Source organism: Novosphingobium anseongense (genome assembly GCF_037482895.1).
Classification (GTDB): Bacteria; Pseudomonadota; Alphaproteobacteria; order Sphingomonadales; family Sphingomonadaceae; genus Novosphingobium; species Novosphingobium anseongense.
Genome location: NZ_JBBHJZ010000003.1, coordinates 1 through 56230, shown reverse-complemented (window position 1 = coordinate 56230; position 56230 = coordinate 1). Strand labels below are relative to the sequence as shown.

The window sequence follows — 56230 nt, the reverse complement described above, 5'->3', positions numbered from 1 at the left end:
GCGCTCAGCGCCGGCGACCCGGTGCGCAACTGGCTGCAATTCGTCGGCAGCGATGGGCTACGCGGCGGCGATGCGGCCGATGCGCTCGCAAGCTACTGGATCCTCAACTGGGTCATGGCCAACGATGCCGATAGCGACCGCAGCCAGGCGCTTGCCGTGCGCGCGCAGGTGCGCGGCGTGCTGCTCGCCAATCCCGGCTTCACCCGTCTGACCGAGGCCCAGCGCCAGGAAATGGCCGAGACGCTGATCCTCAACTTCCTGATGCAGCACGCCGCCTATGGCGAGGCGGTGCGCCGCGGCGACCGCGATCTCAAGGCGCGGCTCGGCGCGGCCGCCGTCGCCCGGTTCCGTAACGAGATGGGGCTCGACCTGCGCGGCCTGCGTCTGACCGCCGCCGGCTTCGCGCGCCGATGATCGCGCGGCTCAGTCGCCAGCGAAATTGAGCTCGAGCATGACGTTGTTGGGGTCGCGCACGAAGACCTGTCGCAGGTCGCCGTACTTGCGGTCGTTGACGCGATGCTCGACGCCGAGCGCCTCGCAGCGCGCCAAGGTGCCGGCGAAGTCCTCGCAAGCCAGTGCGACGTGGTCGATCGAGCCCGTGGCCGAACCGCGATCGAGATCGGCATGGCGATCGTCGTTCCAGGCCATCAGGTGAATGATCGGCGTGCCGCTCGCGTCGTGGAGCCAGGCGCCCTTGAACCCCATGGCCGTGCCCGGCGTCTCGCCGCGGCGCAGGCCCAGCAGGTCGCCATAGAAGCGCGCGGTCTCGTCGAGGTCGCCGGCGATGATATTGACGTGATCGAGGCCCTTGACCGTCATGTTGTCTCTCTCCCCGGCGGTTCCGTCTAGCTGCGGAACACCACCGTCTTGCTGCCGTTGAGCAGCACCCGGTCCTCCAGGTGCAGCCGCACGGCCTCGGCCAGCACCCGCCGCTCGATGTCGCGCCCCTTGCGGACCAGGTCCTCGGGGGAATCGGCGTGGGTGATCGCCTCGACATCCTGATGGATGATCGGGCCTTCGTCGAGATCGCCCGTGACGTAGTGCGCGGTCGCGCCGATCATCTTCACGCCGCGCGCATGGGCCTGGTGGTAGGGCTTGGCACCCTTGAAGCCGGGCAGGAACGAGTGGTGGATGTTGATGCAGCGGCCCGAGAGCCAGGCCGCCATCTCGTCCGAAAGGATCTGCATGTAGCGCGCGAGCACGATCAGTTCGGCCCCGGTATCCTTGACCAGGTCGCGGATCGCAGCTTCCTGCTCGGGCTTGGTATCCTTGGTGATCGGCAGATAGTGGAACGGGATGTCGCCGATCGTCGCGTGGTCGAGCACCTCGCGCGGATGGTTGCAGACGATGCCTACGACCTCCATCGGCATTTCACCGATGCGACGGCGATAGAGCAGGTCGGCCAGGCAGTGATCGAACTTGCTGACGAGCAGCAGCACCTTGCGCGGCTTTTCGCGGCTGCGCAGGTTCCAGCGCATGCCGTATTCGGCGGCGAGATCGGCGAAGCCGGCACGCAGCGCCTCGGGATCGGCCGGGCCGGGCTCAAAGGCCACGCGGAGGAAGAACTCGCCGCCCTCGGGATCGCCGAACTGCTGCGCCTCGACGACGTTGCCGCCCTTGTCGAACAGGTAGGAGGTCACCCGCGCGGTGATCCCCGGCTTGTCGCGGCACGAGAGCGTGAGGATCTGGAGCTCGCTCATCAGGCCGCCTTTCGCCGCGCCAGCGCCTGCTCGCACTCGGCAAGCAAGGTCGCGATGATGTCGACCACGGGCTCTTCCTTGGTGACCATGCCGACCGACTGGCCGGCCATGATCGAGCCGCGCTCGACGTCGCCGTCGATCACCGCGCGGCGCAGCGCGCCGGCCCAGAAGTGCTCGATCTCGAGCTGGGCCTGTCCCATGTCGACCGAGCCTTCGTCGAGCATCCGCGCGACCGCGATCTGCTTGGCGGTGAACTCCTCGCTGCCCTTGTTCTTGAGCGCGCGGACCGGGATCACCGGCAGGCGCGGATCGACCTGGACCGAGGCGACCGCATCGCGCGCCGAGGCGCGGAAGAAGGCCTTCTTGAACAGCGGATGCGCGATCGATTCCGTCGCGCAGGCGAAGCGTGTGCCGAGCTGCGCGCCACAGGCGCCCATCTCGAGATAGCCGGCCATGGCCTCGCCACGGGCAATGCCGCCGGCGACGAAGACGAGGTTGTCCTGCGCGAGCTCGGGCAGGATTTCCTGCGCGAGCACCGAGGTCGAGACCGGGCCGATGTGACCGCCGGCTTCGCTGCCCTCGATCACCAGCGCATCGGCGCCCGAGCGCAGCAGCTTCTTGCCCAGCGCCACGGTGGGCGCGAAGCAGATCACCTTGGCGCCCGACTCCTTGATCGCCTCGACCGAGCCCTTGGGCGGGATACCGCCGGCGAGCACGACGTGGCCGACCTGGTGCTTGGCGCAGACCGCGATCAGATCGAACAGCATCGGGTGCATCGTGATCAGGTTGACGCCGAAGGGCTTGGCCGTGAGCGTCTTGGTCGCGGCGATCTCGGTGTCGAGCAGCTCGGGGGTCATCGCGCCGCAGGCGATCACGCCAAAGCCGCCGGCATTGCTGATCGCCGCCACGAGGTTGCGCTCGGACACCCACGACATGGCGCCGCAGAGGATCGCATGGTCGCTGCCGAGGAACTCGGCGCCGCGCCGCATCAGCGCACTGGTCAAGGAATAAGTCGTCATCGGCCAGCCGCTTAAGCCCTGCAGACAGGCCCCGCAAGACCGAGCGCGCGTACCGGCTTGGGATATGATCGGCATTTCCACTGATAGTCATAGGGTTTGATCGTTTTTACAAATCAAACCTCGAGCCTAGTCCGGGGTTGTCGATTTCGCAGAACACCAGAGGAGAAGCCGATGTCCCAAGACCCGATCAATCGCGGCACCTGTCCCGTCACCCATCTGACCACCGCGTTCGGCGCACCCGTGGTCGACAACCAGAACTCGCTGACCGCCGGCCCGCGCGGACCGCTGCTGATGCAGGACGTCTGGCTGCTCGAGAAGCTGGCCAACCTCAACCGCGAAGTCATTCCCGAGCGGCGCATGCACGCCAAGGGATCGGGCGCCTTCGGCACTTTCACCGTGACCAACGACATCTCGCAGTACACGCGCGCAGACCTGTTCAGCGAAGTCGGCAAGCAGACCGAGATGTTCGCACGCTTCACCACGGTCGCCGGCGAACGCGGCGCGGCCGATGCCGAGCGCGACATTCGCGGCTTCGCGCTCAAGTTCTACACCCAGGAAGGCAACTGGGACATGGTCGGCAACAACACGCCGGTCTTCTTCCTGCGCGATCCACGCAAGTTCCCCGACCTCAACAAGGCCGTGAAACGCGATCCGCGCACCAACATGCGCAGCGCCACCAACAATTGGGACTTCTGGACCTTGCTGCCCGAAGCGCTGCACCAGGTGACGATCGTCATGTCCGATCGCGGCATTCCGAAAAGCTACCGCCACATGCACGGCTTCGGCAGCCACACCTATTCGTTCTACAACGCAGCCGGCGAACGCTTCTGGGTGAAGTTCCACTTCAAGACCCAGCAGGGCATCGAAAACCTGACCGACGACGAGGCCGCCAAGGTCGTCGCCGGCGACCGCGAGAGCAACCAGCGCGATCTCTACGAGGCGATCGAGCGCGGCGAGTTTCCGAAGTGGAAAATGTTCATCCAGGTCATGCCCGAGAAGGACGCCGAGACCTATCCGGTCCATCCGTTCGACCTGACCAAGGTCTGGTACAAGTCCGACTATCCGCTGATCGAGGTCGGCGAGTTCGAGCTGAACCGCAATTCGGAGAACTTCTTCCTCGACGTCGAGCAGAGCGCCTTCGCACCGTCGAACTTGGTGCCCGGCATCGGCGTATCGCCCGACAAGATGCTGCAGTCGCGGCTGTTCGCCTATTCGGACGCGCAGCGCTATCGCCTGGGGGTCAACCACCACCAGATCCCGGTCAACGCGCCGCGCTGCCCCGCCTTCAGCAACCACCGCGACGGCCAGGGCCGGGTCGACGCCAATTACGGCAGCCTGCCCCACTACCAGCCGAACAGCTTCGGCCAGTGGGTCGATCAGCCCGACTTCCGCGAGCCGCCCTTGCAGATCGACGGGAATGCCGACTTCTGGAACTTCCGCGAGGACGACGACGACTATTTCACCCAGCCGCGCAAGCTGTTCCAGTTGATGAGCCCGGCGCAGCAGCAGGCGCTGTTCGACAATACGGCCGGCGCGATGGGCGATGCGCCAGACTTCATCAAGCAGCGTCACATCGACAACTGCACGCGCTGCGACCCGGCCTATGGCGCGGGTGTCGCCAAGGCGCTGGGGATGACGGTCAAGTCGCCCGACCAGCTGCCGGCCCAGCCCGAACTGGCCGACTGACGGCTGCCACCCATTAAGCCTCGGCCGCTCGATCTCCGATTGGCCGAGGTCAGCCCCGTCTCCCGTACCCCCTACCGGAGGCGGGGCAATCTCAAGCCGCGACGGCCACCGGGCCGATCGTCCGCGGCACGCCGTCGAGTGCGAAGTAGCGCGCCGGGCGTTCGAGCCGCAGCCGCTGGCGCGCCGCATCGAGCGGTTCGCGCAGCAGCGCCTCGTAGTCCTCGCCGAGCAACCACCGGGCGCGCTTACCCAGGCGATAGCCTTCCCAGATCGCCGCCACGGCCGCGCGGCCCTGCGGATGGCGCAGGCTGGTCAGCGCCGAGCCCAGCCCGATCGCGGCCCAGCCGAGCCCCCGGGTCTGCGCATAGGAGAAGCCGACGAGGCAGGCCTCGCCCAGCGGATCGTCGGCGCGGTAGCCGGTCAGCACGTGCCAGATATCGTGGACGTCGCGCGTGCGCCGGCCGAACCAGTCGTAGGGATGGCGGTCCTCGAACGGCTCGTCGGTGCGGCTGACCGTGGCCAGGCCCTGCGCCGAATAGCCGGTGCGCTGGAGGAAAGCCGCATAGGCGGCACCGACCGAGCCCTCGGGAAAGCGCGCGACATAGGCGGGATCGGACAGGCGCTCGGCCAGTTCGATCCGGTCATAGGCCATACGCCCGCCCGCCGCGGTCTGCAGCAGCCGCTCGTAGCCCGCCTTGGCCGTGCCGACGTTGAGCGCGCGCATGATGCGGAAGACCTGCGCGGTGTCGTCGGGATCGGCCATCAGCGCCTTCACCGCGGTGAAGGCCGTCTTCCAATCGCGCTTGAATGAGAGCTGCGTCGTGTCGGTCATGGCCCGACTCCTATCTGATAATCTACATTATCAAATTGTCAGATGGAGTCGCCTGTGTCAAGAGACGGGTCATGGGGACCGCCAAGACCCGCCTCTACGGCGGCCAGAGCCAGGAAGCGCGCGTGGCCGAGCGGCGCGAGAAGCTGATGCAGGCGGCGGCCAAGCTCTATGGCCAGGCGGGGACGACCGGGGTCTCGGTCACCGCGATCTGTGCCGAGGCCGGGCTGACCCCGCGCTATTTCTACGAGAGCTTCGCGAGCCGCGAGGAACTGCTGCTCGCGGTCTTCGCCGAGGTCTGCGAGCATCTGGTGGCAGACGTTACCGCCGCGATCGACGCGCGCGCGCCGGCCGACAGCGCCCTGACCGCCTTCTTCGCGCTGCTCGCCGAGCACCCCGACCTCGCGCGCGTGTTCCTCGTCGAGACCGACCACCACGATCCCGCGATGCTCAAGGTCGGCCGGGGCATGCTCGCCCGCCTGGCCGCACTGATCGCGCCCGACGTCGAACTGCCGCTGGCGCGCGTGGGCGTCATGGGCGCGGTCCTGCGCATCGCCCGGTTCTGGATCGAGAGCGACTATGCCGAGCCGGTCGCTGAAGTCAGCGCCCTGGCGCGACGGTTCGTCGAGGCGGCACGGTAGTAAGAAGAATTACCTCACACAAAGGCACAAAGGCACAAAGTAGCAGCTCAGCCTCGCGGGGCGAAGTAGTCGTTGGCTATGCGCCGAACGCCATCTTTGAACAGCTCCTGACCGAAATTGATGAGCAGGCCGAGCGGCAAATCCATCAGGCGAAGATAGGTGAGGACCTGCTTGCCGTGCACGGCCGCAATCCGCTCGATCGATTTCAGTTCGATCAACAAGCGCCCTTCGACGAGCAGATCGACGCGGAAGGCGTTGTCGACGACAACGCCCTTGAAACTGATCGGAACCGGCACTTGCCGCTCAACGCGCAGACCTGCCTCACGCAGATACTCTGCAAGCAGGACTTCATAAACGGATTCGAGCAATCCCGGCCCGAGATCACGGTGCAGGCGGAAGCCACAATCGACCACGGTCCGAGCAATAGCTTCCAGACCGTCCGAGCGCTCCATCTTCGTGCCTTTGTGCCTTTGTGTGAGACGCCCTTCTTTTGAACTCTCCGGCACCAAGGCGAAAGCGGATTACTCGCCGTCGAGCCCGTAGGCGGTGTGCAGCACGCGCACGGCGAGTTCGGTCTCGTCCTCGTCGATCAGCACCGAGACCTTGATCTCGCTGGTCGAGATCGCCTGGATGTTGATGCCGCGGTCGGCCAGGGCGCTGAACATCGTCGCGGCGACACCGGCGTGGCTGCGCATGCCGACACCGACGACGCTGATCTTCGAGACCTTGCTGTCGGTGATCGTCGCGGTGTAGCCGATCTTGTCCTTCTGGCCCGCGATCAGCGCCTCGGCGCGCGGCAGGTCGGCCAGCGGCACCGTGAAGGTGACATCCGTTTCGCCCGTGTCATGAGCGATGTTCTGGATAATCATGTCGACGTTGATGTTGGCGGCGGCCAGCGGGCCGAAGATCGCTGCGACCGCGCCGGGCTTGTCGGCGATGCCGGTCAAGGTGACCTTGGCCTCGTTCTTGTCCGCGGCGATGCCGGTGATGAGCTGGCGTTCCATGTCAGATCCTTCCAATTCCTCGTCACCGACGATCATCGTGCCCGGCAGCGTATCGGCCGCCGGCGCATCCTCGTCGATGAAACTCGACAAAACCTGCACGCGCACGCCTTCCTTCATTGCGAGGCTGACCGAACGCGTCTGCAGAACCTTCGAGCCGACCGAGGCCAGCTCGAGCATCTCCTCGTAGGTGACGTTCTTGAGCTTGCGCGCCTTGGCGACGATGCGCGGGTCGGTGGTGTAGACCCCGTCGACGTCGGTGTAGATGTCGCAGCGATCGGCCTTGATCGCCGCCGCCACGGCCACGGCCGAAGTGTCCGAACCGCCGCGGCCGAGCGTGGTTACGCGGTTGCCGTCGGTGCGGCCTTGGAAACCCGGGATCACCGCGATCTCGCCCGCGGCCATCGAGGCCAGCATCTCGGGACAGTCGATCGTGCCGATGCGCGCCTTGGCATGGGCATCGTCGGTCTGGATCGGCAGCTGCCAGCCGAGCCACGAGCGCGCCTTGCAGCCCATCGCCTGCAGGGTCAGCGCCAGAAGGCCGGCCGTGACCTGCTCCCCCGATGCGACGACGACGTCGTATTCGGCGGGATCGTAGAGCGGGTTCGCCTCGCGGCAGAAGTTGACCAGGCGATCGGTCTCGCCGGCCATGGCCGAAACCACCACCGCCACCTCGTGCCCGGCCGCCTGCTGGCGGCGCACGATGCCGGCGACGCGGCGGATGCGCTCGGTCCCGGCCATCGAAGTGCCGCCGAATTTCATCACGATCCGAGCCACGGACTAAAGCTCCTGCAATTTCCCTAATGGGGCCCAGGCCAACGGCCCTATCCCCCAAGCGGGCGTCCTGTTAGGGGCGAGCCATGGCGAATGCAACCATAAGACCGGAAGAGGCCGAGCATTTCGGCAGGCTGGCCGCCGAGTGGTGGAATCCCAAGGGTTCCTCGGCGATGCTGCACAAGCTGAACCCGGTGCGCCTGGGCTTCGTGCGCGAAGCGATCGACACGCATTGGCACGGCGATTCGCGCGGCCTCAAGCCGCTCGCCGGCAAACGCGCGCTCGACGTCGGCTGCGGCGCCGGCCTGCTCTGCGAACCGCTCGCGCGGCTCGGCGGCGCGGTGACCGGAGTCGATGCCGCCGAGGAGAACGTGAACGCCGCGCGCGAGCACGCGCAAGGCTCGGGCCTCGCGATCGCATACCGCTGGGGCGACGTCGGCCAGCTCGGCCTCGCCGACTTCGATCTGGTCACCAGCATGGAAGTGATCGAGCATGTCGCCGACAAGCCGGGCTTCGTCGCGGCGCTGGCCGCGGCGCTGAAGCCCGCCAATGGGGATAGGGGCGGCCTGATGGTGCTCTCGACCCCCAACCGCACGCCGCAATCGCGGCTGCTGCTGGTCGAAGGCGCCGAGCGCCTCGGCGCAATCCCGCGCGGTACGCACCACTGGAACGATTTCGTCACGCCCGAGGAACTCGGCGAGCTGCTGGCCGATGCCGGCCTGGCCATGGGCGAGCCCAAGGGGATCGCCTGGTCGCCGACGAAAGGCCTCCACCTCTCGGACAACCTGGCGCTCAACTACATCGTGACGGCGGTGCGCCGCTAAAGATCACCCCACCTCGAGCAGTCGCTCGAAACTGCCCTCGGCCGCCACCTGCCCGGGCTTTTCGTGCCCCGCCAGGGTGGTGCGGTGCATGACCCGGCCGGTGTCGGTATAGGGCACGACGCGGTGCATCAGTCCCTGGTTGTTCCACAGCACCAGGTCGCCGACCTGCCAGTGATGGGTATAGACGAAGTCGGGCTGCGCCGCCCATTGCTGCAGCCGCCAGAGCAGCGCGCGGCCGTGCGGGTTGGGCATGCCGACGATCCCGTCGGCGTGACTGCCGAGCAGCAGCGACCTGCGACCGTCGGCATGGGTCCAGACCAGCGGATGCTCCATGGCATGGGCGATCGCACGCCAGCGATCGAGCCGTTCCTGGCTCGGCACGGCGAAGACCGGGCGGACGCTGGCCTCGACCGTGTGGATCACCTTCATGCCTTCGTAGAGCCGCTTGTCCTCGGTCGAGAGCCCGTCGTAGGCGGCGTAGAGATTGGCAAATTCGGTCGAGCCGCCCGCATCCGAAAGCGTGCGCGCCGACAGCAAGGTCGCCTTGGGCAGAGGCAGGTCCATCGTCGCGCCGTCGACGTGCCAGAAGAAGGTGCCGAGCACATAGTCAGGCTCGTTGTTGACCGAGCGGTCGAGCGTGATCTTGTAGACGTCCTTGGCCGAAACGTCCGAGCCGGGGACGCGCTGGTTGTAATTGCCGCGCCCGCCGAGCGCGTCGGTGAGGGCGAGTTGCTCGTCGTCGCTCAGGTCGATTTCGGGAAAGACGAGCACACCGCGCTCCTCGAGCGCGGCACGGATCGCCGCGATCACCTCGGGATCGGTCAGATGGGCCTTGTCGACGGTAACGCGGCCGCCGATCAGCGGCTTGATCGGCTCGATGACAATGGACATGACGCGGGCCCCTCCCAGGACATTGCAATGCTGAACGTTTGCTCAGCATTGCGCGGAAGCCGGAGCGAGTCCAGCCCGGACAGCCTCTATCCTTCGAGGAGATCGAGGTAGGCCACGACGTCGTTGTCAGTCGCGATGAACAGGCCTTCCTGCACCTCTTCGGGTTGCTCGGCGGCCAGGCGCATCGCTTCGGCGAGCGAGCCATAGAGCAACGTCTGCGCGCCATCTCCCTCGGGGCTCGAATCGAGATGATAGAGCCGGACCGTGGCCTGATCGAAGGTGGTGCGCATCAGTCGTCTTCCCGTTTCGCGCCATCGACGATACGGTTCAGGCGATCGGCATCCTGACGGCGGCGCAGCTTTTCGCCTTTGGTCTCGCCATGGAGGCTGCGGTTGGCGGAGGCCTGGCTTGCCGCCGCATCACGCTGCTTCGCCTTGCGTGCTGCACGCAGGTTGATGATCTCGGCCATGGCCCCTCCTCTGCACCCGATTCCGTCGCGGACGCAACACGCGCTTTGTGAGGGGTAAGATTTCGTCGCCAAGCCAAGGACTTGGCTTAATAAACACACTTGCGCCCACCGCACCTGCACGCAACAAGCGTAGGCTGCTGCGGAACCGAACGGTCGATGAACGGTTTTGCATCACGCGGGAATTCAACTGAGCAGCGGATATTTGATGACGGACGGCGATTTCCAGGTCGATCTGACGAATTGCGATCGTGAACCCATTCATTTGCTGGGGGCGATCCAACCCGTCGGATTTCTGCTGGCACTCAGTACCGACTGGCTCATCCAGCGGACGTCGGCGAACATCGCCGACTATCTCGACCATTCGCCCGAGACGCTGATCGGCAATCCGCTGTCGGACTTCGTCGATCCGCAACTGCTCCACGACCTGCGCAACCGCTGCGCCTATCTCGTCAGTTCGGACACGGTGGAACGGGTCTATGGCTGCCCGCTGCGCCCCGGCCATCCGCCGTTTGACGTCGCGATTCATTTCTCGGGCAAGCAGATCGTCGTGGAAGGCGAACTCGGCTCGAAGAATGCCGGAGACGCCACGGGCACCGTGCGCTGGATGATGGCGCGGCTCGACAACCAGCCCAATCTCGAAGGCTTTTACCGCGAGGGTGCGCGCCAGATCCGCGCGCTTCTCGGCTACGACCGCGTCATGGTCTACAAGTTCGCACCCGACGGGCACGGCGAGGTCGTGGCCGAAGCGGCGAAACCGGGCATCGGCAGCTTCAAGGGGCTGCACTATCCGGCCAGCGACATTCCGGTCCAGGCGCGCGCGCTCTATCTGCGCAACCTGATCCGCATCATCCACGACGTCGACGGCGTGACCGTGCCGATCGTGCCGGCGCTCAACGAGAACAAGCAGCCGCTCGACCTCTCGCTGTCGGTGCTGCGCTCGGTCTCGCCTATCCACCTCGAATACTTGCGCAACATGGGGGTTCGCGCCTCGTTGTCGATCTCGATCGTGGTCGACGACAAGCTATGGGGCCTGTTCGCCTGCCACCACTACGCGCCGCTATCGCCCAGCTTCGAGCGGCGCTCGCTGTCCGAGCTGTTCTCGCAGATGTTCTCGCTGCGGCTTGAGAGCCGCGAGCGGCGCGAGCTCGTCGAGTACGAGCGGCGTGCGCGCGACATCTCGGACCAGTTGCTGGGCGCGGTCGCCTCGGACGAGACCCTGCTCAACGATCCCGACTGGCTTGGCGACATCCTGACCAGCGCGATCCCCGCCGACGGCGTCGGGGTGTGGATCAACGGCGCCTACGCGTTTTCAGGCACGACCCCGCCAACCGACGACTTTCGCCGCATCATCCGCGCGCTCAACGGCACGGCCGCGGGCAAGGTCTATTCGACCGACCATATCGGCTCGCTGGTCGACGGGGCCGATGCCTTCGCCAAGGAGGCTTCGGGCTTGCTGGCGATCCCGATCTCGCGAAGCCCGCGCGACTATGTCGTGCTGTTCCGCTCCGAGATGAAGGAAAGCGTGCGCTGGGCCGGCGATCCGCACAAGCCGATCGAATATGGCCCCAACGGTCCGCGCCTGACCCCGCGCGAAAGCTTCGCCGAATGGCAGGAAGAGGTCTCGGGCCGCTCGGTCCAGTTCACCGCCTCGCAGCTGCGCGTCGCCGAGACCTTGCGCGCGACCCTGATCGAGGTGGTGCTGCGCCTGGCCGACGAGGCCGCGGCCGAGCGCCATCAGGCCAATGCCCGGCAGGAATTGCTGATCGCCGAACTCAACCACCGCGTGCGCAACATCCTGGGCGTGATCCGCGGGCTGATCCGCCAGTCGCAACCCGACGAGGACGCGGTGAAGGACTTCGTCAAGGTCGTCGACGGACGCATCCATGCGCTGGCGCGCGCGCACAACCAGATCACCGACGACCACTGGGGCCCCGCCCCGCTCGAGGCGCTGATCGAGGCCGAAGCCGCCGCTTTCGCCGCGCACAAGCAGAATTCGATCATCGCCCAGGGTCCGCCGGTCCTGCTCAATCCGCAGGCCTATTCGACGATGGCGCTCGTGATTCACGAGCTGGTCACCAATTCGACCAAGTACGGCAGCCTTTCGGGCGAGGGTGAGGTCCAGCTGACCTGGCATCGTAGCGACACGGGCGACCTCATCATCAACTGGTACGAGGTGAACGGGCCGGCCGTGAAGAAACCCACGCGCAAGGGCTTCGGCACGACGATCATCGATCGCTCGGTGCCTTACGACCTCGGCGGCGCAGCCAAGATCGACTACGATCCCGCCGGGGTGCGTGCGCAGTTCTGCATCCCCAAGCGCCACGTCTCGGAGCGGCCGGTCTCGACCAAGATTCGCATTCCGCATGCCGAGCGGATCAAGGACGTGCCGATCCAACCGCACCTGCTCGACGAGATCTCGGTGCTGCTGGTCGAGGACAGTCTGATCATTGCGCTCGATGCCGAGGACATCCTCCAGCGTTTCGGCGCACAGATCGTCACGGCTTCGACCGTCGATGCCGCGCACGATCGGCTCGACGAAATGCGGCCCGACATCGCCATTCTGGACATCAACCTGGGCGATCAGAACAGCTTCGGTATCGCCGATCGACTGCACGACATGGGCGTGCCGTTCTTCTTCGCCTCGGGCTATGGCGAGCAGGCCAACCTGCCGATGGAACACCGCGCGCGCACGGTCGTGCAGAAACCCTACACCACGGGCAACATCATGCGCAGCGTCGAGGATCTGCTGGGCATTCACCCGGGCGCGGACTAGGACGCGACCATGCAAGCAACCCAAGACAATTCGGCCATTGCCCACCTGCGCGCGGCAACGCGCAGCGACCACGAGCAGGTCGACGGCGCCTACGGCCACTTCGCGCTCGCCACGGCCGAAGGCTATCGCGATTTCCTGACCGCCCACGCGCGCATCCTGCCGCTGGCCGAGCGGCTGATCGATCCCGCCGCGCTCGTCGCAGGCTGGCAGGGCCGCACCGAAGCCCTGCGCGCGGACCTGGCGGCGATGGACGGCGAGACCCCGCCCGAGCTCGACTTTGCGCTGCCCCCGGGCGAGGCCGCACGCTGGGGCGCGCTTTACGTCATCGAGGGCTCGCGCCTCGGCGGCGCGGTGCTCGCGAAGCTGGTGCCCGAGGGCCTGCCCGCCGCCTATCTCGGCGCGCGCCACGGTCCGGGCGCCTGGCGCGATCTGCTCGCGCGACTCGACGCCGCCGTCGGCGATGACCTCGCCGCGGCCGAGCAGGGCGCCAAGGCGATGTTCGGCGCCTATCTGGAAGCCGCGCGGCGCTGAGCCACCTCTTGGAATCCTCGGTCAAGACGTCTAGTGCAGTGCAGCATATGACCGAGACTCTTGAGGCGCTTGCCAAGCCCCGTATCGACTGGACCCGTGACGAGATCGCGGCGCTGTTCGACCTGCCCTTCACAGAGCTCGTCTTCCGCGCCGCCGAGGTCCACCGCGCCAACCACGACGCGGGCGCCGTCCAGCTCTCGACCCTGCTGTCGGTGAAGACCGGCGGCTGCCCCGAGGACTGCGGCTACTGTTCGCAGTCGAGCTCGGCCGAGAGCGGGGTCAAGGCGACCAAGCTGATGGACGTGCGCCAGGTGCTGCAGTCGGCCGCGCGCGCCAAGGACGCGGGCTCGACACGGTTTTGCATGGGCGCGGCCTGGCGCAATCCCAAGGATCGCGACATGCCCGCGATCATCGAGATGGTCCACGGCGTGCGCGCGATGGGCATGGAAACCTGCATGACCCTGGGCATGCTGACGGGCAAGCAGGCCGAAATGCTCGCCGCCGCCGGCCTCGACTACTACAACCACAACCTCGACACCGCGCCCGAGAAGTACGCCGACGTCATCACCACGCGCACTTTCGAGGACCGGCTCGACACGCTCGACAACGTCCGCAAGGCCGGCATGAACGTCTGCTCGGGCGGCATCGTCGGCATGGGCGAGACGCGGCCCGACCGCGTCGGCTTCGTCCACGCGCTCGCCACCCTGCCCGAACATCCGCAGTCGGTGCCGGTCAACGCGCTGGTCCCGGTCAAGGGCACCGTGCTCGGCAACATGCTGGCCGACACGCCGCTCGCCAAGATCGACGAGATCGAATTCGTCCGCACCGTCGCGGTCGCGCGCATCACCATGCCGCTGTCGATGGTCCGCCTCTCGGCCGGCCGCGAATCGATGAGCGAATCGACCCAGGCGCTGTGCTTCCTGGCCGGCGCCAATTCGATCTTCACCGGCGATACCCTGCTGACCGCGCCCAATGCCGGCGACGATGCCGACGGCGCGATGTTCGCCAAGCTCGGCCTGCGCCCGATGCAGCTCGAGGACCTGCCCGGCTGCGCGGCGCGCGAAGCGGCGGAATGACCTTTTCGGCGCAGCGTAACGACCTCGCGCGACTGACCGCCGGCGCCCGCCGCCGCCGCCTGATCCCTGAGATCGGGGTCGACTTCGCCTCGAACGACTATCTCGGGCTCGGGCGTTCGGGGCTGCTTGCCGAAGCCGCCCGCGCGGCGCTCGATCGCGGCGTCTCGGTCGGCTCGGGCGGCTCGCGGCTGCTGCGCGGCAATTGCCCCGAGCACGAAGCGCTCGAAGCCGAGGCCGCAGCGTTCTTCGGCAGCGAGTCTGCGCTCTGGTTCGCCACCGGCTATGCCGCCAATTCGGCGCTGCTCGCCACCCTGCCCCAACGCGGCGACCTCGTGGTCCATGACGAGCTGGTCCACGCCTCGGCGCACGAGGGCATGAAGCTCGGCCGCGCCGAAACCGTCGCGGTCCGCCACAACCAGGCCGATGCCTTCGAGCACGCCATCCGCCGCTGGCGCGCCGAGGGTGGTGCCGGCACGCCCTGGCTCGCGGTCGAGAGCCTCTATTCAATGGACGGCGACCGCGCGCCACTGACGGCTTTGCTCGAGGTCGCCGACCGCCACGACGGCGTGCTGGTGATCGACGAGGCGCACGCCACCGGCGTGTTCGGCCAGGACGGCCGCGGGCTCGCCGATACGATCTCGGGCCGCGAGAACGTCATCACCTTGCGCACCTGCGGCAAGGCGCTCGGCGCCGAGGGCGCACTGGTCTGCGGTTCGGCCGTTGTCACCGACTTCCTCGTCAACCGCGGCCGCGGCTTCATCTTCTCAACCGCCCCCTCGCCGCTGATGGCCGCCGTGGTGCGCGCCTCGCTCGACCTCGTCCGCACCCGGCCCGACCTGCGCGAGGCGCTGTGGGCACGCGTCGCCCGGGCCGAAGCGCTGCTGGCGCCGCTGGGCGCGTCGGTCGCCGGCTCGCAGATCATGCCGCTGATCGTCGGCCCGGACGACCGCACGATGGACCTCGCCGGCGCGCTCCAGGCCGCCGGCTACGACGTCCGCGGCATCCGCCCACCGACCGTGCCGCAGGGCACCGCGCGGCTGCGCATCTCGATCACCAACAACGCCTCGCTCACGGACATCGAAGGCCTCGCCGCAGTGCTCGCGGAAGCCACCGTCAAGGCATGAGCCGTTACGTCGTCACCGGCACCGACACCGGCATCGGCAAGACGGTGTTTGCCGCAGCGCTCGCAGGCGCGCTCGGGGCGCACTACTGGAAGCCCGTCCAGGCAGGGGACGATGACGGCACGGACAGCGAATTGGTCGCACGACTGTCCGGTTTGCCCGCCTCGCATATTCTGCCCGAGGTCTATTGCCTGGCCACACCTTGCTCACCCCATCGTGCAGCCGAAATTGACGGCGTGACGATAGAGCCGGCCCGCCTGGCCTTGCCCGAGGTGGACGGTCCTCTGGTGGTTGAAGGGGCGGGCGGCGTGATGGTGCCTCTTACCCGCAACATACTCTACGCCGATGTCTTTAGAGCTTGGAACTGCCCGGTCGTGCTCGTCGCCCGAACCGCACTGGGGACCATCAACCACAGCCTGCTTTCTCTCGAGGCTCTTCACACAAGAGGAGTGCCCGTACTCGGGGTAGCCTTCGTCGGCGACAGCAATCCCGACAGCGAGGAGATCATCGTCGGGCTGGGCGGAATGCGCAGACTGGGCAGGCTGCCCGTGCTCGATCCACTGGACCACATGAGTCTCACGCAGGCATTTCGCGACAATTTCAATCTGGCTGACTTCACATGAGCCCGATCTGGCATCCGTTCACCCAGCACGGCCTGCAGGAGCCGATCCCGCTGGTCGCACGCGCCGAGGGCGCCGCGATCCATCTCGCCGACGGGCGCCGACTGATCGACGCGATCTCGTCGTGGTGGGTGACCACCCACGGCCACAGCCACCCGCGCATCGCCAAGGCCATCGCCGAGCAGGCGACCAAGCTCGACCAGGTGATCTTCGCCGGCTGGACGCACGAGCCCGCCGAGAACCTGGCGCGCGACCTGATCGCACTGATGCCCGAGCCCTTGGCGCATGTGTTCTTTTCGGACTCGGGCTCGACCGCGGTCGAGGTGGCGCTGAAGATGGCGCTGGGCTTCTGGCATAACCGCGGCGAGGCGCGGCATCGCATCCTAGTGATGGAGCATAGCTACCACGGCGACACGATCGGGACGATGTCGGTCGGCGCGCGCGGCGTGTTCAACCGCGCCTATGAAAAGCTGCTTTTCGACGTCGGCACCGTGCCCTTCCCCGCCGCCGGCACCGAACAGGCGACGCTTGATGCGCTCGACCAGGCCTGCCGCACGCAGGATATCGCCGCCTTCATCGTCGAGCCGCTAGTTCTGGGTGCGGGCGGCATGCTGATCTATCGGCCCGAAACCCTGCGCGCGATGCGCGATATCTGCGCGCACCACGGCGTGTTGTTCATTGCCGACGAGGTCATGACCGGTTGGGGCCGCACCGGCACCCTGCTCGCCTGCGAACAGGCCGGGGTGGTCCCCGACATCCTTTGCCTGGCCAAGGGCATCACCGGCGGCTCGCTGCCGCTGGCCGTGACCCTGGCGACTCCCGCGATCTTCGAGGCGCACTGGTCGACCGATCCGGCCAAGCAGTTCTTCCACTCGTCGAGCTATACCGCCAACCCGATCGCCTGCGCCGCCGCCAATGCCAACCTGGCGATCTGGCGCGACGAGCCTGTGCAGCAACGGATCGATACCCTTGCCGCGCGCCAGGCGGCCATGCTGGCCGAACTCGCAGCACTGCCCAACCTTGCCAATCCGCGCCAAGCGGGAACGATCATCGCGCTCGACGTGGTCGATCCGGCGGGCACGGGCTATCTCTCGACAATCGCGCCGCGGCTGCGCGAGAGCTTTCGCGGGGCGCCGGTGCTGCTCCGCCCGCTGGGCAACACGGTCTATGTCATGCCGCCCTATTGCATCGACACGGCCGATCTCGCGGTGCTGGGCCAGGCAATCGCCGACGCGGCCGAGAGCATAAGGGAAAACCCCTAGGCTCGTAGTTACCAGACATGATTAATCGTCGTTTACCACGTCTCTTAATTCTTCGGCCGCCCGGCCGTCGCGAAGGGACGAACGACCATCATGAGCAGCCTCGAAACCGCGATGATCAAGGCCCGCGGCGCGGAAAAGCGCGGCGATTTCGCTGAGGCCGAGCGCGTTTACGGCTCGATCCTGCAGAAGTTTCCAGGCAACACCCGCGCGCGCAAGGGCATGGACCAGATGTTCAAGACCCGCGCGATGGCGATGATGCGCGCCGATGCCCCCTCGCAGGCCGAGATCGATGCGCTTTCGGCCGCCTATGAACAGGGCCGTTTCGCACAGGTCGTGGCCTTGGCCGAGGGCCTGCTCGCGACCTATCCGCGTTCGACGATCGTCCACAACCTGCTCGGCGCCGCGCACCTGACTCTGGGCGCGTTCGATCGCGCCGAAACCGCATTGCGCGAGGCCCATTCCCGGGGCGTGCGCCATCCGGCGATCTGCAACAACCTGGGCATGGCTCTTGCCAACCTGGGCCGCCACGAAGAGGCGATCGCCTTCTACGAAGAGGCCGCAGCGCTCGATCCGTCCTATGCCATCGCCCGCAACAACCTGGGCAATGCGCTCAAGGAATGCGGCCGCGACGACGAGGCGCTCGCCGCCTATGGCCAGGCACTCGCGCTACGCCACGACTATGCCGACGCCAGCAACAACCTGGCCGTGCTGCTCGACAAGCTCGGCCGCATTGCCGAAGCCGAGACCGCCTATCGCCAGGTCCTCTCGCTCGAGCCGAACCACGCTGCCGCCTGCAACAACCTCGGCAACCTGCTCGCGAGCCGCGGCGATCACGCCGGCGCCCACAGCTTCTACCAGCGCGCGCTGACGATCCGGCCCGACTACGCCGAAGCCCTGCTCAACCTGGGCAACCTGCTCAAGCGTCAGGGTCGCACGCAGGAGGCCAGCGCCGCCTATCAGCGCGCCAAGGCCGCGCGCCCCAACTATGCCGAAGCCTCGGCCGAACAGGGCAAGGCCCAGGCGCTCGCAGGCCATCTCGATGCGGCGATCACGCTGTTCGACGAGGCTCTCGCCAGCGACCCGGGCCATACCGGCGCCGCCGCGCACCGGCTGTTCTACCAGTTGCACATGGGCGACTGGTCGGGCCTGGCCGACTGGCCGGCCTGGCGCGACCGCGCCGACACGGCGATCTCGCCATGGGCCGCGCTCGCGATCGAGGACGATCCGCAGGCGCAGCTGCGCCGCTCGCGCGCCTGGGCCAAGCACACCTTCGGCCAGTCGAACACCAGTTTCGGAAAGGCCGCCCGGCCCCAGCCGCAGCCCGCCGCCGACGGCCGCATCCGGATCGGCTACTTCTCCGCAGATTTCCATGCCCACGCCACGATGCACCTGATGGCCGGCCTGCTGCGCGAGCATGACCGCAGCCAGTTCGAGATCCACGCCTATTCCTACGGCACCGTCGTCGACGAAGCCGTGCGCGCGCAGATCGCCGCCTGCACCGACAGCTTCACCGACGTTCAGGACATGACGGATGCCGAAGTCGTCGCGCTCGCACGCGGGCATCAGCTCGACATCGCGGTCGATCTCAAGGGCTATACCCAGGGCGGCCGCATGCAGCTCTTCGCGGAGCGGCTCGCGCCGGTCCAGGTCGCCTTCCTCGGCTATCCGGGGACCAGCGGCGCCGACTTCATCGACTATGCCGTTGCCGACCGCGTGGTCGTTCCCGCCAGCGAGGCCGACAGCTTCAGCGAGGCGCTGATGCTGCTGCCCGGCTCCTACCAGTGCAACGACGACCAGCGCGTCATCGCCGACACCGCCGGCACCCGCGCCGATCACGGCCTGCCCGAACAGGGCTTCGTGTTCTGCTGCTTCAACCAGAGCTACAAGATCGGCCCGCGCGAATGGGCGATCTGGATGCGGTTGCTGGGCGAGGTCGAGGGCAGCGTGCTCTGGCTGTTCCAGTCGAACGCCTGGGCTGACCAGGCGCTGCGCGCCGAAGCGGCAAAGCACGGCATCGCCCCCGAGCGGCTGGTCTTCGCACCCAAGCTGGCTCAGGCCGATCACCTTGCACGCCACGCGCACGCCGACCTGTTCCTCGACACCTTCAACTACACCGCACACACCACCGCATCCGACGCGCTGTGGAGCGGCCTGCCCGTGGTCACCCTCGCCGGTCGCCAGTTCTCGGCGCGCGTCGGCGCCAGCCTGCTCAAGGCGATCGACCTGCCCGAGCTCGTGACCGAAACCGCCGAAGCCTACGAAGCGCTGATCCTGGCGCTGGCCAACGATCCCGCGCGACTCGCCGATCTGCGGCAACGCCTCGCCGGCCAGCGCACGACCACGCCGCTGTTCGACAGCGCCGGCTATGCCCGCAATCTCGAAGCGGCCTTTGCCGAAGCGCATCGTCGCCACAAGGCGGGCCAGCAACCCAGTGAAATTGCCTTGGGCAAGATCGTGATAGACTGATCCGATGACGATCGCCGCCACGCTCATCGCCCGCAACGAGGCGCGCTGCATCGCGCGTTGTCTCGACAGCGTGCGGCCTTTCGTCGACCGCCTGTTCGTGCTCGATACCGGTTCGACCGACGGCACGCCCGAACTCGCGCGCCAGGCCGGCGCCGAGGTCCAGCACTTTTCCTGGCCCGACGATTTCTCGGTGGCCCGCAACCGCGCGATCAAGCTCGCCGATGCCGACTGGCACCTGATCATCGACGCCGACGAGCATATCGAAAGCGGCGGCGAACTGCTGCGCCCCTGGTGCGCTACCGGGCCGCGGCTCGGCCGCGTCCTGATCAACCACGCGTTCGACGACAATGCGGCCGGAGCGGTTACGGTGTCGCGGTCCTGGTCGACGCGCGTGATCCCGCGCGGCGCCCGTTTCGAGGGCCGCGTCCACGAACAGGTTGCCTCGGCGCTACCGCGCGAACGGCTCGAGATCCATCTCGGCCACGACGGTTTCCGCGACGCCCAGCTCGCGACCAAGCAGGACCGCAACCGCACCCTGCTGCTGCGCGACATCGCCGAGCGGCCCGACGACGAATATGTCGCCTACCAGCTCGGTGTCGAAGCCGAGGGCCGCGACGAGTACGTCCAGGCCTGCGACTGGTACGAGAAGGCGCTGGCCGCGACACCGCCCAGCGCGACCTGGTTCCACGACCTGCTGATCCGCCTGCTCCACAGCCTCGGCCAGGCCGGGCGCGTCGACGATGGGCTGGCGCTCGCGCAGGGTCAGATGGAGGCGATGCACGAATCGCCCGATTTCTATTTCGTCGTCGGCAATCTCGCGCTCGACCGCGCGATGCTCGATCCCGCCGATGCGCTCGACCACTGGCTGCCACTCGCGGTGACCTGCTGGGAGCGCTGTCTGGAGATCGGCGAGAAGCCCCAACTCGAGGGCAGCGTCGCCGGACGCGGCAGCCATCTCGCGCAGCACAACATCGACACGGTCAGGGCTCAGCTGGCGCTGATGGGGCGCTGAAGCCGGCGCTCAGGCCTCGGCCGGCTTGATCGTGAAATCGACCATGATCTCGCCCGAAATCGCTTCGAGCGCGTCCTGCACAGCTTCGGGCGCGGTTCCGGCCGGCACGGTCAGCCGCGCGGTGGCGCGGAACAGACGCTCGGCCGACATCGAGCCGATCTCGGTGCGCGTGGTGAAATCCTCGATGTTGACGCCGAGACCGGCGAGCACCGCCGTCACCTCGTGAACGATACCCGGCCGGTCCTGACCGACGAGTTCGAACCACAGCGGCCGCCCTTCGACCACCACTTCGCCACCCGTCGGCACGATCGCGACGTGCAGTCCGCCGGCGTTGAGCCGCGCGACCGCCGCCTCGAGTTCGCCGGTCCGCGCGGCGTCGAGCTCGACGAGAATAGCGCCGACATATTTGCCGCCGAGATGGCTGAGCTGGCTTTCGAGCCAGTTGCCGCCGGCGCTGAGCACGGCTTCGGCGAGGCCCTGGGTCAGGCCGGGGCGATCGCCGCCGACCGCGGAAAGGATCACGCTCGTCTTCATGCCCAGCGACTTACGCCCTTCCGCCGGAGAGGGGAAGCGGCCCGGCCGAAACCGGGCCGCGAATCCCGATCAGGCGTCGGCCGGTTCGGCGTGACGCGTGAACATGGCCATGACGTCGCCCGAGGTCACCGGGCGAACCTCGCCAACCGTGACCGGACGCTCGCCGCTCTGCGACTTGATCGAGACATCGACGCCCTTGGCCGCAGCCTTGGCACGCAGCGCGCCGACGTTGAGCGTCTCGCGCGTGTTCTCCTTGAAAGGATTGAACCTGAACTCGCGCATGGCGTTGCGGTGGGTGATCAGGTCGATCGCCTCGTCGCTGAGGTGCTGGACCGACTTCCACAGCACTTCGGGAGCGTGGGGCCAGGGCGTGTCCGAGTGCGGGTAGTCGGTCTCGAACATCACGCGATCCTCGCCGATGAGGTCGAGATTGCGCAGGCCATAAGCGTCGTCGATGAAGCACGAGGTGAAGTTGCGACGGAACACCTCGCTGGGCTTCATGTCGCCGAAATAGGTGTTCGAATGGGTCCAGGCGCCGTGTTGTTCGTGGCTGTAGTCGGCGCGTTCAGTCAGATAGGGGATCCAGCCGATGCCGCTTTCGGACAGCGCCACCTTCATCGTCGGATAGCGGTGCAGCGCGGCCAGGTTCATCCAGTCGGCGGCACCGAAGGCCACGGCCATCGGCATCGTCGCGATATTGACCTCGATCGGCGATTCCATCGACGGATGCGGACTGACGTTGCCGCAGCCGATGTGCAGGCAGACCGTGGTGTCGTTGTCCACCAAGGCCTTCCAGAACGGCTCCCAATGGTCGCTATGGACGCTGGGCAGGCCGCGCTTGGTCGGGTTGTCGTTGAACACCACGGCGTGGCAGCCCTTGGCGGCCAGGCGCTTGACCTCGTCGGCCATCAGCTGCGGGTCCCACAGCGGCAGCAGGCCGAGCGGGATGAAGCGATCGGGATAGGCGCCGCACCACTCGTCGATGTGCCAGTCGTTGTAGGCGCGCAGGTGGGTCAGCGACTGCTTCTTGTCGGGCGCCTGCAGATAGACGCCGCCGTCCATCTGCGCGAGGCTCGAAAAGTTCATCGAGGCGGCGATGCCGCCGACGTCCATGTCGTCGATGCGCGCATGAACGTCGTAGCAGCCCTTGCGCAGCTGGTTGAGGTTGGTCGGCTCGAAGCCATATTCCTCGCGCGGACGGCCGACCACGGCATTGAGCGCAACCGAGCCCATCTGCATACCCTGGTATTCCCAGTAGTTCGAGCCGTTCTCACGCTCGCGCAGCTTGGGTGCCGTGGCATAGTCCTCGCCCGAGAGCTGGTTGTCGAAAACTTCTGCCGGTTCGGTGATGTGATCGTCGACGCTGATCAGCACCATGTCTTCCATTTTCATCGCAGGCACTCCCGGTCATCTCTTAATTGGATGACGCAGGTCTGCGCTAAGAGAACGGTCAGATCAACGGCAATCGAAGCGCGGTCGACGGCATCGCCCGGGCGGGATCACCGGCGCGCAGGCGATATCAGGCGCGTTCGGACAGTCGGCGCTCCCAGGCCAGGGCATGTTCGACGATCGTATCGAGATCCGCGTGCTGCGGCACCCAGGGCAGGGTCGCGCGAATCTGCGTGTTGTCGGCGATCAGGCTGTCGGGATCGCCGGCGCGGCGTGGGCCGATCTGGCGCTCGATGGTTTGTCCGGTGACGCGGTCGACCGCATCGAGCACTTCGAGCACCGAGAAGCCGCGGCCATAGCCGCAATTCATCGTCAGCGAGCGCGCAGGCTCTGCGATCAACGCGCCGAGCGCAAGGACGTGAGCGGCCGCGAGGTCCGAAACGTGGATGTAGTCGCGCACGCCGGTGCCGTCGGGCGTGGCATAGTCGCTGCCGAACACGCCGACGTGCGAGCGTTTGCCCAGCGCCGCCTCGACCGCGACCTTGATCAAGTGAGTCGCGCCCGCTGTCGATTGCCCACTGCGTGCCAGTGGATCGGCACCGGCGACGTTGAAATAGCGCAAGGCGCAGAAGTTGAGCGGATGCGCGGCGGCGGTATCGGCGAGCATCATCTCGGTCATCAGCTTCGACATGCCATAGGGATTGATCGGCAGCTTGGGCGACGCCTCGGTCACGGGGGAGACTTCTGGGATGCCATAGGTCGCCGCGGTCGAACTGAAGATGAAGTGCGGCACCCCCGCTGCCACCGCGGCGGCGAGCAGGCTGCGGCTCTTGGCGGTGTTGTTGTGATAATATTTGAGCGGGTTCTCGACAGATTCGGGCACGATGATCGAACCGGCGAAATGCATGATCGCGCGGGTGCCCTGCTCGGCGAAAATCCGCGCGAGCAGATCGGCGTCCTCGATGTCGCCTTCGTAGAAGGCCACGCCCTCGGGCACGGCCCACCGAAAACCGGTCGACAGGTTGTCGATCACGGCGACGGGCCAGCCGGCGTCGGTCAGCGCAAGGACGGCATGGCTGCCGATATAACCGGCGCCGCCGGTGACGAGTACGGGGATCTTTTCGCTCATGCCTGCGACTTAGCACAGCAGCACGACGCGAAAACAAGCCCCTCTCGCACCGCGACGCAACATCCGCCCGGCTCGACGAATTCGCCCAGCCTTGTCTGGTCGCAACCGTGGCGCCGCCTGCGACGAGGCGCCCCATCGCCGCGATAAGGCGATTTTAACCACAGACCTCCACCGAAGCGCGACGTTTGGCCGGTATCAGGCGGCGAGGTCATCGCATTGCCGAGGAACATCATGAGCGCCCAAGACAAGATTGCCGTAGCCATCGCGGAGGCCGGTCGTGCGCGGCGGGGAGCCATGGTCGCCACGGCTGGGCGTACGGTCGAGCTCCCGCTTAAGGAACAGCTTATCCAAGCCGTCTCTCGCGGCGCAGGCATCGTCGCGTTGCTCGGCACGGTCACTCTGCTGGGCTGGCTCGCGATCTAACCCCGCTTTGACGGCACCTGTGCCAAGCCGGGGCCGACGAACCGTGCATTTTCAATGGTCAGCTGTGCGCTTTTCGGCTATTTGCGGCTGATAGTCCCGATTGCGGGATTCGGGATGCATGGAAGGGTTGGGCATGGTGCAGCGTGATCTGCACGGCGGCGACGCATTGCCGTCCGACGATACGATGGCAGAAGGTTCGGCAAACCGCGACGTCCCGACCCCGGGCGTCTTTGCGAAGCCTTCCCGAACGCCGCCGCCCCCCGCCGAGAAGCCGCCGCTCGAACAGGCCGAAGCCGTCGTTCAATTCGTGTCGCGTGCCGCCGGGCCGCTGGCCATGATCGGCGTCCTCATCGGGCTCTATTTCCTGATATTCTGACCGGTCTCGCCGCTGCAGGCGTTTAACGAGTCGACCAGCTTCGTTCATCTGGGCGTCAGGAAGCCTGCGCTCACTTGTGCCCTTACTGCGGACAACCCGAGTGGTCGGGTCCTAGCATTCGCGTCCCGAGCGAGCTAATCTCGCTGCACTGCACAAATTGCAGTTTCTACGGGTCGAGACAATCGCGGAGCTACTGTGACGGTTCAGCATCACATTGAGATCGACGCAGACGCCTTGGCGGCGATCCCCAATCGCGCCGGAGGCCTGTCGAAGAAGACGTTGCGGCTAAAGCTCTACATAGAGTTATTTGCGCTCGACATGTTTCTTCTCATCGCCGCGCCCCTGGTTCCGAACATAATCGCATCGGCCGCAGGGTTTCCATCCAGCAATTTCTACAGCTCTACCGCGATCTTCTTGATCTATGCGATCCTGTCGATGCTCCGTGGCGGGTATTCGATCGAGACGCTCGGCAGCAGCCTGTGCGCGGTGCGGGACGGCCTTATCTCGCTTTCGATGTCGCTATTGATCATCCTGACGGTTGCCTTCTTCTTCAAGGACAGCAGCGAGATATCGCGGCTGAACTTCGGCATTGCCGCGGTGACGAGCACGGTGTTCCTGGTGATCGGGCGCGGCCTTTTCCCGATTTACGCCCGGCGAGCAGCGAACGGCACTCTCATCGACGAACTCATCATCGTCCATGGCAAGTCCCCGAGCATCGAGCGCAAGGGTGCGATCATCCTTGATGCCGACCGCGCCAATCTGATCCCCGATCTTCACGATCCCTATACGATGCACCTGTTCGGCACGGTCGTTTCCGCGTTCGATCGCGTGCTGATCGACAGCCAGCCCGAACATCACCGCGCCTGGTCGCTCATGCTCAAGGGCGCGAACATCAACGGCGAGATCTTCGTCGAGCAGGCGAACCACCTGGGCGCCATCGGCATGGGCAAGTTCCACGGCCAGGACACGCTCCAGGTCGCGCGCCAGCCGCTGAGCCTCGCGCACCGCATGCAGAAGCGCATGCTCGACATCGCCGTGACCGTACCGATGATCATCGCGCTGTTCGTGCCCATGGTTCTCGTGGCTATCGCCATCAAGATCGATTCCCCCGGCCCGATCTTCTTCCGCCAGCAGCGCGTCGGACGCAGCAACCGCCTGTTCGAAGTGCTCAAGTTCCGCAGCATGAAGGTCGAGAGCTGCGACGCCTCGGGCAATCGTTCGACTGCGCGCGACGACGATCGCATCACCCGGCTCGGCCGCTTCATCCGCGCCACCAGCATCGACGAATTGCCGCAGCTGCTCAACGTGCTGCTCGGCGACATGAGCCTCGTCGGCCCGAGGCCGCACGCGCTGGGCTCGCTCGCCGGCGAGAAGCTGTTCTGGCAGGTGGACGAGACCTATTGGCTGCGCCACCAGCTCAAGCCGGGGATCACCGGTCTGGCACAGGTCCGCGGCCTGCGCGGCAACACTGTCACCACGTCGGATCTCACCGACCGCCTCCATGCCGACATGGAATATATCCAGGGCTGGAACATCTGGCGCGACGTCGCGATCCTGGTCAACACGGCGCGGGTGGTCTGGCACCCGAACGCCTACTGAGCGGGCGCAGGGCCTCACGGCCCCGATCGATGGCGCAGGCCACAACCCTCTCCCGCCCCACGTTCGCGCCGCCCGCGGGAGACTCCGCCGGGAAACGACCCGGCTTCGCGGCCTCGTCGTCGTCCCGGCCGGTGTTGGACCGGCAATGGCGCAAAGGATCGCGTCGGGGACCATGGATCGTCCTGGCTCTCGTTCTGTCGGCACTCGTCGGCACCGCGCTGTATCTGACGATGCCCGACCGAACCGGGATCTCGGCACGAGGCGCTGGCCCAACGGCCACCGTTTCGACCAAGGCCCCGCCCCTGCTTCCTCCCGTCGAGACGCTCGAAATCCTGCCGATCGGCCCCGACGCGGCACGCGCGCAGAACGAGCGCCAGCCTTTTGCCACCGGCCCCATCGCCCTGGCGCGGCCTTTCGTGTTTCGCGGCGATGCCCAGGCGCGCTCGCGCGCGCGCGACTGCCTGGCGGCCGGAGCTTGGTACGAGGCCGGCAACGATGCGATCGGCCAGAGCAGCGTCGTCCAAGTCATCCTCAACCGCGCCCGGCATCCGGCCTTCCCTGCCGATATCTGCTCGACCGTCTTTCAGGGTTCGGAACGCAGGACGGGCTGCCAGTTCTCGTTCACCTGCGATGGCTCGATGGCGCGCCGGCGGCCTTCGCCCGCGCAATGGATCAAGGCCCAGGCACTTGCCGAAAACGCGCTGTCGGGCTTCGTCGACCCGCGCGTCGGCGTTGCCACGCACTATCACACCGACTGGGTCGTGGCGAAGTGGAGCCCGAAGATGGAAAAGCTGACCCAGGTCGGCACCCACCTCTTCTTCCGCTGGCCCGGCAGCTTCGGCCGGCCGCAGGCCTTCGCGCGCCACACTTTCGCGGTCGAGGCCTCCGAACCGCTGATGGCCGCACTCTCGCCGGCGCATGCCTCTGGTTCGGCTCCGCAGGTTGCAGGCCTCGCAGCGGTTCCGACACCCGCCAGCCGGGAAGCGACCGACTATGCGGCACAAGGGAAAAACTTCCCCAAGGACGTCGGCTCGGGCACGCGGGCCCTGGCGAGCCACAGCGTCGTTCGGCGTGACCCGGCCGGCGGAAAGTTCGTCATGCGGGTATCGGGCTCGGCCGGCGCGAGCAGCTATGCACTAAGCGCGCTGGCGCTCTGCCGCGGCCTCGCAACGTGCGAAGTCCTGGCCACGCGCGATGCCTCCGCCGGTACCGCCAGCACCGCGCTCGCATTCCGCTATCGCCGGATCGCCGGGGGTGATGAGACTGCGCAATGGGACTGCAAGGTATCGCCACGACCCAATACGAGTCAGTGCCTCTAGGGCCGCCCGGCGATCAGTAGCCGATCGTAGAGCCCGTCGATCTCGGCGACGAGGCGTTCGGCGGTGTAGTTCAACAGGAAGTGTTCGTAGGCGCGATCGCGATAGTCGGCGAGCTGCTCCTGCGTCACCTCGCCCAGGAAGCGCCGCAGTGCGAGGACGTTGTCCGAAGGGAACATGAAACCGTAGAGACCGCTTTCGAGAATCTCGTTCAATCCGCCTACCGCCGACCCGGCGACGGGAAGTTTGCAGCGCATGGCCTCCACCGCGACGAGGCCGAAACCTTCCCAGCGTGAGGGAATGACGAGCACGTCGGCGCTGAGCATCTGCGCCGTGACCTCCTCGCGGCTCATCCATCCCAGGAAGCTGGCGCCGGGCCTTTCAGCCACTGCCGGCGAGCGCGGATCGACGACATGATCGCCGACCGCGCGGATGCAGACGCGATCGACCAGCGGCTCGGCCGCCTCGAGCAGGACATCCAGCCCCTTCTGCCGATCGAAGCGCCCGACGAACAACAGCTTGAGCCGGTCGTCGTCCCAGTCGGCCGGCGCGACCGCGGGCGGCGTCTGCGTGATGCCGTTCAGGATCGTGCTGATCTTCTGCTGGTCGATCCCGATTTCCAGCCCGCGGTCATATTCGTACTGCGAGATTGCGATGATGTGATCGGCGCGGCGCGACAGCACCCGCTCGAGCATGGCGAACAGCTTGCGCATCGTCGGGCGCTTCGACATCTCGAAGGTCCAGCCATGCGCACAATAGACGAGGACACCCTTGCTGGGTCGGGGAAAGAGGCGCGTCACCAGGCCCGCGCCCGTCGAATGCGCGTGAACGACATCGGGACGATGCCGGTTCCAGACTTCCCGGTAGCGCAAAGAAAGGTTGGCGAGCCCGCGATAGCGCCCGGGACGCCTGAAGAATTCCAGCGTCACCGCCGAATTGCGCAGGTCGGGCTCGAGATAGTGCTCGTGATCCTGCGGGATGAACAGGATCACGTTGCCGGCGCCGTAGAGCTCGAGCTGGCGCGTGAGCAGTTCGGTCAGATATGTCCCCGTCCCACCCGCCACCGTGTCGCAGACATGAAGGACCTTCTTGCCCTTCACGCTGGCCGGCGGATCTCTCGTACCGTCCATGGCCTCTCTCATTTTATCGCAGCATGAAACACTTCCAGCGTTCGCGCAGAAACCTTGTCGGCAGTCAGGTTCTCCATGACGTGCACCTTGGCCCTCGCCGCCAGATCGGCGGCCAGCCTGGGATCATCGAGCATCGTCCGCAAACAGTGCGCAAATGAGGCAACGTCGCCCGGCTCCGCGAGCAGGGCGGTCACCCGATCGATCGACACGTCGGTGACGCCCGTCGGCAGGTTGGTCGCGACCACGGGCGCGCCGCAGATCATCGCTTCGACCTGCGAAAGCCCGAAGGCCTCGGTGATCTCGTTCGAGGGAAATGCGAAGACGTCTATCGCGGCGAGCAGGCGCAGCTTCTCGCGATGCGAGATCCGCCCGAGAAAGTGCACGCGGTCGGTGATGTTCAGTTCGCGCGCGATGCGCTGGATCTCGTCGAAGTATTCGCCGGTGCCGCCGATTACGGCATGAACGCCCGGCAGTGTGACCAAGGCGCGAAGCAGGACTCCCAGGCCCTTGTAGCGTGCGATCCGGCCGACGAAGCCGACCAGCGGCGCATCGCCCGACAGTTCGCGGCGCCAGGCCTTCGCCTCTCCGATCAGTTCGGCATCGAGCACGTATTCCTCCGGCTTGATGCCGAGCGGAACGACCTGGTAGTTCGCCTGTCGCGGCAGATCGCGCGACACGTCGAGGTTTTTCTTGGACGTCACGATGACGGTCTCGGCCCGGCGTATCAGATGCCGCACGAAGGGCAACGACAGCGCCCGCAGGAGCTTGCGACCGAAGATTTCCATGTGGTGTATCACCACCACCGGCGGAACCTTCTGGCCCAGCCCGCGCATCAGGAACAGCGCCGTGGTGAACGGGTTCGGGGAGTGGAAATTGATCAGGTCGTAGTCGGCGAAGCGGACCTCGCGGAACATACCGAACGAGATGGGCTGGCCTTTTAAAAAGAAGTTCTGGTTGCGCCGGATTACCGTAACGCCATTTAAAACCTCCTTCGACTCTCCCGCTTCATGGTTATTAACCAAAACCGTCACATCATGATATCGAGCAGAATATTCAGCAACTATCTGGGTAACTTCTTCAATTCCACCCCTGAACGGGCTATAGAACTTACCAACGATCAATATCTTCATAGAAGATTGCCCGATCTTCAATCAACAATGTTTATGCTGCATTGCACCATGGGGCGTTATACAATAGGAACGGCTCTCGCAAGCCGGCGTGCGGTACGTTGACGCAGGCTATCGGCGGATGCCCCGCCGAGGGGTTGAGAAGGAGCCACGCATGGCAGAGAAAGCCCCGGCATGATAACATCGCGCCTTCGCCGATTGGCCACAGGGGGAGGTCTCAACCTCGTCCTGCGTGCAGCCACCCTGGCATTCCGCTTCGGCCTTTCGTTCTACGTCGTAAGCTACCTTGGGCTGCAATCCGCGGGCATCTACGGCCTGCTGCTCGGCGCTGTGGGCGTCGCGCCGGCGCTGATCGGCTGGGGACTCAACTATTTCGTGGCGCGCGAGGTCGTCGGCCGCACGCCCGACGACGCCGCCCGCCTGGTCAAGACCCGGCTGACGGTAACCTTCGTTTCGCTGAGCCTGCTGACGATCCTGGCCGCGGTGGGCGCGGCCTCCATGGGAATCGAATGGCACCCGCTCTGGCTGCTGGTCCTGGCGCTGATCTGGCTCGAGACGCTCGCGCTCGATCTCTACCTGCCACTGATCGGGCTCGAGCTGGCGACCCAGGCCAATGTCGTGGTCTTCGTGCGCTCGGCGCTCTGGGTGCCGATCGCGGTGGCCGCAGGCATGGCCTGGCCCGCGTGGCGCTCGCTCGACGCGCTCTGCGCCTTCTGGATCGGCGGCCACCTGCTGAGCTTGGCACTGATGGCCCGCTTCCTGCGCGAATGGCCTGTCTGGGCGCGGCTCGCCGAGCCGATCGACCGCGGCTGGATCCGTGATCGCCTCGGCCGCTCTTGGTACATCTACCTCAGCGACCTGGGCATCGTCGGGCTGATCTATCTCGACCGCTACATGGTCTCGGGCCTGCTCGGCCTGACCGCGACGGGCATCTACACCTTCTATTGGTCGCTCGCGAACGCGCTGCAGACCCTGATGCAGGCCTCGGTGGTCCAACTGGCGCTGCCACGTCTGGTCAAGGCCTATGGTCAGCGCGACATGGGTCTTTGGGCCCGGCTGGTGAAGAGCGAGCTGCTCAAGGCGATCGTCGTCGCGTTCGGCTTGGCGGCGCTGATGTTCGTGGCGATGGAGCTGGTCTTCCTGTTCGACAAGAGCGGCCATTTCCCACGCGAGCGCGAACTGTTCGGCTGCCTGCTGCTGGCCTCGGTGCTGCGCGCGGGATCGGACCTGCTCAACGTGTGCATCACCAGCAGCGGGCGCGATCGCTACTACGCGGCGAGCAACGTCGCGGGCGTGTTTCTGTCGCTGGCCTGCGCCTTTGTCGGCATTTCGCTGTTCGGCCTGATCGGCAGCGGCCTGGGCGCGGCGGCGACCGCGGCGATCCTGATCGTGTCGCGGCTGATCCATCTGCGCGGCATCGTGCGGAGCGAAGCCGGCGCGGGCGAACCGCTGCCCATGCCGGCGCGGAGCGAGGCGTGATCTATATCAACGGGCGGTTCCTCACCCGCACCGTAACCGGCGTCGAGCGCTTCGCGATCGAGATCGTTCGGGCGCTCGACGCCACGCCCCGCGCCGAGACTTTCTGCCTGCTGGCACCGCGCGACGTCGCGCGCCCGGACTGGCTGCAGAACATGGGGTTCGCCACGGTCGGCCGATTGAACGGACATGCCTGGGAACAGATCGAATTGCTCGCGGCAGCACGCAGCGGCACGCTGCTCAACCTCTGCAATTCGGGGCCGGTGCTCCACCCTCGCTCGCTCGTGGTGCTCCACGACGGCTGGGTGTTCCGCCACCCCGACCACTTCTCGCGCGCCTATCGGCTGTTCCATCAGACGCTCGACCGCGTGCTGGCGAGGCGTGCACAGATCGCCTCGGTATCGCAATTTTCCCGGGGCGAACTCGCCGCGATCCTAGCGCTCGATCCAGCCCATGTCGCGGTGATCCCGAACGCCGCCAATCACCTCGATCGCATCGCCCCCGATCCTGCGATAGCCGCAAGACTGGACCTCGCCGGCGCGCGCTATCTGCTGATGGTCGGGTCTTTCGCGCCTAACAAGAACATCCCGATGGCGATCCGCGCCTTCCTCGACTGCGCGAAGCCCGACGAGCGGCTAGTCATCGTCGGCGCCAAGGTGGGGGTCTTCGCCAACGACACGCCGCACGATCTGCCAGGCAAGGTCGTCCTCGCCGGCCGCGTCACCGACAGCGAGCTGCTGACGCTCTACAAGGGGGCGCAGGCGCTCGTCTTCCCGAGCATCTACGAAGGTTTCGGCATCCCGCCGCTCGAGGCGATGCATCTGGGAATACCGGTGCTCGCGAGCCATATTCCCGTCGTTCGCGAAGTCTGCGGCGAGGCCGCGCTCTATTTCGATCCGCACGACCAGCGCGCGATCGCCGAGTCCATGCGTCGGGTGCTCGACGACGATAGCCTGCACGCCAGATTAACGGCCGCGGCCCGCCTTCGGGCTACCGGCTATTCATGGCAGGTCAGCGCAAATCGGCTGACGGAGCTCACCCGCGCCCTGTAGTGTGCAGTGCAGCATAAATCGTTTGCTGCGCACACTTGGAATCAGGGCGTTCATCTGGATGCATGTCGTTATCAACGGCCGATTTTTGACCCAACCGGTCACCGGTGTGCAGCGCTATGCCCACGAGGTGACTCGCGCGCTCGATGACCTGCTCGACGAGCGGAGCGACGTCAGCCTGGAGATTCTCTGTCCTGAACTGAACGGTCCAACACCGATCTATCGCAACATCGCCGTGCGCAGTGTCGGATCGGCTGCGGGCCATGCGTGGGAGCAGATGGTCCTGCCGCGCGCCTTCAAGGGCGATGCACTGTTCTGCCCGGGCAACACCGCGCCGATCGCGTCTCTGCTGGGCAAGCCGCGCGTCGTCGTCTGCGTGCACGACCTCTCCTATCTCTATTTTCCGACCGCCTACAGCCTGCCATTCCGCGCGGTCTACAACGTCCTGACGCCAACGATCTTCCGTCACGCGGACCACGTCATTACCGTCTCCAATTCGGAGCGAACCGCCATAACCGCGCGCTATCCGCACATTACGCCGCGGATCACGGCGGTCCAGAACGGCGGCCTTTCGGAAGCGGTCGACACCCATGCCGAAGGCGCCTCGCCCGATCATCCCGCACCCGGCTACGTCCTCTACGTCGGCAGCCTCAGCAAGCGGAAGAATTTCCCGCGAATGTTCGAGGTCGCCTGCGATCTGGCGCGCCGGCGCGGCCAGCGCACGGTCTTCGTCGGCGGCACGGCCGCCTCGCTCGAGCAGTCCGATCTGACGATCGATCCCGACATCGCGGACAAGATCATCTTCGCCGGCCAGATCAACGACACCGACCGCCTCGTGCAGTATTACAAAGGCGCGAGCGTGTTCATGTTTCCCTCGCTCTACGAGGCTTCGCCGCTGCCGCCGATCGAAGCCATGGCCTGCGGCGTGCCCGTGGTTTCCTCGACGATCCCGTCGCTGCTCGAGCGATGCGGCGATGCAGCAATATACTGCGATGCAGAGGACGTCGCCTCGATCGCGAGCCAGGTCGAAGCCCTGCTCGACGATGAAAATCTGGCAAAAAGCATAAGACTGAAGGGGCGAGAGCGAGCCAAGGCGTTCAACTGGCGCAACTGCGCCGAGCGAACCCTTGAATTGATCGTCGGATGATGCACGGCCGCCCCCCGACACCGCCGCGGCCGTCGTTCCGCGCCGCCGTGCGCAGCGACCTGGCGCGCTATGCCGCGGCCGAAGGTCGCAACGTGACCTGGAAGTTCGCGCTGCGCATGATCTTCCTGATGCCGGGCTTCCAGTTCGTGCTGGCGCGCCGCATCCAGGACCGGCTCTACCGCCTGCCGGTGGTCGGCCGCGCCATGGGCCGGGTCTGGTGGTGGTGGACCTGCCGCAGCTTCGGCGCCGAGATCGCCATCGCCGCCAGCGTGGGCCACGGCCTTTACGTGCCCCATCCCTACGGCATCGTCGTCGGCGAATGCGCGATGGGCGACGGCGTGACGATCCTCCAGAACGTCACCATCGGCAAGCGCTCGCGCGCCGCCGGCGGCATCCCGGTGATCGGCGATGGGGTCTACCTGGCCGCGGGTGCCGTGATCGTCGGCGACGTGACGATCGGCCCGAATGCCTCGATCGGTGCCAATGCGGTCGTGCTCAACGACATCCCCGCCGGCGCCACCGCCGTCGGCGCGCCGGCCAAGCCGATGGGCAAGACCGCCGCCAAACCGCTTTCCAACGCCGTCATCTGAAGGACCGACCGCACCCATGCGCATTCTGATGATCTCGTCGCTCTATCCACCCTTCGTCCGCGGGGGGGCCGAGATCTGCGCGCACAACCTGGCCACCTGGCTCGCGGGCGAGGGGCACGAGGTCTCGGTGCTGACCACGACGCCCGATCCCGCACAGGAAACCTGGGGCGCGATCGAAGACGGCTGCCGGATCTACCGCGTCTCGCCGCCGCGCGCCTATTCGCCGTTCGACGCGGGCGACGCGCCCGGCTGGAAGAAGCCGCTCTGGCATCTCCAGGACCTGTTCGACCCGCGCAACGTAGCGTTGATGGACCGCGTGCTCGACGACGTGCGCCCGGACTTCGTCAACATCCAGTACATCCAGGGCCTCGGCTACAACGCCATGACCGCGATCGGCCGACGCGGTATCCCGGCGGTGTTCACGCTTCACGACTTGGGGCTGACCTGTGTGCGCATGTCGATGTTCGTCGACGGCAAGGAGTGCAACGGCCTGTGCACGCCCTGCCGCGCCAGCGCCGGGGTGAAGATGCGCTATCTGCGCAGCATGGAGCACCTCGGCTTCATCTCGCCCTCCACCGCCAATCTCCAGAAGCTGCAGAGCTTCCAGCCGGTCGGCGAATATCCGTGCCACCGGGTGCTCAATCCCAACGAGTACCCCAGCCCCACGGTCGGACGCGAAGAGGCCGATACGGTGCGGCTGCTCTATGTCGGGCGGCTCCATTCGTCGAAGGGCGTCCAGGTCCTGCTCGAAGCGCTCGACGGGCTCGACCCCGCGCTCGACTTCACGCTCGACATTCTCGGCTCGGGCCCGGACGAGGCCGAGTGGCGCGCGCGCTATGGCGACAAGCCCTGGGCGCGCTTTGCCGGCCACGTCTCCTTGCAGGACGTCGCGGACCGCATGGAGAACAGCGACCTGCTGCTCGTGCCCTCGATCTGGAACGAGAATTCGCCGGGCGTGATCATCCAGGCGCTGATCCAGGGGCTGCCGGTCATGGGCAGCGACAAGGGCGGCATTCCCGAGCTGGTCCAGCATGGCGAGAACGGCCTGCTGGTCGAGGCCGGAAGCGTCTCCGCCTGGCGTACGGCGATTGCCGGACTGCTCGCCGATCCGGCGCAGCTCGCGCCCCTACGCGCCAATGCCCTCGCCGCCACCGGACGCTTCGCCAAGACCACTCTGAGCCACGAGGCGCTGTCGGTCTTCGAGAAGATTCTGGCAGGCGCGCCCGAAGCGATCCGGGCCCAGCCGCTCGCGGGAGTCCACGCATGAACAGCCAGACCCAGTTCGACAAAGCCTATCCGCTCGATCCGCGCAGCGGCCAGCCGGTGCTCAAGCGGATCACGCTCTACGATTCTTCCTATACGACCGACAATCTCGGCGATCAGATCATCATGAACGCGGTGCACGATCACCTGCGCGAGATCTTTCCGCACGGCTTCTTCACCGGCATCCCGTCGCACGACTATCCGGGCAAGCACGGCATCCAGAAGGCCGCCGAATGCGACCACGCCTTCGTCGGCGGCACCAACATCATCGCCAGTCACTGGCTGCGCTATCACCAGATCAAGCTGTCACTCAGCGACGTGCTGCGCGTGAAGCCGCTGATCCTGATGGGCGTGGGCTGGCACAAGTACCAGCGCGACCCCGACCCGGTAACCAACCGCATCCACCGCCGCCTGTTCGACGGCGAATACCTCCATTCGGTGCGCGACCGCTACACCGACGAGAAGCTCAAGCGTTCGGGCATCGGCAACGTCGTTTACACCGGCTGCCCGACAATGTGGCGGCTGACGCCCGAGCACATGACCACGGTTCCGACCACGCGCGCCGACGAAGTGCTGTTCGCGCTCACCGCCTATCTGCGTAACCCGGTGGCCGATCGGGCGATCCTCGACCTGCTCGTGCGCAGCTATAAGACCGTCCACTTCTGGCCGCAGATGTTCGACGACATGGAATATCTGATCGAGATCGGCAGCGACCACCTGCAGAGCGGCGCGGTCCGCATCGTCAAGCCGAGCCTCGCAGACGTCGCCGACCTGCTGCGCCGCGACAACCTCGACTATGTCGGCCTGCGGCTGCACTGCGGGGTTTTGGCCCTGCAGCACAAGACGCGCGCGCTGATCGTGACAGTCGACAATCGTGCCGTCGAAATCTCGCGCGACACCGGCCTGCCGACGGTCGAGCGCGAAGACCTTTCCAGCATCGAGAGCTGGATCAAGGGCTCCGAGCCGATCGCCCTGTCGCTGCCGTTCGAGGCCATCGCGGCCTGGAAAGGGCAGTTCGACCGATGATGCCCACCGCTCCCGCAAGCCCGTGTCGACGGTGCGAACGACACGTTTGATTGGTTTTATTTCAGAGGAAGACGTCAATATCATGCCGAACTTCCTGAGACGCTTTATCGGATGGCTGACCGGCGACACGGCCGACGCCGGCCCGAAGCTGCTGACCTGGATCGGCGACGAGCCGCTGCCGGAGAAGCCGGCGCCCGCCCCGGCCCCGGTATCCGCGCCGGTCATTCGCCATCCCGCGAGCAAGAGCCAGCGCGTCCGCATCGTTCGAGCGTTCGATAGCTCCATGCCGGTCGAGGACCGTTCTGGCCTGTCGGGCCGCGGCACCGAACTGTCGCGCCTGACGAACGCGGTGATCGAACAGGGCAAGCACGCACTGGTCTTTGGCGGCCGCGGCTCGGGCAAGACCTCGCTCTCGCGGGTCTTCGGCGAACTGGCCGACGAGGCGCGCTTCCTCGTCCTCTACCATTCTGTCAGCGGCGACCTCGACTTTCGCGAACTGATGGCGCCCTTCGTCCACGAATTGGTGGCGGTGGCCTCGCAGGGCCGTCGTTCGATCGTCGCGCCCGAAGGCGGCGCCAGTGCCCGGCTCCTCGCCGACTGGATGGCGCTCCATTTCGATCAGGACATCGTGCTGCTGCTCGACGAGTTCGACCGGATTCGCGATCCGCGGACCAAGGAAGAGCTGGCGAGCCTGATGAAGCTGCTGTCGGACATGCGCTTGCCGATCCGCCTGTTCATCATCGGCATCGCCGGCGACATCGAGGAACTCGTCGTGGGGCATCCTTCGCTGCGTCGTCACATGGAGGCGATCCAGCTCGGCACGATCTCGCGCGCCGATCTCGACCACCTGCTCGATCACTGCTGCGCCGTCGCCGGCATGACGATCGATCGCGACGCGCGTGAGGTGCTCGTGCGCGCGGCGATGGGCTCGGCCTATCACCTGCGGCTGTTCGGCATGCATGCCGCGCTGCGGGCCGAGGAACGTCAGAGCCTGCAGATCACCGAAGCCGAAGTCGGCACCGGGCTGACCAAGGCGCTGCTCGAATGGGCGATGATCAGCCGTGAAACGCACGACTGGTTCCGGCATCTGCTCAACGCGCCGGGCGCGATACCCGACCAACTCGGCGCGGTCGCCGTCCTGGCGAGCTATGCCGGACAATTCGACGGTGCGGCGGTGGCTGACGCACTGCGGTCGATCGGCGTGCCCGAGCATCAGATCACGGCACGCAGCGAAACGCTGATGCAACAGCTCGAGCGAGTCACCGATCCGGTCGGCAGCCGCGGAGCGCGCATGTTCCGCGACAATCTGTCGGCGCAGTTCCTGATGCTCATGGTCGCACGCCGGCAGCAGATTTTCGACGAGGAGGTGTCGCACCAGCGGCACGACATGAGCCTCGCGTTCCAAGAGGTTGGGGAGGCGTTCCGATGATACCGTTGGTCGATCTTGTGGAGGCCGTCCGGCAGCGTTGGCGCCTGGCCCTGTTCGGCGGGCTCGCCGTCTTCGCGCTGATCGTGATCATCGCGCTGGCCCAGCCGCGATACTACGCGGCGGTATCTTCGGTGGTGATCGACGTCAGCCAGTCCGACCCGACCGAAGAGGAGAAGTCGCTCAACCCACAGCAGGTCGAGGCGCTCGTCGGCACCCAGGCGGACGTCATCAAGAGCGAGGTCGTGCTGGTCGAGGTCGCGCGGAGAGCCGGTCTCCTGGCACGCCTGCCGGGGCTGGAGAACGACCGCCGTCAGCAGGCCGTCGCCATCATCCGCAGCAATCTGAAGGTCGTCACCGATCGCACCAGCAACGTGATCCGCATCAGCTACATGGACAAGAAGGCGGAGCAGTCGGCCAGGATCGTAAACCTCGTCGCCGACGTGTTCATGGAAAAGCAGGTCGAACTGCGCGCCGTGCCGGCGCGCCGGAACGCGCAATGGTTCAACGAACGCACCGTCGAAGTCCGCCAGCGTTACGAGAAGGCGCAGGAGCGGCTTTCCAACTTCCAGCGCCAGCACGGCATCGTCGGCATCGACCGCATGGATCTCGAGGGCGATCGCGTGAAGACGCTCACCGATCAGTTGGTGATCGCCCAGGCCGATGCGGCGAAGGCGCATTCGGTGGCCGGCCGCGGCACGGTCCCCGAAGTCGCCGGCTCCGACATCGTCCAGAACCTCGAGCGCGAGGTCGCGACCCAGGCGGCGAAGGCTCAGGATCTGAGCAAGACGCTCGGCGCCAATCACCCGCAGATGATCGCGGCGAAGGCCAATCTGCGCGAATTGCAGGCCTCGCTCGCCCAGGCGCGTTCGGGCCAGGAGGGCGCCCTGAGCGCCGCGAGCGGCGCCGCCAGCGCGCGTGAGCGGCAATTGCGCGCGCTGCTGGCGGACCAGCAATCGCGCATGATCGGGCTTTCGACCGTCCAGGACCAGCTGATGGTCCTGCAGCGCGACGTCGATGCCGCGCGCCAGACCTACGATTCGGTGCGCCAGCGCTTCAACGAAGCCTCGCTGCAGGGCGAGATCTCTCAGGCGAGTGCCACCCGGCTCGATCACGCCGCAGTGCCGGTCTTCCCGGCAAAGCCCAATCTCATGCTCTGGTTGGTCGCAGCGGTGGTTCTGGGGATAATGGCGGGCATCGTGCCGCTGCTGCTGCTCGAACTGGCCAAGCCGCGCATTCGCTCGGCACGCGGCGCCGCGCGCGCCACGGATGTCGAACATATCCTCGACTTCACGCGACCGATGGCCGTCGAGCCCGCGCGCCTTGGGGGAGTGGCAGCATGAGAATCCGGGCAAAGGTCGATCGGGCACCGGTCAACGGCGGCTTTCCTTTCGCGGCCGCATCCTTGGCTGCAGCCTCGGGGCTCGAACTCGACGATCCGGCGCCGCCGGGCGAATTGTCGAGCGAGCTTTTCGCCGCTTACGACATGGAGCACTCGGCCGTGCGCAAGATCCGAGCGCTGCGCGCGACGATCTTGCAGGCGGTCGACCAGAAACCGCGCGGCGAAGCGTTGACCTGCGCGCTCGTCGGCATGGATTGCGGCGACGAACTGCCCGGCATCGCCGGCAACCTGGCCATCGTCATGGCCCGGCTCGGCATGCGCACCTTGCTGCTCGAGGCCGACTTCCGCGCGCCGCGGCTGGCGCAGCTCTTCGGCGTTCCCGGCGATCATGGGTTGATCGGCTATCTCGACGACAGCGACGAGCAGCCGGCACCGCTGGCCACGGCCGTCGATGGCCTGCAACTGTTGCCCGCGGGCGCCGAGCAGGACCTGTCGACGCACCATCTCGAGCGCTACTCGATCCTCGAGGCGACACGCGGCTGGCCGGCGATGACCGAATGCGTGATCACCGGCCTACCGATCGGCCGCGACCAGGAAGCCGGATTCCTGGCCAACGTCTTCGCCGGTTTCGACACCGCCGTCCTGCTGACCAAGCAGCACCGCACGACATACGACCGCGTCCGCTCGGTGATCGACGTGCTCGACAGCGCGGCCATCCCGATCGCCGGCACGGTCCTGCTCTGAAAGGATCGGTCATGGCCAGCCAGACCTCGCAGCGATATCTCGCGGGCGATTACCTGTCCGAAAATCCCGATTGGCACGAGGATGACGCGCCGTGGAAGGCGGGGCTGATCAAGGGGCTTCTCGACCAGTCGGCCTTGCGCCCGCGCTCGATCTGCGAGGTCGGCTGCGGCAGCGGCCGTGTGCTCGAGCTGGTCCAGGAAGCCTACCCCGGATCGACGGGCGACGGTTTCGACATATCGCCGCAGGCCTACCAGATCAGCAACCGACGGGCGGGCTCGGGTCTTTCCTTTCATCATGGCTCGCCGTTCGGCCAGCCGCTGACCTTCGATCTGGCGATGGCAATCGATGTCATCGAACATGTCGAGGATCCTTTCGCCTTCGCACGCGCGCTGGCCGAGATCGGTGAATACCAGCTGTTCCACATACCGCTCGACATGAACGCGCTGGCCGTGGCGCGCGGCTGGCCGGTGATGAACGCACGCTCGCAGATCGGCCATCTCCACTATTTCAACCGCGACACCGCGATCGCCCTGCTGCGCGAATGCGAGCTCGAGATCGTCGCCGAGCGCTATACGCCCTGGGCGATCGACCAAAGCGACAAGACCTGGAAGAAGCGCCTCGCGGCCTGGCCGCGACGGATCGCCTTCCAGCTGAGCGCTCATGCCAGCGCGCGGCTGCTCGGCGGCTGGTCCCTCCTCGTGCTGACGCGCAAAGCTTCACCCTCCCGATCATGAAGGAGGGTCCGACCCGAAGCTGGCAAAGCCGCGGGCGCGCGTCGCGGATGGCCAAGCGATTTGCCGCACCGGCCGTGCTGGCCGTCCTGGCGGCCGTGGCGACGGTCGTATCGAGCGCGGCGCCGCCGGCCAAGGAACGCATAGTCGTGCCGAAGACGCTGTCGGCCGGTCGCGCCGCACCGCTTCTGATCGGCGTAGGCACCCATTTCGGCATCGGCGGCGAGTACAATTATCAGATCGGCGAAAGCGCGCGGCTGATCGACGAGCTGGGTTTCGATTCCTTCCGCGACGATCTCGACTGGCCGGCATTCCAGGATGCCAAGGGCGCCTTTCCCGGTCGGCTCGGTCAGTTCATGGCCGCGACGAAGGCACGCCCCCTGCTGATCCTGACCGCCGGCAACCGCCGCATCGAAGGCGCCAACCCGCCTGTCACGCCCGGCGGCCGCACCGCCTATGCGACCTTCGCGGCCCAGGTCGCCGCCACCCCGCAGGGCGATCGCGCGCTGCTGGAACTGGGCAACGAATGGAACCTGCGCGCCGTCATGGGCCGCGCCGCGCTCGCCGATGCGGGCCGCATCGAAGACCCGCGTGCCGCTGGCAACTATATCCCGCTGGCACGCGCGGCGATCGCCGCCGCCGGCGCGGCGAACCCGCGGGCCACGGTGCTCTACGGCGCCGCCGGGACCGACCCGCAATGGCTCTGGCTCGGCGCCGTTGCCGCCGGGCTCAAGCGCCAGCGTGCCGGACTTTCGGTCCACTACTACAACCATTGCAAGCCCGCCGCCGACCGCACCGCGAGCGAAGCCATCGGCGAAATGCAGCGGCTGCGCGAAACGCTGGGTCGCACGGCGGGTACCGCGCCCGACCTCTACATCACCGAAATCGGCTGGCCGACCGCGACGAGTTGCCGGATTTCCCGTGAGCAATCGGCCGACAATCTCGCCCAGTTTCTTCTCTGGTCGATGGCGACGCCCTGGGTGCGCGGGGTGTGGATCTACCAGCTCAAGGATCAGGGCCTGAATACCGACGACATCGAGGACAATTTCGGGCTCTACGATTACAACTACAAGCCGAAGCCGTCGGCCTGCCTCGTCAAGGAAAGCATCGGCCTGTCCCGCGCGATGCGCCGGAGCCGCGTCGCCTATCGATCTCCACGTATCACGGTCCTCGACTATGCCGGCGCCGACGGACGCAAGCTGATCGCCTGGACCAACGAACCCGCAGCGGTGGCCACGCTGCGACCGACGGGGCAGTCCGTCGAAAGCCGGCCACTCTGCGGCACGGGCGCCAAGGCCGCGACGGTCAGCATCACCAACACCCCCACGGTCATCGCCGTAGCCCAGCCGGCGGCGGACATGGCCTTCGAGGCCGAGTTTTGACGCGGGTCGTGGCGCCGCCGGGGGAACCCGCCAAGGCCGCAAGGCTCGAAGGCGTCCAGGCGCTGCGCTTCCTCGCCGCACTGCTCGTCGTGATCGGCCATTGTCAGCACGAGGCCGTCGAAGCCCTCGGCGCACAGGCCGGCGCGGCCCGGTTCATCGCCTTCGACTGGGGGATCGGCGTCGACATCTTCTTCGTCATCAGCGGCTTCATCATGTGGCATCTGATGCAGGACAGCTTCGGCAAGCCCGGCGAGGCGCAGCGTTTCCTGCGCCGCCGCGTCCTGCGCATCGTGCCGATCTACTGGTTGGGCACCACCGCGATCGCTCTGGTCACGCTGGCGGCCTTCTCGCCCGGCGAATCGATCCCTTTCGCGCTGGCCTCGTACCTCTTCATCCCCTGGCCCCACCCCGACGGCCGGGGCCTGTTTCCGGTGCTGACGCTCGGCTGGACGCTGAACTACGAGATGATGTTCTACTGCGTCTTCGCGCTGGCGCTGACCCTGCCCAGGCGCCTGGGCCTGACCTTGTTGCTGTCGGTCTTCGCGGCGCTCTTTGTTGCCGCGCGGCTGGCCCCGCCTCAGGCCTTCATGCTGAAATTCTGGGGCGATCCGATCATCTTCGAGTTCCTGTTCGGCATCGGCCTGGCGGCGCTACATCGCCATCGCGCGACGCTGCCTGGCTGGGTTGCCCTGATCGTCGCAGGTGCCGGCTTCCTGCTGGCGACATGGTCCTATCAGACCGGCGCCTACCACGAGCTCGCGCGCGCGATCACCGGCGGCATTCCCGCGCTGCTCATCGTCGGCGCGGTCGTCTGCGGACCGCGCCTGTCGGTCAGTTCCCGGCCGGCCCGGCTGGCCGTGCTGGGCGGCGACGCATCCTATGCGCTTTACCTTGCCCACCCTTTCGCGCTCAAGGCTGTGGCCGCGGCATCCGCGAAGCTCGGTCTATGGACGCTCGCCCCCGTCGCGCCGATCCTGGCCATGCTGGCGGCCGCCGTCATCGTATCCGTTCTGATCTACCGCTTTGTCGAGCGCCCGATCCTAAGCGCTCTCCAGCGGCATTTCGCCCGTCCCGCCGTGCGGCTGGGAAGCTGACATGGCCACGCTCGCACCCAGCCCCGCCGGCCGATCCTGGCAAAGCACTCCGGCCACTTCCGCGCCGAAGCAGGTGGACGGATTCTACACCCAGTGGATGGTGCGCCTGCTTTTCCTCGACGTGGCGCTCTATGCCATCCGCGACACACTGACCGGCTCGATCCGCTACTACATGGACATGTTCGGGCTATCGACCCTGTGGTTCGTGCCCGACGGCCTCGCCTTCGTCGTCTTCGCCTATTTCTGCTATGCGGCGATCTTCCAGAACCGTTCGATCCTGGCAGGCATGCTGGTCGTGAATTTCTTCGCGGCGGCCGTGATCGGCGCAATCTACATGAACCAGTCCAGCCTGGCCTTCGTGACCGGGATCAAGGCCGTCATACCGCTGTTCGTGGGCATGGCCTTCCTCGACCGGTCGATCACCGAGAAGCGCTATTGCCGGATCATCCTGTTCACGATGATGGCGATGTCTTCGATTGGCCTGATCCTCGCGCCCCATTCGAACTATCCCTGGGTGGGCGCCAACATCAGCAATTTCGGCTTCGAAAAGACCGTCGGCAAGCTGTGGTGGGCGGGCGGCGTCGTGCGGTACGGCGGCTTCGCCGGCGACAGCACGATGGCTGCCTTCATGGTCATCTTCCCCTATTTCCTGCTGTACAAGCACTTGCCGCGCTGGGCCAACGTGCTGCTCTGGCCGGTGCTGTTCTACGCGCTCGACATTTCGACCAGCAAGACGGCGAGCGGCGTGCTCGCGGCCTTCGTGGCCTATTACGTCGCGATCCACATCCTGGTGCCCGCGCGGCGCCAGTTGGGGCTGCAGCAGGGTGTCGCCGTCTCGTCTTACCTGCTGGTGCTGTTCCCGATCCTGATGATCTTCACCCTGGGCGGCGCCAATCTCGATGCCAACTATCCGGACCTGTTCAGCCTGCAGGACCGCATCGACAATTCCTGGCAGAAGCCCTTCGAGTATCTCTCGCAGACCTACCCGGCGGGACTGCTGACGGGCTGCGGCCTGGGCTGCTTCTCCTATCCCATGACCTATACCGAGATGGCCGGCTATGCCGTGCCCGTCGACAACTTCTACATCACGACCTACCTGTTCCTTGGCATTCCTTTCGGGATCCTGGTGATCGCGCAGGCCTTTGCCGTGCGAAACCTGCGCGACCCGAGCAAGCTCGCGCTCGTCGCGATGCTCAACATCTATACGATCACGGTCGCCTGCTACGGCCCGTCCTTCGCCACGATCATCGCCGGCTACGTATTCAGCGGGCTATTCGGCAAGGCGGCCTTCGGCCCCAGCTATTCGCGCAAACACCGATCGGCCGTCACGCCGGTCGCCCCCGCTCCATCCGCCGCGGCAGAACCCGCGCTCCGTTCAGGGATCTCCGCATGACCGAAGCACGCCCGAAGCACAGGCTCGACCACATCGACGGCCTGCGCGGCCTTGCCGCATTCGCCGTGCTGCTCGGTCATTGGGCCGAATATGTCGGGCACGTCACGCCCTTCCGCCCGCTCGGTGAACTGCTCACCGGCGCCTTCCGCGAGTATTTCAGCACCGGCCGGCTCGGCATCGTCGCCTTCTTCTGCATCAGCGGCTTCGTCATTCCGTTCAGCTTCAGCGGTCCCGCGCCGATCGGCAAGTTCGTGATCAGTCGGTTCTTCCGGCTCTATCCCGCCTATTGGGCCTCGATCCTGCTCGCGATCGTCGTCATCCCCCTGTTTACCGGCCAGATCTTCGGATCCTGGCAGGTCATCGCCAACCTCACGATGGTGCAGATGCTGCTGCGCGCGCCCGACATCCTGGGCGTCTACTGGACGCTGTTCATCGAACTGATCTTCTACGGCATCTGCTTGGTCGCCTTCGCCGGACGCCTGCTGCACAATCCGCGCTTCAATCTCGCGATGATGGCATTGTTCCTGACCCTCGCGCTGGCAATGGGCGGCTATCGCTGGATCAATCCGCAAAGCGATCTGCCCGTCGGCCTGCCGACCTACCTAGCCGCGATGCATTTCGGCACGATCGCGCGGATCTGCGTCCTCGAACGCGATCCCTTCGCCTGCCGGATCTTCTGGCCATCGGCGCTGATCCTGGCAGCGGCGACCACCACGGCGAACACCTTGGCCTACCTGCACGCGAAGAACGAGTTGGTCGGCTGGGTCGCCGCGAACACGGGCTATCTGGGCGGGCTGGCCCTGTTCCTGCTGTGTGCGCTGAAGCGTTGGTTCGGCGGCGCGCTGTTCGCGTGGTTCGGCCTGATCAGCTATTCGCTGTACCTGTTCCACCCGATCTTCCTGCACATGTTCGTCGGGCTCTGGCCGACAATGCCCTGGCTGGTGTCGCTCGCCGTGCTTACCCCGATGCTGTTCCTCGGCTCGATCGGCACCGCCGCGCTGGTCCAGCGCTATGTCGAGGCGCCCTCGATCGCGATCGGTCGCGCGTTCGACCAGCGCTATCGCGACTGGATTTCGCGCCGCGCGCAAAACGCCTGAAACCGGGGCTACCGGATCAGAACAGCTTTTCCTTGATGACCAGAACGTCCTCGGGCTGGACGACATCGTCGAGCTTCAGGCCCTCGACGCGCTTTCCCTCGCGCCGGACCTCGATCTTGCTCGATGCCGCCAGGGTCGGACCGCCCGCCTGCGCCATGGCCTGGCGATAGGTCATCCCGGGCTGGTACTTGTAGCCGCCCGGCTGGTTCACCTGGCCGTAGACGAAGAAGCGCTCCTGCGGCGGCACGAACAGCACGTCGCCGGGCTCGAGCCTGCGGGTGGCCGCGCCGCTCATGTCGTTGAGCGAGATGCGTGCAGGCGCGCCGCCGCCGGCCGGTGTCAGGATCACCGCATTCGCCCCCGAATCCTTGATCCCGCCTGCCAGTGCGATCATCGAGGCGACGGTGTAGGGTCGGTCGAGCGGATAGTTGCCCGAACTCGGCACGTCGCCGAGCACGGTCACGGTCTTGCTGATGAAGCTCGTCACGTCGACGTTGACCGAGGGCTTCACGAGGTAGCCCCCTGCCTCATAGGCCCGCGCTATCTCGCGGCTGAGATCGCCGGTCGTCTTGCCGAGCGCCTGCACCGGTCCGAGCAGAACGAGATTGACCGTACCGTCCGCCTTGATCCGGGTTTTCACCGCCATGTCCGGTTGCCCGAAGATCTTGACCTCGACCTCGTCGTTGGGGCCCAGCAGATAGTCCGACGCAACGCGCGGAGCGGCCATCGGCGGGGCTGTGACGGGTTGGGCCTGAACGCTCCCGATAGTGCCGAGAGCCAGGGGAGCGACCAAATACATCGCGGCGATCAGATCGCGCATCTGCTTGTCTCCATGTTTAGAAAACCGCTTCCGCCCCGAGCGTCACGGTGAAGGCCTTGTAGCTTCCGACGAGCGCATCGTCGGTCGACCGGTTGTAATAGCCCGCGCCGCCGACCAGCTTGAAGCGCTCGGTCAGCTTGCGCCGCAGGGTCAGTTCGGCCGCCCAGACGCGATCGCTGTCGATCGGCGAGCGGTTGGTGATCGTCTCGTGCCGGAAGCGACGGTCGCGCCGTTCGACATTGCCCTCGATCTCGGTGAGGCTGCTCAAGGGCAGCCGCAAGCGCGCGGTATAGGCGTTCTGCAGCACGTAGCCGGTGGTGATCAGGCTGTCGTTGACCACCGTCCTGCGCGATCCGAGCGTGATGACCATCGGGCTCAGCAATCGCGTCGTGGCCGAGACGTCCCAGCCCACCCCGTCATGCTTCTGGATCGTCGGCACGGTCGGCCGGACGCGCAACGCGTGGACGTCGATATGCGCGGACAGGCGCGAGGAGATCGCGCGATCGAAGATCACGCTCGCACGGTCGACGCGATTGGTATAGCCGAGCGTGTCGCGCCGGGCCTCTTCGCGCTGGACGGCCAGTTGCAGGACGCCGAAGCTCGGCTTCGCGAAGCTCAGGCTCGCGGCGTAGATGTTCGAGGTCTGGTCGGCGAAGTCGAAGGCATCCTCGTTGCGTGTCGTGGTGCGCAGGTAGGACGCCTTGGGATAGATGCCCGCGGGCCTTTCGCACGACACGGCGATCCCGAGTTCGCTGAAACGCTGCTGGTTCTCGACGGCGCCGTTGAGATCGCCGTAGTTCGCGCGCTCTGCACGATAGCTCGCCTTGGGGCTGACGGTGCAAGGATTGAGCACGGCGATCTTGCCGCCGATCCGGCCGACGAAGCGCGGCTTGCTCCGCTCGCCGTTCGAAACGAAGCGATCGTAGCCCGCCAGCGCCGAGAGGTTCAGGCTGTTCGGACCGATCGTGCGATTGAACCGCGCCTCGACGGTCGGGGTGACGATGATGTCGTCGACCCGCTGGGCGACGTCATCGTTCGTGCGGAAGATGTTGCTGTCGTAAGTGGCCTGCACGGCAGCGCGCAGGTTGAAACCATTCTGCTCGATCGCGGGCAGCGCTTCGAGCTTCTCGCGTTCGGTTTGGGCCAGAGCGGGCGAAGGCAGCATGGCGGCCACGAGCAACAGCGCCGCACGGTGACGCGATGCCAGGCGGCCGGCAAAGCGCCGCTGTGGATTGAGTGCCGTCATCTGCGGCTTTTACTGCGCTGCAGCGCGGCGCCCCGCCAGCGGTTTGTCGCCAGCCGTTGCTGGATTGCGACGGATCAGCGCAGCGCCGCTCGGGACCGGGCCGAAAAATTGTGCAGCGCACCGTAAACGGCCCCTCCCGATCGCGGAAGGGGCCGTCAACGGTCAGAGCATGAAGGATCCGGCGTTCAGCGGTGCGGGCGAGTCGACCCAGAAGCTGAAATCGGCCTTACCGTCGCCGTTCACGTCACCCTGGACGAGGAAGTGATTGGGCGATTCCGCAACCGCGATCAGCTGGCCGGCCTTGCCCGTGAAGGCGCCGGTTTCGACGAAGGTGAACTTGTCATTGTTCGCCGTGCCCGCGATCGCATCGATCTGCGAGAGATCGATGATGTCGCCCTCGGCGCGGTTGAAATCGCGGATGGCGTCGCGCGCCTCGTTGGTCGACTGAGCCATCGTCTGGAGCAGGAAAGTATCCGCCCCAGCACCACCGAACAAGGTGTCGGCACCGCCGCCACCGATGATCCGGTCGTTGCCCGCACCGCCCATGATGACGTTGTCGCCGGCATTACCGAACAGCACGTCGTCGAAGTCCGAGCCGGTCAGGTTTTCGAAGCCCGAGATCGTGTCGATCCCCGCGCCGGTAGTGTCCTGCCGGCCGAGACCGAGATTGACCGTCACGCCCGCCGCGGCCGAAGCATAGGACACCGTGTCCGTCCCCGCGCCACCCGACAGCACGTCGTTCCCCGCGCCGCCGTCGATCAGATCGTTGCCCGAGCCGCCGATCAGCGTCTGCTCGCCGGAGCCGCCGATCAGCGTCGAATCGGTCGATCCCGAAACGGCATGCTTGGTCAGCGCACCGCTCGTCGGGTCGAAGCTCTTCGAGACCGTCGTTCCGGCAAGATCGGTGATGAGCGAGCTCAACTTCGCGCCGGCCGCGTTGTAGGTGAAGACCTGCTTGGTGCCATCGGCCTCGATCCGCGTCGAGGTCGCGAGCTTGCCCGCCGTGTCATAGGTCGCCAGCGCTTTGGCGCCGCTCGCGGCGTAGTTCTCGGTCGAATAGAGCGTGCCATCGGCGCGCTCACGCACGACCGCGGTGACCTTGCCCGTCGCGTCGAAATACTGGTGCTGCTGCGTGTAAGCCAGGCCCGTCAGCTTGTAGGCGAACGATTCGCCCGTCCCGTTGACGTTCACGACCGTCTTGTGCGTCAGAGCGCCCGTCGCCGCGTCGTAGAGCTTGGTGGTCTTGGTCCCCGACACGTCGATCTGCAACGTCGAGATCGCCACGCCCGCGCTGTTGTAGGTCGAGATCAGCTTCGCGCCATTCGCCTCGATCCGCGTGGTCGAAGCCAGCTTGCCCGCCGTATCGTAGCTCGAGAAGGCCTTCGCACCGGTCGCGCCATAGTTTTCGGTCGAGTAGAGCGTGCCGTCGGCTCGCGAGCGCACCACACCCGTGACCTTGCCCGACTGGTCGAGGTACTGCTGCTGCTGCGTATAGGGCAGCCCGGTAAGATTGTAGGCGGTGGCCTCGCCGCTGCCGTCCGCCTTCGTGACCTGCTTGTTGGCCAGCTTGCCGTCGGCGTCGTAGGTCAGAGCCGTCTTGGTGCCGTCGGCGCTCACCGAGTTGACCGTGCGCGCGCTTCCGGTGCCCAGCACCTCGACGCTGCGTTCGCCGGTCGCGGTCACCTTCGAGATGCTGGTCGCCAGGTTATTGGTGAAATTGGTCGAGATCGACGAACCGTCGGGTGCCTCAGACTTCGTCCAGAGCTTGAAACCGGTGGCCTGGTCGAAGCTCGTGGTCACCCGCACACCGGCCACCGACACGTCGACGCGTTCGATGATCTTGCCGGCCGTGTAGCGCGACACGCTTCGCGAACCGTCGGTGCCGACGGTCTGCTCGTACTGCTTGACGCCACTGACGAAGGCGATGTCCGTCGTCGCCACGAGCTTGCCGCTCGCGTCGAAGCTCTGGTCCTTCTCCCAGTTCGGCCCGGTCAAGGCCACGACGAACGAATAGCCGCCCTCGACCTTGGCCAGCACGTCACCGTAATTGGCGATGATGTACTTCAGCGTCTCGGAGGTCGATACGGCCAGCTTGTGCGTATCGCTGAGAATGATCTTCTCGAGCTGCGGCTTGTCCGCCAACTGATCGAGATGCGCCACGAAATCAGCGGCGGTCATCGTCACCTGCGCAGGCGTGGCCGCGGCCGGTTCGGTGACCGGCCCAGAAGCGCCGACCTCGACGATCAGCGGCCGATCGCCGACCGCCAGCGTCACCGAACTCACGTTGTGATAGACCGCGACCGGGCTGGAGCCGTTGATCGGATCGTAGACGTAGACGCTCTGCTGGACCGAACCGAACTCGACCTTGGTCTGGACGGCAGCCGTATTCCTCTCGACGTTCTGCACGTCGTCCCAGACCTGCACGTCGCGCCACAGGACGATGTCGTAGACGCCGTCGCCCTTGGCCAGGGTCAGCGCATGTCCGTCAGACGGCAGCCCCGTCGCCGTGAACTGGGTCCCGCTGGCCACGGCCGAACCGCCGCTGCTGGCATTGCCGAGCACCGTAGTGAGATTGTGCAGCGCCACGGCCGCAAGCTTGGGCGTACCGTCGCTTTCGAACAGACCGAAGTTGCGCTCGCGGTCTCCCTTGTCGGTCGTCTGGTTGCTGTCGAACAGCTCATAGAGGAAGGTCTGTGCCGAACCGTTCTCGAAGGCGTTGAACAGCGCCGTCAGAGTCAACTTGGCCTGGCTCGTCGCATTGACGCCGAGCCGGTCTTCGGTCTCGTGCGTGGTGTAACCGGTCTCGGTGATGAAGACCTTCTGACCGCTGACGGCATTCGCCGCGAGCGCCAGAAAACGTTCCTGCTGCGCATCGGCGCTGCCGCCGGTCGCGGTATATGCATGCGAGTTGCCATAGTCGGCATACTGCGAAAGATTGCCGACCGCTGCATACTTGCTGGCGTCCTCGTGACCGATCGAGAGGTTGATCACGGGCACGTCGAGAAGATCGGCGTTGGCCTTGACCGCGCCATAGAGCACGCGCTGCACCGCCGCGGCGCCGGCCAGCGTGGTGTTGCCGTTGAAGTTGACCGCGTTGAGATCGACCTCGTTGAGGCCTTCGACCGCGATCACGGCACCGGGGTTATCCTTGGCGAAAGTGCCGACGTTCTTGACCCAGGTCTGGACATCGGCCGTCGTCGCCTGCGGGGAAAGGATGAAATCGAACTTGATGCCGGCATCTGCCAAGGCGCCCAGTGCCTGCTTGGCCGCGCCCTGTGCCGAGAAGGCGTCACGGACAGTGTCGATACCGAGATAGTTCAGGCTTTTGATGACCAGCGCCGTATTCGCGTAGCCATCCATGACGAAACCCGAATGCGTATTTACCCCAAGAGTGGAAAGAAAGTCCGACGCCGACAGCGAACCGGCGGTAAGATTTATAGACATTTAGGAACCCCGTTGCAGTGAACGGGTGTATGACTTGTTCCGCTCAATCTTGTGTGATGATCGACGGTAAATGAAGATTAGGAATCCCGCCTAAAACGTTCAAAAGTATACAAAACTCGACTCGTCGAATCTCGCCCCAAACACCCGAAGCATCGGTCGAATCGACATTCAGCCGGCATCACATCGTCCAGCCGCAAGCTGGCCGCGATCGACGCAATTCTGTCGTAATTTTATATTTCCGATCCCACCGCCGAAGCGCACCCGCATACGACGTTGATGCGGGACCCGCTTGTCGGCAAGTCCACCATGGACCTGCCGCACCGGGCAAGCGGCGAACCGCATGGGCCGGTCCAACCTGTCCGAAGAGCGCCCAATGTGTTAACGGCTTCCGCGTTCCGTCATCGTTCCGCTATATCGCTCGCCAAGGTGGCGCCGCAGGGTCGGCCCGTCGGACATGACTGAAAGGGAATGATCTTCGAATGCGCATCGCGATGATAGGATCGGGCTACGTGGGACTGGTTTCCGGCGCCTGCTTTTCCGATTTCGGACACGACGTCGTCTGCGTCGACAAGGACGAATCGAAGATCGCCGCGCTCAATGCCGGCGAAATCCCGATCTTCGAGCCCGGCCTCGATCACCTCGTCGCGAGCAACGTCAAGGCCAAGCGCCTCTCGTTCACCGCCGATCTCGCCGCCGCGGTGCGCGAAGCCGATGCCGTATTCATCGCCGTGGGCACGCCATCGCGTCGTGGCGACGGCTATGCAGACCTCTCCTATGCCTATGGCGCCGCGCAGGAGATCGCAGAGGCGCTCGACGGCTTCACCGTCATCGTCAACAAGTCCACCGTGCCCGTCGGCACCGGCGACGAGGTTGAACGCATCATCCGCGAGACAAATCCCAAGGCCGAATTCGCGGTGATCTCGAACCCCGAATTCCTGCGCGAGGGCGCCGCCATCGCCGACTTCAAGCACCCCGACCGCATCGTCATCGGCAGCGAGGACGAGCGCGGGCTCGAGGTCATGCGCGAGATCTACCGACCGCTGTTCCTCGGCGGCAAGTCGCCGCTGGTCGAGATGAGCCGTCGCGGCGCGGAACTGACCAAGTATGCGGGCAACGCCTTCCTTGCGACAAAGATCACCTTCATCAACGAGATCGCGGATCTCTGCGAAAAGGTCGGCGCCGACGTGCGCGAGATCGCGCGCGGCATCGGCCTCGACAACCGCATCGGCTCGAAGTTCCTCAACGCCGGCCCCGGCTATGGCGGCTCGTGCTTCCCCAAGGATACGATCGCCCTGCTCAAGACCGCGCAGGACTTCGAAGCGCCGCAGCGCATCGTCGAAGCCGTCGTCGCGGTGAACGACAACCGCAAGCGCGCGATGGGCCGCAAGGTCATAGCTGCGGCGGGCGGCGACGTGCGCGGCAAGCGCGTCGCGATCCTGGGCCTGACCTTCAAGCCCAACACCGACGACATGCGCGATTCGCCGTCGATCGCGATCATCCGCGCGCTGCAGGATGCCGGTGCGACGATTGCCGCCTGCGATCCCGAAGGCGTGGATCAGGCGCGCAAGGTGCTCGACGACGTGATCTTCACCGACGATCCGTGGGAAGCGATCGAGGGCGCCACCGCTGCAGTGATCGTCACCGAATGGGATGCCTATCGCGCGCTCGACCTGCGCCGCATGCGCGAAAGGCTCGCGCAGCCGGTGCTGGTCGACCTGCGCAACATCTACGACCGCGGCGCAGCCGAAGCCGCGGGGCTGGTCTACCACGCCATCGGCCGCTGAGGGATTGGCGGACCAACCGGTCCGCCAACGGCCTCAGTCCAGGAGGCGCCGTGCGATCTGGCGGATGTCGTCAGCCATGTCGGGACGTTCGAGCGCGAGCGCCAAGGTCGCCTCGACGAAGCCGATCTTCGAACCGCAGTCGAAGCGGCGACCGGCGAAAGTGACCGCGTGGAACGGCTGTTCGCCGATCATCCGCGCCATGGCGTCGGTCAGCTGGATCTCGCCGCCCGCACCCTTCTCCTGTCCCTCGAGCGTGCGCATGACTTCGGGCTGGAGAATGTAGCGCCCCGAAATGATCAGGTTCGACGGAGCGTCTTCGACCTTCGGCTTCTCGACCAGGCCGCGCACCTCGGTCAGCGCGCCGCCGAAGCCGTCAAGCCGATCGCCAGGGGCGATCACGCCGTAACTGGAAACGTCTTCGCGCGGGACTTCGAGAACGCTAATCAGGTTGCCGCCGATCTCGTTGTAGGCCTCCACCATCTGCTTCATGCAGCCTGGCGACCCGACCATGAGTTCATCGGGCAGGAAAATCGCGAAGGGCTCGTCGCCGACGATGGCGCGCGCGCACCAGATCGCGTGACCCAGCCCCAGCGGCACCTGTTGGCGCACCGTGATCAGATTGCCGGGCTGGACCCAGGTCCGCTCGAGCGCGTCGAGCTTCTTGTTGCGGTCCCGCATCGTCGTCTCGAGCTCGAAGGCATGGTCGAAATGCTCGACCATCGCGGTCTTGCCGCGGCCGGTAACGAAGATGAGTTGCTCGATCCCCGCCTCGCGCGCCTCGTCGACCGCATATTGGATCAGCGGACGATCGATGATCGGCAGCATCTCCTTGGGAATGGCCTTCGTTGCCGGAAGGAAGCGCGTGCCGAGGCCTGCCACCGGAAACACTGCTTTGCGAACCGGCTTGCGGAGCGATTGTGCGTTCATGGGCAGAGCATAACGCGATTATTTGTGCAGTGCAGTGAAACTTGCACCGGGATACCGCATGCCGAGGTCCGATCATCGCAGCCGAGGCATCGCCATAGCCCTCCATGTTCGACTATGAGACGGCGGTAGTCGATCGTTAACCATGAAGGCATAAGCAAACCGGCCATGCGCACCGTCCTCGTCACCGGCACGGCCGGCTTCATCGGCTTCCACCTCGCCCGTCACCTGCTCGCCGAAGGGTTCCGCGTCGTCGGCGTCGATGCGATCACCGACTACTACGACGTCGGCATCAAGCACCGCCGCCACGCCCTGCTGCGCGAGAGCAATGCCTTCAGCGCCGAGGAATTCGACATCCTCGACCACGAGCGGCTGATGACCTTCGCACGGCAGGCAAAGCCCGACGCGATCGTCCACCTCGCTGCTCAGGCCGGCGTGCGCTATAGCCTCGAGCATCCGCGCACCTATATCGACACCAACATCACCGGCACCTTCAATGTCATGGAAGTGGCGCGCGAACTCGGCGTCCAGCATCTGCTGATGGCCTCGACCTCGTCGGTCTACGGCGCCAACGAGGACATGCCCTTCAGCGAGACGCAGAAGTGCGACACGCCGCTGACGATCTATGCCGCGACCAAGAAGGCCAACGAGGAGATGGGGCATTCCTATGCCCATCTGTGGAACCTGCCGGTCACCATGTTCCGCTTCTTTACGGTCTACGGACCCTGGGGGCGCCCCGACATGGCGCTGTTCAAGTTCACCAAGGGCATCCTCGAGGGGACGCCGATCGACATCTACAACCACGGCCAGATGTGGCGCGACTTCACCTATGTCGAGGATCTCGTTCGCGGCATCCGGCTGCTGATCGACGCGGTGCCCGAACGGCCCGCGAGCCGCGACGCCGTGCCCGCGGGTGACAGCCTCTCACCGGTGGCGCCGTTCCGCGTGGTCAACATCGGCAACAGCGACAAGGTCCGGCTCGAGGATTTCATCGACGCGATCGAGCAGGAACTCGGCAAGAAGGCGATCCGCAACTACATGGACATGCAGCCGGGCGATGTTCCGGCGACCTGGGCCGATGCCTCGCTGCTCCAGACGCTGACGGGATACAGCCCTAAAACCGATGTGCGCGAAGGGGTTAGCCGTTTCGTCGCCTGGTATCGCGACTACTTCGCGGCCTAGGTCACCCACACAGCAAAACGGCAGCAGGGCTTGCGCCACTGCTGCCGTCTCGGCCCGCAAGGGGGAGGCGCCGTGCGGCGCGGCCCGGTTACTGGCGGATGCTGACGATGTTGCCGATGCCGTTCTGCGAGACGAAGGCCACGCTGGCGTTGGTGCCCTGGTAGACCGAAGCCTGGTTCTGGTTGCCGAACTGCAGGATCGAGGCGAAAGTATTGTCGGCGAACTGCTGGGTGCGCGCTTCGTTGCCGATGCCGTCCTGCAGAATAAAGCCGACGTTGTTGTTGCCCTTGGTCTCGAGCGAAGCGAAGTTGTCCGAACCGCGCTGCAGCGCGACCTGGAGGTTGTTTTCGCCGGCCCAGGCATACTGCTGGCGGTTGTTGTTGGCGTCGGTGTAGTCCGCCTTGCCCTCGCCCGAGACGCGCTGGAACTTGCCGAGATCCAGGCCGAGGCCGAGGAAGGCGAGTTCGGCACCGCCGCCGCGCGAGTTGAGCGCGGGCGAGATCTGCTCGGCCGAAGCGGCGTCCGCGAAGCGGATCACTTCGGTAGTTGCCTGAAAGCTATAGCTTTTTCCGGTGTCGATCGCATCGACCTGGGCGACGAAGGGGCTCGCGACCGACTTGCTGGCGACCTGGTCCATCGCGGCCGACTTGGGCGCGCCGAGGGCGATCTGATCGACGAAGGCGTCCGACTGGACGGCCAGAGCGGGCGAAGCGGCGAAAGTAAGGGCCGCAGTCGCGGCGGAAATCATGATGTCGATCTTGCGCATTTTTCTGCTGCCTTCTCTCGGATGTTCGATGAGGCAGAATTTATGCGCCGGCGGTAAAAACGTAGTTCTCTTGCAGCGTTAACGGATATTTACTTATCGAGGGCGGTTTCGGCCACCAGATCTTCGCCGTCATACACGCGCAAGTGTATGGAATAGTGATCGGATTCGCCGAGCCGACCGAACGAAACCTGCGACAAACGCGCCGCCAGGCCCGGTGCAACCGCGACGCGACCGCCCTGCGACACGCTTGAACGGCCGCCAGAACCGCGCTTTTCGCCGACGAGTTCATAGCGCAGGGTTAACGCCGAATCGGCGCTGGCATAGCCGACGAAGAGCGAGCCGCCCGCCGCGTCGGGCTCGGCCGCGATCCAGACCTTTACGGGTTCCGTCACTGTAGAAGCTCCTGCGCTCGTCGCGCCCAAGAGGCCGGCGACACCGGCGAGAAAGGCTGCGAAGCGTGCGCGCATGGGTTCAGTTGCCGGTCGGCGGTGCAGCGGTGCCGCCGCCGGGCACGATGACCGGCGCACCGTTGGTGCCGGTGCCGGTGCCGCCCGTGGCGTTCTGCAGAGCCTGGGCCGCGGCCTGG

52 protein-coding genes (1 of these 52 cut by a window edge) are annotated in these 56230 nt (G+C 66.0%); 32 read left to right on the top strand and 20 right to left on the bottom strand.

The annotated features are described in order from the left end of the window. Nucleotides 1–414, top strand: partial view of a DUF6683 family protein gene (locus WG901_RS14280; RefSeq protein WP_339587767.1) — the 3' portion only. 303 nt of this gene lie to the left of the window's left edge; the window shows 414 of its 717 coding nt (coding positions 304–717); the start codon falls outside the window, past its left edge; its stop codon occupies nucleotides 412–414. Between the two features lie 9 nt (nucleotides 415–423). On the opposite strand, the gene WG901_RS14275 is transcribed toward WG901_RS14280, so the two are convergent. The 3 genes from WG901_RS14275 to WG901_RS14265 are packed head-to-tail and all read right to left on the bottom strand — an operon-like array spanning nucleotide 424 to nucleotide 2719. Beyond that, nucleotides 424–819, bottom strand: a complete 396-nt coding sequence (locus WG901_RS14275) for a VOC family protein (protein WP_339587766.1) — start codon at nucleotides 817–819, stop codon at nucleotides 424–426. Between the two features lie 26 nt (nucleotides 820–845). Continuing rightward, entirely contained in the window at nucleotides 846–1700 is an 855-nt protein-coding gene (purU, locus tag WG901_RS14270; RefSeq protein WP_339587765.1) for a formyltetrahydrofolate deformylase, read from the bottom strand. Then, complete coding sequence (locus tag WG901_RS14265; protein ID WP_339587764.1) at nucleotides 1700–2719, bottom strand: NAD(P)H-dependent flavin oxidoreductase; 1020 nt, start codon at nucleotides 2717–2719, stop codon at nucleotides 1700–1702. Before WG901_RS14265 ends, purU begins: the two co-directional genes overlap by 1 nt. Nucleotides 2720–2890: 171 nt before the next feature. Between WG901_RS14265 and WG901_RS14260 the strand changes: the two genes are divergently transcribed. Further along, nucleotides 2891–4405 (top strand): catalase, encoded by a 1515-nt coding sequence (locus WG901_RS14260; RefSeq protein WP_339587763.1) that lies wholly within the window; start codon nucleotides 2891–2893, stop codon nucleotides 4403–4405. A 91-nt stretch (nucleotides 4406–4496) separates the two neighbouring features. On the opposite strand, the gene WG901_RS14255 is transcribed toward WG901_RS14260, so the two are convergent. Continuing rightward, complete coding sequence (locus WG901_RS14255; protein ID WP_339587762.1) at nucleotides 4497–5237, bottom strand: Coq4 family protein; 741 nt, start codon at nucleotides 5235–5237, stop codon at nucleotides 4497–4499. A 71-nt stretch (nucleotides 5238–5308) separates the two neighbouring features. Here WG901_RS14255 and WG901_RS14250 point away from each other — a divergent pair, with 71 nt between their 5' ends. Further along, nucleotides 5309–5875 carry a TetR/AcrR family transcriptional regulator gene (locus WG901_RS14250; RefSeq protein ID WP_339587761.1) on the top strand — a complete coding sequence of 189 codons (567 nt, stop codon included), beginning with the start codon at nucleotides 5309–5311 and terminating at the stop codon, nucleotides 5873–5875. A gap of 47 nt (nucleotides 5876–5922) precedes the next feature. Here WG901_RS14250 and WG901_RS14245 read toward each other — a convergent pair whose 3' ends face one another. Further along, entirely contained in the window at nucleotides 5923–6327 is a 405-nt protein-coding gene (locus WG901_RS14245) for a GxxExxY protein (protein ID WP_339587760.1), read from the bottom strand. 69 nt (nucleotides 6328–6396) lie between these two features. Continuing rightward, nucleotides 6397–7653 (bottom strand): aspartate kinase, encoded by a 1257-nt coding sequence (locus WG901_RS14240; protein WP_417603094.1) that lies wholly within the window; start codon nucleotides 7651–7653, stop codon nucleotides 6397–6399. A gap of 83 nt (nucleotides 7654–7736) precedes the next feature. On the opposite strand from WG901_RS14240, the gene ubiG reads away from it, so the two are divergent. Then, entirely contained in the window at nucleotides 7737–8474 is a 738-nt protein-coding gene (gene ubiG / locus WG901_RS14235; RefSeq protein ID WP_339587759.1) for a bifunctional 2-polyprenyl-6-hydroxyphenol methylase/3-demethylubiquinol 3-O-methyltransferase UbiG, read from the top strand. Nucleotides 8475–8477: 3 nt separating this feature from the next. Here ubiG and WG901_RS14230 read toward each other — a convergent pair whose 3' ends face one another. From WG901_RS14230 to WG901_RS14220, 3 genes are all read right to left on the bottom strand, one after another. Continuing rightward, nucleotides 8478–9365: a TauD/TfdA dioxygenase family protein gene (locus WG901_RS14230; protein ID WP_339587758.1), complete on the bottom strand. Its 888-nt coding sequence runs from the start codon at nucleotides 9363–9365 to the stop codon at nucleotides 8478–8480. 86 nt (nucleotides 9366–9451) lie between these two features. Continuing rightward, nucleotides 9452–9655 carry a hypothetical protein gene (locus WG901_RS14225; RefSeq protein WP_339587757.1) on the bottom strand — a complete coding sequence of 68 codons (204 nt, stop codon included), beginning with the start codon at nucleotides 9653–9655 and terminating at the stop codon, nucleotides 9452–9454. Further along, nucleotides 9655–9834, bottom strand: coding sequence for a DUF4169 family protein (locus tag WG901_RS14220; RefSeq protein ID WP_339587756.1), 180 nt, complete (start codon nucleotides 9832–9834; stop codon nucleotides 9655–9657). Before WG901_RS14220 ends, WG901_RS14225 begins: the two co-directional genes overlap by 1 nt. Nucleotides 9835–10039: 205 nt before the next feature. Between WG901_RS14220 and WG901_RS14215 the strand changes: the two genes are divergently transcribed. The 8 genes from WG901_RS14215 (at nucleotide 10040) to WG901_RS14180 (ending at nucleotide 20695) form a co-directional block, all read left to right on the top strand. Next, nucleotides 10040–12607 (top strand): HWE histidine kinase domain-containing protein, encoded by a 2568-nt coding sequence (locus tag WG901_RS14215; RefSeq protein WP_339587755.1) that lies wholly within the window; start codon nucleotides 10040–10042, stop codon nucleotides 12605–12607. A 9-nt stretch (nucleotides 12608–12616) separates the two neighbouring features. After that, on the top strand, nucleotides 12617–13138 hold the full coding sequence (locus tag WG901_RS14210) for a biliverdin-producing heme oxygenase (RefSeq protein WP_339587754.1): 522 nt from the start codon (nucleotides 12617–12619) through the stop codon (nucleotides 13136–13138). Nucleotides 13139–13185: 47 nt separating this feature from the next. Next, the gene (gene bioB, locus WG901_RS14205; RefSeq protein ID WP_339587753.1) at nucleotides 13186–14214 is read left to right on the top strand and encodes a biotin synthase BioB; all 1029 of its coding nucleotides are present in this window, start codon (nucleotides 13186–13188) and stop codon (nucleotides 14212–14214) included. Beyond that, the gene (locus WG901_RS14200; protein ID WP_339587752.1) at nucleotides 14211–15338 is read left to right on the top strand and encodes an 8-amino-7-oxononanoate synthase; all 1128 of its coding nucleotides are present in this window, start codon (nucleotides 14211–14213) and stop codon (nucleotides 15336–15338) included. The genes bioB and WG901_RS14200 overlap by 4 nt, the downstream gene beginning before the upstream one ends. Beyond that, nucleotides 15335–15958 (top strand): dethiobiotin synthase, encoded by a 624-nt coding sequence (gene bioD, locus WG901_RS14195; protein WP_339587751.1) that lies wholly within the window; start codon nucleotides 15335–15337, stop codon nucleotides 15956–15958. The genes WG901_RS14200 and bioD overlap by 4 nt, the downstream gene beginning before the upstream one ends. Further along, a complete protein-coding gene (locus WG901_RS14190) occupies nucleotides 15955–17217 on the top strand; it encodes an adenosylmethionine--8-amino-7-oxononanoate transaminase (protein ID WP_339587750.1) in 1263 nt (420 codons plus the stop codon). The genes bioD and WG901_RS14190 overlap by 4 nt, the downstream gene beginning before the upstream one ends. 90 nt (nucleotides 17218–17307) lie before the next feature. Next, entirely contained in the window at nucleotides 17308–19683 is a 2376-nt protein-coding gene (locus WG901_RS14185; protein ID WP_339587749.1) for a tetratricopeptide repeat protein, read from the top strand. A gap of 4 nt (nucleotides 19684–19687) precedes the next feature. Next, nucleotides 19688–20695 (top strand): glycosyltransferase family 2 protein, encoded by a 1008-nt coding sequence (locus WG901_RS14180; RefSeq protein ID WP_339587748.1) that lies wholly within the window; start codon nucleotides 19688–19690, stop codon nucleotides 20693–20695. Nucleotides 20696–20704: 9 nt separating this feature from the next. Here the strand turns inward: WG901_RS14180 and WG901_RS14175 are convergent, their stop codons facing one another. The 3 genes from WG901_RS14175 to galE all read right to left on the bottom strand — a co-directional run bounded on the left by WG901_RS14175 (nucleotide 20705) and on the right by galE (nucleotide 23747). Beyond that, the gene (locus tag WG901_RS14175; protein ID WP_339587747.1) at nucleotides 20705–21229 is read right to left on the bottom strand and encodes a glycine cleavage system transcriptional repressor; all 525 of its coding nucleotides are present in this window, start codon (nucleotides 21227–21229) and stop codon (nucleotides 20705–20707) included. A gap of 69 nt (nucleotides 21230–21298) precedes the next feature. Beyond that, entirely contained in the window at nucleotides 21299–22621 is a 1323-nt protein-coding gene (locus WG901_RS14170; RefSeq protein ID WP_339587746.1) for an amidohydrolase family protein, read from the bottom strand. A 127-nt stretch (nucleotides 22622–22748) separates the two neighbouring features. Next, nucleotides 22749–23747, bottom strand: a complete 999-nt coding sequence (gene galE, locus WG901_RS14165) for a UDP-glucose 4-epimerase GalE (RefSeq protein WP_339587745.1) — start codon at nucleotides 23745–23747, stop codon at nucleotides 22749–22751. A gap of 231 nt (nucleotides 23748–23978) precedes the next feature. Here galE and WG901_RS14160 point away from each other — a divergent pair, with 231 nt between their 5' ends. The 4 genes from WG901_RS14160 (at nucleotide 23979) to WG901_RS14145 (ending at nucleotide 27464) form a co-directional block, all read left to right on the top strand. Continuing rightward, a complete protein-coding gene (locus tag WG901_RS14160) occupies nucleotides 23979–24170 on the top strand; it encodes a hypothetical protein (protein WP_339587744.1) in 192 nt (63 codons plus the stop codon). A 118-nt stretch (nucleotides 24171–24288) separates the two neighbouring features. Beyond that, the gene (locus tag WG901_RS14155) at nucleotides 24289–24546 is read left to right on the top strand and encodes a hypothetical protein (RefSeq protein ID WP_339587743.1); all 258 of its coding nucleotides are present in this window, start codon (nucleotides 24289–24291) and stop codon (nucleotides 24544–24546) included. 318 nt (nucleotides 24547–24864) lie between these two features. Further along, nucleotides 24865–26145 (top strand): exopolysaccharide biosynthesis polyprenyl glycosylphosphotransferase, encoded by a 1281-nt coding sequence (locus WG901_RS14150; protein ID WP_339587742.1) that lies wholly within the window; start codon nucleotides 24865–24867, stop codon nucleotides 26143–26145. Nucleotides 26146–26375: 230 nt separating this feature from the next. Next, on the top strand, nucleotides 26376–27464 hold the full coding sequence (locus WG901_RS14145) for a cell wall hydrolase (protein ID WP_339587741.1): 1089 nt from the start codon (nucleotides 26376–26378) through the stop codon (nucleotides 27462–27464). Here the strand turns inward: WG901_RS14145 and WG901_RS14140 are convergent. Together WG901_RS14140 and WG901_RS14135 are read right to left on the bottom strand one after the other, a co-directional pair. Beyond that, nucleotides 27461–28591 carry a glycosyltransferase family 4 protein gene (locus WG901_RS14140; RefSeq protein WP_339587740.1) on the bottom strand — a complete coding sequence of 377 codons (1131 nt, stop codon included), beginning with the start codon at nucleotides 28589–28591 and terminating at the stop codon, nucleotides 27461–27463. The two genes, WG901_RS14145 and WG901_RS14140, sit on opposite strands and share 4 nt — an antisense overlap. 8 nt (nucleotides 28592–28599) lie before the next feature. Beyond that, complete coding sequence (locus WG901_RS14135) at nucleotides 28600–29721, bottom strand: glycosyltransferase (protein WP_339587739.1); 1122 nt, start codon at nucleotides 29719–29721, stop codon at nucleotides 28600–28602. Nucleotides 29722–29916: 195 nt separating this feature from the next. Between WG901_RS14135 and WG901_RS14130 the strand changes: the two genes are divergently transcribed. From WG901_RS14130 to WG901_RS14065, 14 genes are all read left to right on the top strand, one after another. Beyond that, nucleotides 29917–31197 carry a lipopolysaccharide biosynthesis protein gene (locus WG901_RS14130; protein ID WP_339587738.1) on the top strand — a complete coding sequence of 427 codons (1281 nt, stop codon included), beginning with the start codon at nucleotides 29917–29919 and terminating at the stop codon, nucleotides 31195–31197. Next, nucleotides 31194–32246: a glycosyltransferase family 4 protein gene (locus tag WG901_RS14125; RefSeq protein WP_339587737.1), complete on the top strand. Its 1053-nt coding sequence runs from the start codon at nucleotides 31194–31196 to the stop codon at nucleotides 32244–32246. The genes WG901_RS14130 and WG901_RS14125 overlap by 4 nt, the downstream gene beginning before the upstream one ends. A gap of 58 nt (nucleotides 32247–32304) precedes the next feature. Next, nucleotides 32305–33390: a glycosyltransferase family 4 protein gene (locus WG901_RS14120; RefSeq protein ID WP_339587736.1), complete on the top strand. Its 1086-nt coding sequence runs from the start codon at nucleotides 32305–32307 to the stop codon at nucleotides 33388–33390. Further along, complete coding sequence (gene epsC, locus WG901_RS14115; protein ID WP_339587735.1) at nucleotides 33390–33980, top strand: serine O-acetyltransferase EpsC; 591 nt, start codon at nucleotides 33390–33392, stop codon at nucleotides 33978–33980. Before WG901_RS14120 ends, epsC begins: the two co-directional genes overlap by 1 nt. Before the next feature lie 16 nt (nucleotides 33981–33996). Further along, the gene (locus WG901_RS14110; RefSeq protein ID WP_339587734.1) at nucleotides 33997–35247 is read left to right on the top strand and encodes a glycosyltransferase family 4 protein; all 1251 of its coding nucleotides are present in this window, start codon (nucleotides 33997–33999) and stop codon (nucleotides 35245–35247) included. Then, entirely contained in the window at nucleotides 35244–36269 is a 1026-nt protein-coding gene (locus tag WG901_RS14105; RefSeq protein ID WP_339587733.1) for a polysaccharide pyruvyl transferase family protein, read from the top strand. The genes WG901_RS14110 and WG901_RS14105 overlap by 4 nt, the downstream gene beginning before the upstream one ends. Nucleotides 36270–36351: 82 nt before the next feature. Next, nucleotides 36352–37698, top strand: coding sequence for an nSTAND1 domain-containing NTPase (locus WG901_RS14100; protein ID WP_339587732.1), 1347 nt, complete (start codon nucleotides 36352–36354; stop codon nucleotides 37696–37698). Next, the gene (locus tag WG901_RS14095; RefSeq protein ID WP_339587731.1) at nucleotides 37695–39038 is read left to right on the top strand and encodes a GumC family protein; all 1344 of its coding nucleotides are present in this window, start codon (nucleotides 37695–37697) and stop codon (nucleotides 39036–39038) included. Before WG901_RS14100 ends, WG901_RS14095 begins: the two co-directional genes overlap by 4 nt. Continuing rightward, the gene (locus WG901_RS14090; protein WP_339587730.1) at nucleotides 39035–39781 is read left to right on the top strand and encodes a tyrosine-protein kinase family protein; all 747 of its coding nucleotides are present in this window, start codon (nucleotides 39035–39037) and stop codon (nucleotides 39779–39781) included. The genes WG901_RS14095 and WG901_RS14090 overlap by 4 nt, the downstream gene beginning before the upstream one ends. Nucleotides 39782–39792: 11 nt before the next feature. Beyond that, on the top strand, nucleotides 39793–40515 hold the full coding sequence (locus WG901_RS14085) for a class I SAM-dependent methyltransferase (RefSeq protein ID WP_339587729.1): 723 nt from the start codon (nucleotides 39793–39795) through the stop codon (nucleotides 40513–40515). 47 nt (nucleotides 40516–40562) lie between these two features. Beyond that, the gene (locus tag WG901_RS14080) at nucleotides 40563–41894 is read left to right on the top strand and encodes a glycoside hydrolase family protein (RefSeq protein ID WP_339587728.1); all 1332 of its coding nucleotides are present in this window, start codon (nucleotides 40563–40565) and stop codon (nucleotides 41892–41894) included. 8 nt (nucleotides 41895–41902) lie between these two features. Continuing rightward, nucleotides 41903–42988 carry an acyltransferase family protein gene (locus tag WG901_RS14075; protein ID WP_339587727.1) on the top strand — a complete coding sequence of 362 codons (1086 nt, stop codon included), beginning with the start codon at nucleotides 41903–41905 and terminating at the stop codon, nucleotides 42986–42988. A gap of 1 nt (nucleotide 42989) precedes the next feature. Then, nucleotides 42990–44381, top strand: coding sequence for a hypothetical protein (locus WG901_RS14070; RefSeq protein ID WP_339587726.1), 1392 nt, complete (start codon nucleotides 42990–42992; stop codon nucleotides 44379–44381). Continuing rightward, on the top strand, nucleotides 44378–45478 hold the full coding sequence (locus tag WG901_RS14065) for an acyltransferase family protein (protein WP_339587725.1): 1101 nt from the start codon (nucleotides 44378–44380) through the stop codon (nucleotides 45476–45478). The genes WG901_RS14070 and WG901_RS14065 overlap by 4 nt, the downstream gene beginning before the upstream one ends. A 16-nt stretch (nucleotides 45479–45494) precedes the next feature. On the opposite strand, the gene WG901_RS14060 is transcribed toward WG901_RS14065, so the two are convergent. The 3 genes from WG901_RS14060 to WG901_RS14050 all read right to left on the bottom strand — a co-directional run bounded on the left by WG901_RS14060 (nucleotide 45495) and on the right by WG901_RS14050 (nucleotide 50904). After that, nucleotides 45495–46298, bottom strand: a complete 804-nt coding sequence (locus tag WG901_RS14060) for a polysaccharide biosynthesis/export family protein (RefSeq protein ID WP_339587724.1) — start codon at nucleotides 46296–46298, stop codon at nucleotides 45495–45497. A gap of 16 nt (nucleotides 46299–46314) precedes the next feature. After that, complete coding sequence (locus tag WG901_RS14055) at nucleotides 46315–47544, bottom strand: hypothetical protein (RefSeq protein ID WP_339587723.1); 1230 nt, start codon at nucleotides 47542–47544, stop codon at nucleotides 46315–46317. 162 nt (nucleotides 47545–47706) lie between these two features. Further along, nucleotides 47707–50904 (bottom strand): M10 family metallopeptidase C-terminal domain-containing protein, encoded by a 3198-nt coding sequence (locus WG901_RS14050; RefSeq protein WP_339587722.1) that lies wholly within the window; start codon nucleotides 50902–50904, stop codon nucleotides 47707–47709. Between the two features lie 563 nt (nucleotides 50905–51467). Here WG901_RS14050 and WG901_RS14045 point away from each other — a divergent pair. After that, complete coding sequence (locus WG901_RS14045) at nucleotides 51468–52772, top strand: UDP-glucose dehydrogenase family protein (RefSeq protein ID WP_339587721.1); 1305 nt, start codon at nucleotides 51468–51470, stop codon at nucleotides 52770–52772. A gap of 33 nt (nucleotides 52773–52805) precedes the next feature. Here the strand turns inward: WG901_RS14045 and galU are convergent, their stop codons facing one another. Continuing rightward, nucleotides 52806–53699, bottom strand: coding sequence for a UTP--glucose-1-phosphate uridylyltransferase GalU (gene galU / locus WG901_RS14040; RefSeq protein ID WP_339587720.1), 894 nt, complete (start codon nucleotides 53697–53699; stop codon nucleotides 52806–52808). 165 nt (nucleotides 53700–53864) lie between these two features. On the opposite strand from galU, the gene WG901_RS14035 reads away from it, so the two are divergent. After that, on the top strand, nucleotides 53865–54878 hold the full coding sequence (locus WG901_RS14035; RefSeq protein WP_339587719.1) for an SDR family NAD(P)-dependent oxidoreductase: 1014 nt from the start codon (nucleotides 53865–53867) through the stop codon (nucleotides 54876–54878). An 88-nt stretch (nucleotides 54879–54966) separates the two neighbouring features. On the opposite strand, the gene WG901_RS14030 is transcribed toward WG901_RS14035, so the two are convergent. Continuing rightward, the gene (locus tag WG901_RS14030) at nucleotides 54967–55644 is read right to left on the bottom strand and encodes a hypothetical protein (RefSeq protein WP_339587718.1); all 678 of its coding nucleotides are present in this window, start codon (nucleotides 55642–55644) and stop codon (nucleotides 54967–54969) included. A gap of 89 nt (nucleotides 55645–55733) precedes the next feature. After that, entirely contained in the window at nucleotides 55734–56111 is a 378-nt protein-coding gene (gene csgH, locus WG901_RS14025) for a curli-like amyloid fiber formation chaperone CsgH (RefSeq protein ID WP_339587717.1), read from the bottom strand. Nucleotides 56112–56230: the final 119 nt, after the last annotated feature.

Bases quoted from the DNA above. Each gene is read 5' to 3' on its own strand.
- WG901_RS14050 (WP_339587722.1), bottom strand. From the start codon at position 50,904: ATGGATGGCTACGCGAATACGGCGCTGGTCATCAAAAGCCTGAACTAT.
- WG901_RS14145 (WP_339587741.1), top strand. From the start codon at position 26,376: ATGCCCGACCGAACCGGGATCTCGGCACGAGGCGCTGGCCCAACGGCC.
- WG901_RS14220 (WP_339587756.1), bottom strand. From the start codon at position 9,834: ATGGCCGAGATCATCAACCTGCGTGCAGCACGCAAGGCGAAGCAGCGT.
- bioD (WP_339587751.1), top strand. From the start codon at position 15,335: ATGAGCCGTTACGTCGTCACCGGCACCGACACCGGCATCGGCAAGACG.
- WG901_RS14160 (WP_339587744.1), top strand. From the start codon at position 23,979: ATGAGCGCCCAAGACAAGATTGCCGTAGCCATCGCGGAGGCCGGTCGT.
- WG901_RS14085 (WP_339587729.1), top strand. From the start codon at position 39,793: ATGGCCAGCCAGACCTCGCAGCGATATCTCGCGGGCGATTACCTGTCC.
- WG901_RS14275 (WP_339587766.1), bottom strand. From the start codon at position 819: ATGACGGTCAAGGGCCTCGATCACGTCAATATCATCGCCGGCGACCTC.
- galE (WP_339587745.1), bottom strand. From the start codon at position 23,747: ATGAGCGAAAAGATCCCCGTACTCGTCACCGGCGGCGCCGGTTATATC.
- WG901_RS14210 (WP_339587754.1), top strand. From the start codon at position 12,617: ATGCAAGCAACCCAAGACAATTCGGCCATTGCCCACCTGCGCGCGGCA.
- WG901_RS14135 (WP_339587739.1), bottom strand. From the start codon at position 29,721: ATGAAGATATTGATCGTTGGTAAGTTCTATAGCCCGTTCAGGGGTGGA.
- bioB (WP_339587753.1), top strand. From the start codon at position 13,186: ATGACCGAGACTCTTGAGGCGCTTGCCAAGCCCCGTATCGACTGGACC.
- WG901_RS14200 (WP_339587752.1), top strand. From the start codon at position 14,211: ATGACCTTTTCGGCGCAGCGTAACGACCTCGCGCGACTGACCGCCGGC.
- WG901_RS14180 (WP_339587748.1), top strand. From the start codon at position 19,688: ATGACGATCGCCGCCACGCTCATCGCCCGCAACGAGGCGCGCTGCATC.
- purU (WP_339587765.1), bottom strand. From the start codon at position 1,700: ATGAGCGAGCTCCAGATCCTCACGCTCTCGTGCCGCGACAAGCCGGGG.
- WG901_RS14150 (WP_339587742.1), top strand. From the start codon at position 24,865: ATGTTTCTTCTCATCGCCGCGCCCCTGGTTCCGAACATAATCGCATCG.
- WG901_RS14140 (WP_339587740.1), bottom strand. From the start codon at position 28,591: ATGGACGGTACGAGAGATCCGCCGGCCAGCGTGAAGGGCAAGAAGGTC.
- WG901_RS14215 (WP_339587755.1), top strand. From the start codon at position 10,040: ATGACGGACGGCGATTTCCAGGTCGATCTGACGAATTGCGATCGTGAA.
- WG901_RS14045 (WP_339587721.1), top strand. From the start codon at position 51,468: ATGCGCATCGCGATGATAGGATCGGGCTACGTGGGACTGGTTTCCGGC.
- epsC (WP_339587735.1), top strand. From the start codon at position 33,390: ATGCACGGCCGCCCCCCGACACCGCCGCGGCCGTCGTTCCGCGCCGCC.
- WG901_RS14155 (WP_339587743.1), top strand. From the start codon at position 24,289: ATGGAAGGGTTGGGCATGGTGCAGCGTGATCTGCACGGCGGCGACGCA.
- galU (WP_339587720.1), bottom strand. From the start codon at position 53,699: ATGAACGCACAATCGCTCCGCAAGCCGGTTCGCAAAGCAGTGTTTCCG.
- WG901_RS14035 (WP_339587719.1), top strand. From the start codon at position 53,865: ATGCGCACCGTCCTCGTCACCGGCACGGCCGGCTTCATCGGCTTCCAC.
- WG901_RS14095 (WP_339587731.1), top strand. From the start codon at position 37,695: ATGATACCGTTGGTCGATCTTGTGGAGGCCGTCCGGCAGCGTTGGCGC.
- WG901_RS14265 (WP_339587764.1), bottom strand. From the start codon at position 2,719: ATGACGACTTATTCCTTGACCAGTGCGCTGATGCGGCGCGGCGCCGAG.
- WG901_RS14185 (WP_339587749.1), top strand. From the start codon at position 17,308: ATGAGCAGCCTCGAAACCGCGATGATCAAGGCCCGCGGCGCGGAAAAG.
- WG901_RS14105 (WP_339587733.1), top strand. From the start codon at position 35,244: ATGAACAGCCAGACCCAGTTCGACAAAGCCTATCCGCTCGATCCGCGC.
- WG901_RS14170 (WP_339587746.1), bottom strand. From the start codon at position 22,621: ATGAAAATGGAAGACATGGTGCTGATCAGCGTCGACGATCACATCACC.
- WG901_RS14120 (WP_339587736.1), top strand. From the start codon at position 32,305: ATGCATGTCGTTATCAACGGCCGATTTTTGACCCAACCGGTCACCGGT.
- WG901_RS14260 (WP_339587763.1), top strand. From the start codon at position 2,891: ATGTCCCAAGACCCGATCAATCGCGGCACCTGTCCCGTCACCCATCTG.
- csgH (WP_339587717.1), bottom strand. From the start codon at position 56,111: ATGCGCGCACGCTTCGCAGCCTTTCTCGCCGGTGTCGCCGGCCTCTTG.
- WG901_RS14060 (WP_339587724.1), bottom strand. From the start codon at position 46,298: ATGCGCGATCTGATCGCCGCGATGTATTTGGTCGCTCCCCTGGCTCTC.
- WG901_RS14090 (WP_339587730.1), top strand. From the start codon at position 39,035: ATGAGAATCCGGGCAAAGGTCGATCGGGCACCGGTCAACGGCGGCTTT.
- WG901_RS14100 (WP_339587732.1), top strand. From the start codon at position 36,352: ATGCCGAACTTCCTGAGACGCTTTATCGGATGGCTGACCGGCGACACG.
- WG901_RS14230 (WP_339587758.1), bottom strand. From the start codon at position 9,365: ATGTCCATTGTCATCGAGCCGATCAAGCCGCTGATCGGCGGCCGCGTT.
- WG901_RS14030 (WP_339587718.1), bottom strand. From the start codon at position 55,644: ATGCGCAAGATCGACATCATGATTTCCGCCGCGACTGCGGCCCTTACT.
- WG901_RS14110 (WP_339587734.1), top strand. From the start codon at position 33,997: ATGCGCATTCTGATGATCTCGTCGCTCTATCCACCCTTCGTCCGCGGG.
- WG901_RS14080 (WP_339587728.1), top strand. From the start codon at position 40,563: ATGGCCAAGCGATTTGCCGCACCGGCCGTGCTGGCCGTCCTGGCGGCC.
- WG901_RS14250 (WP_339587761.1), top strand. From the start codon at position 5,309: ATGGGGACCGCCAAGACCCGCCTCTACGGCGGCCAGAGCCAGGAAGCG.
- WG901_RS14175 (WP_339587747.1), bottom strand. From the start codon at position 21,229: ATGAAGACGAGCGTGATCCTTTCCGCGGTCGGCGGCGATCGCCCCGGC.
- WG901_RS14255 (WP_339587762.1), bottom strand. From the start codon at position 5,237: ATGACCGACACGACGCAGCTCTCATTCAAGCGCGATTGGAAGACGGCC.
- WG901_RS14245 (WP_339587760.1), bottom strand. From the start codon at position 6,327: ATGGAGCGCTCGGACGGTCTGGAAGCTATTGCTCGGACCGTGGTCGAT.
- ubiG (WP_339587759.1), top strand. From the start codon at position 7,737: ATGGCGAATGCAACCATAAGACCGGAAGAGGCCGAGCATTTCGGCAGG.
- WG901_RS14065 (WP_339587725.1), top strand. From the start codon at position 44,378: ATGACCGAAGCACGCCCGAAGCACAGGCTCGACCACATCGACGGCCTG.
- WG901_RS14190 (WP_339587750.1), top strand. From the start codon at position 15,955: ATGAGCCCGATCTGGCATCCGTTCACCCAGCACGGCCTGCAGGAGCCG.
- WG901_RS14225 (WP_339587757.1), bottom strand. From the start codon at position 9,655: ATGCGCACCACCTTCGATCAGGCCACGGTCCGGCTCTATCATCTCGAT.
- WG901_RS14070 (WP_339587726.1), top strand. From the start codon at position 42,990: ATGGCCACGCTCGCACCCAGCCCCGCCGGCCGATCCTGGCAAAGCACT.
- WG901_RS14055 (WP_339587723.1), bottom strand. From the start codon at position 47,544: ATGACGGCACTCAATCCACAGCGGCGCTTTGCCGGCCGCCTGGCATCG.